At 67.1% G+C, this 56,269-nt stretch carries 55 protein-coding genes (1 of these 55 running past the window's edge); 26 read left to right on the top strand and 29 right to left on the bottom strand.

Going from position 1 to position 56,269, the window contains the following annotated elements:
* The 5 genes from AC6I21_RS12850 to AC6I21_RS12870 form a co-directional block, all read right to left on the bottom strand.
* Positions 1–89, bottom strand: the 5' portion of a protein-coding gene (locus tag AC6I21_RS12850) for a hypothetical protein (protein ID WP_138175967.1). Its footprint begins 232 nt before the window's first position; only the first 89 of its 321 coding nucleotides appear in the window; the start codon lies at positions 87–89; the stop codon falls past the left edge of the window.
* A gap of 4 nt (positions 90–93) precedes the next feature.
* Positions 94–753 (bottom strand): cysteine hydrolase family protein, encoded by a 660-nt coding sequence (locus tag AC6I21_RS12855; RefSeq protein WP_138175965.1) that lies wholly within the window; start codon positions 751–753, stop codon positions 94–96.
* 33 nt (positions 754–786) lie between these two features.
* Positions 787–1,038 (bottom strand): DUF4235 domain-containing protein, encoded by a 252-nt coding sequence (locus AC6I21_RS12860; RefSeq protein ID WP_054821171.1) that lies wholly within the window; start codon positions 1,036–1,038, stop codon positions 787–789.
* A 129-nt stretch (positions 1,039–1,167) separates the two neighbouring features.
* On the bottom strand, positions 1,168–1,461 hold the full coding sequence (locus AC6I21_RS12865) for a metallothionein (RefSeq protein WP_497763426.1): 294 nt from the start codon (positions 1,459–1,461) through the stop codon (positions 1,168–1,170).
* A 59-nt stretch (positions 1,462–1,520) separates the two neighbouring features.
* Positions 1,521–4,022 carry an ATP-dependent DNA ligase gene (locus AC6I21_RS12870; protein ID WP_497762546.1) on the bottom strand — a complete coding sequence of 834 codons (2,502 nt, stop codon included), beginning with the start codon at positions 4,020–4,022 and terminating at the stop codon, positions 1,521–1,523.
* A 253-nt stretch (positions 4,023–4,275) separates the two neighbouring features.
* On the opposite strand from AC6I21_RS12870, the gene ku reads away from it, so the two are divergent.
* Positions 4,276–5,421, top strand: coding sequence for a non-homologous end joining protein Ku (gene ku, locus AC6I21_RS12875; protein WP_497762547.1), 1,146 nt, complete (start codon positions 4,276–4,278; stop codon positions 5,419–5,421).
* Positions 5,422–5,455: 34 nt separating this feature from the next.
* Here ku and AC6I21_RS12880 read toward each other — a convergent pair whose 3' ends face one another.
* Both AC6I21_RS12880 and AC6I21_RS12885 read right to left on the bottom strand, forming a co-directional pair.
* A complete protein-coding gene (locus tag AC6I21_RS12880) occupies positions 5,456–6,625 on the bottom strand; it encodes an alcohol dehydrogenase catalytic domain-containing protein (RefSeq protein ID WP_497762548.1) in 1,170 nt (389 codons plus the stop codon).
* A gap of 69 nt (positions 6,626–6,694) precedes the next feature.
* The gene (locus AC6I21_RS12885) at positions 6,695–6,910 is read right to left on the bottom strand and encodes a hypothetical protein (protein ID WP_138175957.1); all 216 of its coding nucleotides are present in this window, start codon (positions 6,908–6,910) and stop codon (positions 6,695–6,697) included.
* Positions 6,911–7,244: 334 nt separating this feature from the next.
* Here AC6I21_RS12885 and AC6I21_RS12890 point away from each other — a divergent pair, with 334 nt between their 5' ends.
* The 5 genes from AC6I21_RS12890 to AC6I21_RS12910 all read left to right on the top strand — a co-directional run bounded on the left by AC6I21_RS12890 (position 7,245) and on the right by AC6I21_RS12910 (position 12,428).
* Positions 7,245–7,673: a CBS domain-containing protein gene (locus AC6I21_RS12890; RefSeq protein WP_054821703.1), complete on the top strand. Its 429-nt coding sequence runs from the start codon at positions 7,245–7,247 to the stop codon at positions 7,671–7,673.
* A 122-nt stretch (positions 7,674–7,795) separates the two neighbouring features.
* Positions 7,796–8,959, top strand: coding sequence for a hypothetical protein (locus AC6I21_RS12895; RefSeq protein ID WP_497762549.1), 1,164 nt, complete (start codon positions 7,796–7,798; stop codon positions 8,957–8,959).
* Positions 8,960–9,142: 183 nt separating this feature from the next.
* On the top strand, positions 9,143–10,609 hold the full coding sequence (locus tag AC6I21_RS12900; protein WP_138175953.1) for an extracellular solute-binding protein: 1,467 nt from the start codon (positions 9,143–9,145) through the stop codon (positions 10,607–10,609).
* Positions 10,610–10,618: 9 nt separating this feature from the next.
* The gene (locus AC6I21_RS12905) at positions 10,619–11,542 is read left to right on the top strand and encodes a carbohydrate ABC transporter permease (RefSeq protein ID WP_138175951.1); all 924 of its coding nucleotides are present in this window, start codon (positions 10,619–10,621) and stop codon (positions 11,540–11,542) included.
* A complete protein-coding gene (locus AC6I21_RS12910) occupies positions 11,535–12,428 on the top strand; it encodes a carbohydrate ABC transporter permease (protein WP_343833666.1) in 894 nt (297 codons plus the stop codon). Before AC6I21_RS12905 ends, AC6I21_RS12910 begins: the two co-directional genes overlap by 8 nt.
* Positions 12,429–12,528: 100 nt before the next feature.
* Here the strand turns inward: AC6I21_RS12910 and AC6I21_RS12915 are convergent, their stop codons facing one another.
* From AC6I21_RS12915 to AC6I21_RS12925, 3 genes are read right to left on the bottom strand one after another with little or no spacing between them, the layout of a single operon-like run.
* Complete coding sequence (locus tag AC6I21_RS12915; RefSeq protein ID WP_138175949.1) at positions 12,529–12,786, bottom strand: hypothetical protein; 258 nt, start codon at positions 12,784–12,786, stop codon at positions 12,529–12,531.
* Positions 12,787–12,832: 46 nt separating this feature from the next.
* A complete protein-coding gene (locus tag AC6I21_RS12920) occupies positions 12,833–13,021 on the bottom strand; it encodes a hypothetical protein (RefSeq protein ID WP_138175947.1) in 189 nt (62 codons plus the stop codon).
* Positions 13,022–13,049: 28 nt separating this feature from the next.
* The gene (locus AC6I21_RS12925) at positions 13,050–13,319 is read right to left on the bottom strand and encodes a DUF7218 family protein (RefSeq protein ID WP_054821349.1); all 270 of its coding nucleotides are present in this window, start codon (positions 13,317–13,319) and stop codon (positions 13,050–13,052) included.
* A 649-nt stretch (positions 13,320–13,968) separates the two neighbouring features.
* Between AC6I21_RS12925 and AC6I21_RS12930 the strand changes: the two genes are divergently transcribed.
* Complete coding sequence (locus AC6I21_RS12930; protein WP_391495604.1) at positions 13,969–14,874, top strand: SDR family oxidoreductase; 906 nt, start codon at positions 13,969–13,971, stop codon at positions 14,872–14,874.
* Between the two features lie 208 nt (positions 14,875–15,082).
* Here the strand turns inward: AC6I21_RS12930 and AC6I21_RS12935 are convergent, their stop codons facing one another.
* Positions 15,083–17,215: a catalase gene (locus AC6I21_RS12935; protein WP_497762550.1), complete on the bottom strand. Its 2,133-nt coding sequence runs from the start codon at positions 17,213–17,215 to the stop codon at positions 15,083–15,085.
* A gap of 380 nt (positions 17,216–17,595) precedes the next feature.
* Here AC6I21_RS12935 and AC6I21_RS12940 point away from each other — a divergent pair, with 380 nt between their 5' ends.
* From AC6I21_RS12940 to AC6I21_RS12950, 3 genes are all read left to right on the top strand, one after another.
* Positions 17,596–18,672 (top strand): carboxylate-amine ligase, encoded by a 1,077-nt coding sequence (locus AC6I21_RS12940; protein ID WP_497762551.1) that lies wholly within the window; start codon positions 17,596–17,598, stop codon positions 18,670–18,672.
* A gap of 2 nt (positions 18,673–18,674) precedes the next feature.
* Entirely contained in the window at positions 18,675–19,172 is a 498-nt protein-coding gene (locus AC6I21_RS12945) for a hypothetical protein (RefSeq protein ID WP_421014511.1), read from the top strand.
* Between the two features lie 68 nt (positions 19,173–19,240).
* A complete protein-coding gene (locus AC6I21_RS12950; protein ID WP_497762552.1) occupies positions 19,241–20,185 on the top strand; it encodes an endonuclease/exonuclease/phosphatase family protein in 945 nt (314 codons plus the stop codon).
* 33 nt (positions 20,186–20,218) lie between these two features.
* Here AC6I21_RS12950 and AC6I21_RS12955 read toward each other — a convergent pair whose 3' ends face one another.
* Together AC6I21_RS12955 and AC6I21_RS12960 are read right to left on the bottom strand one after the other, a co-directional pair.
* The gene (locus AC6I21_RS12955) at positions 20,219–20,887 is read right to left on the bottom strand and encodes an alpha-ketoglutarate-dependent dioxygenase AlkB family protein (RefSeq protein ID WP_421015574.1); all 669 of its coding nucleotides are present in this window, start codon (positions 20,885–20,887) and stop codon (positions 20,219–20,221) included.
* A 71-nt stretch (positions 20,888–20,958) separates the two neighbouring features.
* The gene (locus AC6I21_RS12960) at positions 20,959–23,784 is read right to left on the bottom strand and encodes a hypothetical protein (RefSeq protein WP_497762553.1); all 2,826 of its coding nucleotides are present in this window, start codon (positions 23,782–23,784) and stop codon (positions 20,959–20,961) included.
* A 213-nt stretch (positions 23,785–23,997) separates the two neighbouring features.
* On the opposite strand from AC6I21_RS12960, the gene AC6I21_RS12965 reads away from it, so the two are divergent.
* The 6 genes from AC6I21_RS12965 (at position 23,998) to AC6I21_RS12990 (ending at position 30,814) form a co-directional block, all read left to right on the top strand.
* Positions 23,998–24,909, top strand: a complete 912-nt coding sequence (locus tag AC6I21_RS12965) for a carbohydrate kinase family protein (protein WP_497762554.1) — start codon at positions 23,998–24,000, stop codon at positions 24,907–24,909.
* Positions 24,910–24,969: 60 nt separating this feature from the next.
* Positions 24,970–25,755 (top strand): IclR family transcriptional regulator, encoded by a 786-nt coding sequence (locus AC6I21_RS12970; protein WP_497762555.1) that lies wholly within the window; start codon positions 24,970–24,972, stop codon positions 25,753–25,755.
* A 102-nt stretch (positions 25,756–25,857) separates the two neighbouring features.
* Positions 25,858–27,531 carry a urocanate hydratase gene (gene hutU, locus AC6I21_RS12975; protein ID WP_497762556.1) on the top strand — a complete coding sequence of 558 codons (1,674 nt, stop codon included), beginning with the start codon at positions 25,858–25,860 and terminating at the stop codon, positions 27,529–27,531.
* A gap of 175 nt (positions 27,532–27,706) precedes the next feature.
* Positions 27,707–28,723 (top strand): acyl-CoA dehydrogenase family protein, encoded by a 1,017-nt coding sequence (locus AC6I21_RS12980; protein ID WP_497762557.1) that lies wholly within the window; start codon positions 27,707–27,709, stop codon positions 28,721–28,723.
* Positions 28,717–30,090, top strand: coding sequence for a PIG-L family deacetylase (locus AC6I21_RS12985; RefSeq protein ID WP_497762558.1), 1,374 nt, complete (start codon positions 28,717–28,719; stop codon positions 30,088–30,090). Before AC6I21_RS12980 ends, AC6I21_RS12985 begins: the two co-directional genes overlap by 7 nt.
* Positions 30,083–30,814, top strand: coding sequence for a glycosyltransferase family 2 protein (locus AC6I21_RS12990; RefSeq protein WP_497762559.1), 732 nt, complete (start codon positions 30,083–30,085; stop codon positions 30,812–30,814). The genes AC6I21_RS12985 and AC6I21_RS12990 overlap by 8 nt, the downstream gene beginning before the upstream one ends.
* Before the next feature lie 118 nt (positions 30,815–30,932).
* Here the strand turns inward: AC6I21_RS12990 and AC6I21_RS12995 are convergent, their stop codons facing one another.
* The gene (locus AC6I21_RS12995; protein WP_138175923.1) at positions 30,933–31,445 is read right to left on the bottom strand and encodes a Dps family protein; all 513 of its coding nucleotides are present in this window, start codon (positions 31,443–31,445) and stop codon (positions 30,933–30,935) included.
* Positions 31,446–31,822: 377 nt separating this feature from the next.
* Between AC6I21_RS12995 and AC6I21_RS13000 the strand changes: the two genes are divergently transcribed.
* The 5 genes from AC6I21_RS13000 to AC6I21_RS13020 all read left to right on the top strand — a co-directional run bounded on the left by AC6I21_RS13000 (position 31,823) and on the right by AC6I21_RS13020 (position 34,918).
* Positions 31,823–32,011: a hypothetical protein gene (locus AC6I21_RS13000; RefSeq protein ID WP_054821403.1), complete on the top strand. Its 189-nt coding sequence runs from the start codon at positions 31,823–31,825 to the stop codon at positions 32,009–32,011.
* An 88-nt stretch (positions 32,012–32,099) separates the two neighbouring features.
* Positions 32,100–32,273: a hypothetical protein gene (locus AC6I21_RS13005; RefSeq protein WP_171021182.1), complete on the top strand. Its 174-nt coding sequence runs from the start codon at positions 32,100–32,102 to the stop codon at positions 32,271–32,273.
* A 259-nt stretch (positions 32,274–32,532) separates the two neighbouring features.
* Positions 32,533–33,156, top strand: a complete 624-nt coding sequence (locus AC6I21_RS13010) for a DUF3060 domain-containing protein (protein ID WP_138926753.1) — start codon at positions 32,533–32,535, stop codon at positions 33,154–33,156.
* 63 nt (positions 33,157–33,219) lie between these two features.
* Complete coding sequence (locus tag AC6I21_RS13015; protein ID WP_138175917.1) at positions 33,220–33,951, top strand: response regulator transcription factor; 732 nt, start codon at positions 33,220–33,222, stop codon at positions 33,949–33,951.
* Positions 33,944–34,918: a sensor histidine kinase gene (locus tag AC6I21_RS13020; protein ID WP_138926754.1), complete on the top strand. Its 975-nt coding sequence runs from the start codon at positions 33,944–33,946 to the stop codon at positions 34,916–34,918. Before AC6I21_RS13015 ends, AC6I21_RS13020 begins: the two co-directional genes overlap by 8 nt.
* Here AC6I21_RS13020 and AC6I21_RS13025 read toward each other — a convergent pair.
* The 3 genes from AC6I21_RS13025 to AC6I21_RS13035 all read right to left on the bottom strand — a co-directional run bounded on the left by AC6I21_RS13025 (position 34,915) and on the right by AC6I21_RS13035 (position 39,684).
* On the bottom strand, positions 34,915–35,973 hold the full coding sequence (locus tag AC6I21_RS13025) for a S66 family peptidase (RefSeq protein WP_497762560.1): 1,059 nt from the start codon (positions 35,971–35,973) through the stop codon (positions 34,915–34,917). The genes AC6I21_RS13020 and AC6I21_RS13025 overlap by 4 nt on opposite strands.
* A gap of 72 nt (positions 35,974–36,045) precedes the next feature.
* Positions 36,046–38,763, bottom strand: a complete 2,718-nt coding sequence (locus AC6I21_RS13030; RefSeq protein WP_497762561.1) for an aminotransferase class I/II-fold pyridoxal phosphate-dependent enzyme — start codon at positions 38,761–38,763, stop codon at positions 36,046–36,048.
* 381 nt (positions 38,764–39,144) lie between these two features.
* Positions 39,145–39,684, bottom strand: a complete 540-nt coding sequence (locus AC6I21_RS13035) for a hypothetical protein (protein ID WP_138926757.1) — start codon at positions 39,682–39,684, stop codon at positions 39,145–39,147.
* 309 nt (positions 39,685–39,993) lie between these two features.
* Between AC6I21_RS13035 and hutH the strand changes: the two genes are divergently transcribed.
* Together hutH and panD are read left to right on the top strand one after the other, a co-directional pair.
* Positions 39,994–41,523 carry a histidine ammonia-lyase gene (gene hutH, locus AC6I21_RS13040; protein ID WP_425545645.1) on the top strand — a complete coding sequence of 510 codons (1,530 nt, stop codon included), beginning with the start codon at positions 39,994–39,996 and terminating at the stop codon, positions 41,521–41,523.
* Positions 41,524–41,627: 104 nt separating this feature from the next.
* Entirely contained in the window at positions 41,628–42,050 is a 423-nt protein-coding gene (gene panD / locus AC6I21_RS13045) for an aspartate 1-decarboxylase (protein ID WP_497762562.1), read from the top strand.
* Positions 42,051–42,059: 9 nt separating this feature from the next.
* Here the strand turns inward: panD and uvrA are convergent, their stop codons facing one another.
* Positions 42,060–44,579 (bottom strand): excinuclease ABC subunit UvrA, encoded by a 2,520-nt coding sequence (gene uvrA, locus AC6I21_RS13050; protein WP_497763427.1) that lies wholly within the window; start codon positions 44,577–44,579, stop codon positions 42,060–42,062.
* A 224-nt stretch (positions 44,580–44,803) separates the two neighbouring features.
* On the opposite strand from uvrA, the gene AC6I21_RS13055 reads away from it, so the two are divergent.
* On the top strand, positions 44,804–45,292 hold the full coding sequence (locus AC6I21_RS13055) for a DUF6328 family protein (protein WP_246049574.1): 489 nt from the start codon (positions 44,804–44,806) through the stop codon (positions 45,290–45,292).
* Here the strand turns inward: AC6I21_RS13055 and AC6I21_RS13060 are convergent.
* Positions 45,289–46,095: an oxygenase MpaB family protein gene (locus AC6I21_RS13060; RefSeq protein WP_497762563.1), complete on the bottom strand. Its 807-nt coding sequence runs from the start codon at positions 46,093–46,095 to the stop codon at positions 45,289–45,291. The genes AC6I21_RS13055 and AC6I21_RS13060 overlap by 4 nt on opposite strands.
* Positions 46,096–46,207: 112 nt before the next feature.
* On the opposite strand from AC6I21_RS13060, the gene AC6I21_RS13065 reads away from it, so the two are divergent.
* On the top strand, positions 46,208–46,882 hold the full coding sequence (locus tag AC6I21_RS13065) for a metal-dependent transcriptional regulator (RefSeq protein ID WP_138175901.1): 675 nt from the start codon (positions 46,208–46,210) through the stop codon (positions 46,880–46,882).
* Here the strand turns inward: AC6I21_RS13065 and AC6I21_RS13070 are convergent.
* The 9 genes from AC6I21_RS13070 to AC6I21_RS13110 form a co-directional block, all read right to left on the bottom strand.
* Positions 46,879–47,754 (bottom strand): metal ABC transporter permease, encoded by an 876-nt coding sequence (locus AC6I21_RS13070; RefSeq protein ID WP_346921271.1) that lies wholly within the window; start codon positions 47,752–47,754, stop codon positions 46,879–46,881. The two genes, AC6I21_RS13065 and AC6I21_RS13070, sit on opposite strands and share 4 nt — an antisense overlap.
* Positions 47,751–48,488 (bottom strand): metal ABC transporter ATP-binding protein, encoded by a 738-nt coding sequence (locus AC6I21_RS13075; RefSeq protein ID WP_138175897.1) that lies wholly within the window; start codon positions 48,486–48,488, stop codon positions 47,751–47,753. Before AC6I21_RS13075 ends, AC6I21_RS13070 begins: the two co-directional genes overlap by 4 nt.
* On the bottom strand, positions 48,485–49,444 hold the full coding sequence (locus tag AC6I21_RS13080) for a metal ABC transporter substrate-binding protein (protein WP_497762564.1): 960 nt from the start codon (positions 49,442–49,444) through the stop codon (positions 48,485–48,487). The genes AC6I21_RS13075 and AC6I21_RS13080 overlap by 4 nt, the downstream gene beginning before the upstream one ends.
* 168 nt (positions 49,445–49,612) lie before the next feature.
* Positions 49,613–49,963 carry a cupin domain-containing protein gene (locus AC6I21_RS13085; protein ID WP_497762565.1) on the bottom strand — a complete coding sequence of 117 codons (351 nt, stop codon included), beginning with the start codon at positions 49,961–49,963 and terminating at the stop codon, positions 49,613–49,615.
* A gap of 102 nt (positions 49,964–50,065) precedes the next feature.
* Positions 50,066–50,716: an aminoacyl-tRNA hydrolase gene (locus tag AC6I21_RS13090; protein WP_497762566.1), complete on the bottom strand. Its 651-nt coding sequence runs from the start codon at positions 50,714–50,716 to the stop codon at positions 50,066–50,068.
* A gap of 76 nt (positions 50,717–50,792) precedes the next feature.
* Positions 50,793–51,143 (bottom strand): cupin domain-containing protein, encoded by a 351-nt coding sequence (locus AC6I21_RS13095; RefSeq protein WP_138926764.1) that lies wholly within the window; start codon positions 51,141–51,143, stop codon positions 50,793–50,795.
* Positions 51,144–51,243: 100 nt separating this feature from the next.
* On the bottom strand, positions 51,244–53,835 hold the full coding sequence (locus AC6I21_RS13100) for an SH3 domain-containing protein (protein WP_497762567.1): 2,592 nt from the start codon (positions 53,833–53,835) through the stop codon (positions 51,244–51,246).
* Positions 53,836–54,084: 249 nt separating this feature from the next.
* The gene (locus AC6I21_RS13105) at positions 54,085–54,291 is read right to left on the bottom strand and encodes a hypothetical protein (RefSeq protein ID WP_497762568.1); all 207 of its coding nucleotides are present in this window, start codon (positions 54,289–54,291) and stop codon (positions 54,085–54,087) included.
* Positions 54,292–54,708 carry a flavin reductase family protein gene (locus AC6I21_RS13110; RefSeq protein ID WP_497762569.1) on the bottom strand — a complete coding sequence of 139 codons (417 nt, stop codon included), beginning with the start codon at positions 54,706–54,708 and terminating at the stop codon, positions 54,292–54,294.
* A gap of 82 nt (positions 54,709–54,790) precedes the next feature.
* Here AC6I21_RS13110 and AC6I21_RS13115 point away from each other — a divergent pair, with 82 nt between their 5' ends.
* Positions 54,791–55,369, top strand: a complete 579-nt coding sequence (locus AC6I21_RS13115) for a sugar O-acetyltransferase (RefSeq protein WP_497762570.1) — start codon at positions 54,791–54,793, stop codon at positions 55,367–55,369.
* Between the two features lie 7 nt (positions 55,370–55,376).
* On the opposite strand, the gene AC6I21_RS13120 is transcribed toward AC6I21_RS13115, so the two are convergent.
* The gene (locus AC6I21_RS13120; protein ID WP_396277297.1) at positions 55,377–56,225 is read right to left on the bottom strand and encodes a hypothetical protein; all 849 of its coding nucleotides are present in this window, start codon (positions 56,223–56,225) and stop codon (positions 55,377–55,379) included.
* Positions 56,226–56,269 lie beyond the last annotated feature (44 nt).

Genomic DNA, 56,269 nt, shown 5'->3' on the forward strand with positions numbered 1-56,269 from the left:
CTGACCGGCTGGCTGTCGCGTCCGTCGATCGGCTCGTCGATGTCCTCGTCGCGGCGCACGTCGTCAAATTCGGAGTTGTTCAGGGTCATGTCCTCAGTCCTTTCGTTCGCGCCCGGTGTTCGTGGGTGCATTCTCCAACGGGTTGGGGTCGGTCGATTCGTTGTGGTGGGAGTGCGAGACCTGGAGCAGGCGCACAATGGAGGAGGTTTCGGCCAGGCGCTGGCGGTGCTGCTCGCGCAGCAGCTTCAGGGTGACATCCTCAAAATCCGGGTCCTCGGAGGCCACCGCGTCGGTGGCCACGACCACGGCCAGGTTCGCGGCGAACGCGTCCGAGGCGGTGGCCGCCACGCAGGTGTGCGAGGACACCCCGGCCATGATCAGCGAGGTGACCCGGTGCTGCAGCAGCTGGGTGAGCAGTTCGGTGTTCCAAAAGACGCTGTCGCGCCGCTTGATGATGCTGATGGCCCCGTCCAGGTCCAGTTCACTCAGGTTCTCGGCCTGCTCGGTGCCCTCGAACAGGTAGCCCTGTTCGTCCTCCAGCATCTTCAGGGTCCAGGTGGAGCCGTCTCGCTTGTGCACGGTGCGGGCGTTGATCACCGGTACCCCGGCCTCGCGGGCGGCGGCGATCAGGCGGTTGCAGTTGGCCACCACCTGATCGCGCTTGGCGGCCAGCTCCTCGGTCTCAAAGAACGCGTTCTGCAGGTCGATGAGCAGCAAGGCCGGATGCCGGAAGTCCCCACTGAGCTGTGTCATGCTGTCTCCTGTTGGCCCTGGCCCGCGGGCTGGCTAGCCGACCTTGGCTTCCAGCTGGCCGGTCCAGCGCTTGGTGATGGCCTGGATGACCGCGGCGCTCGCCCCGGAAATCGCGGCGAAGACCAGCAGCTTGGGCACGGTGGCCTGCTGCTGTTCCTTTGGGTTGGCCGGGCTCGGCGGCTCTTCGCCGGTGCCCTTGCGCCAGACGGCGCTGATGAGCTTGGTGCCGACCAGTCCGGCCAGCATCGACACTCCCAGACTCAGCAGACGGATCAGGATTTTCATTTCTATCCCCTTACTTCCCGCCGGTGGCGGGCTGTTGCTGATGGTTGGTGAATTGGAAATTGGTGGTTGCGGATAGTGGCTGGGTGCGAAGAAGCCCTCGGTGCTTCGGCCAGCCGCCGTGCTTCGCGATTACTGCGTGGGCACCTGCGACGATTCGCTTCCCTCGGCGCAGTGGGAGCAGCAGAACGCTCCGCCCTCCTTGCGCACCGGGTGGCCGAGAATGGCACACTGACAGTGCGCGCAGCGCGGGGCCATCATGTGGATCGCGCATTCAAAACTGTCAAAGTGCCGGGTCATCTCGTCGCGGGTGATACTGAACATGTCCTGGGCCGTGTTTCCGCAATTGGCACAAGTTTGCATGGTCCTTCTCCTTTCCGTGATCGAGTCCGGTTCGTTTCGCACCGGTTGCCACCACCCTGTCATCTGGCCGGGCTCAGTCCCAAGGACGTCCAGCAAGATCCCAGCCAGCGATAAGTGGGCGGTTATTCGCGGCGGACCTGCTCCGGGTCCTTGTCCGGGCGCCAGCCGCGCCACACCGGATGGCGCAGGCGCCCGTCCCGGGTGGTCTCGCTGTATTGCACCTCGCCGACCAGCTTCGGGCTGACCCAGTGGGCGTCGCGCTGATCGGCGGCCGGCACGTCCTTGGCCGGCGGGGTCTTGCGGGTGAGCTTCTGAAGCCGGGCGCGGATCTGGGTCAGCTGTTCCTCGCGGAACCCGGTGCCCACCCGCCCGGCGTAGTGCAAGGTGCCCTGCTGGTCGGGGATGGCCAGCAGCAGGGAGCCAAAGCTGGAGCTGCGCGCCCCCTGGCCCTGCCGCCAGCCGATCACCACCACCTCCTGGTGGGCCTGGTGCTTGATCTTGATCCATTCGCGGCTGCGCCGGCCCGGTTCATAGCTGCTGTCGCATTCCTTGGCGACGATGCCTTCCAGCCCCAGCTCTTCGCTGGTGGCCACCGCGTCCGGCGCCGCCCCATGATGGGCCGGTGGAATGTGGATGAAACGGCCTTCGCGCACCGCCTGCTGCAGCCGTTCGCGGCGCACCTGGTAGATCTCATCGGTCAGGTCCTGCATCGCTCCACCCTCACCGGGCAACGCCAACGCGTCAAAGAGCATCAGGTGCACATCCGGTTTCCCGGCACCGGAGCGGGCCTTGGCGGTGGACCGCGAGGACTTGGCGGTGCTGGACAGCCGCTGCTGCAGCAACCCGAAGTCGGGGCGCCCCGTGGAATCCAACGCCACGATTTCCCCGTCCAGGATGCTGCCCTGCGGGGCCAGCCCGGTGATTTCAGCCAGTTCGGGGAACAGCTCGGTCAGGTCCTTGCCGTTGCGGCTGGTGATGCTCAGCTTTCCCCCGGTGGTGCCCACCAGGGCGCGGTAGCCGTCCCATTTCATTTCAAAGGACCAGCATTCCTCCGGGTCGATGTCCCCCAGACTTCCGGCGGTGGCCAGCATCGGACGCAGTTCGCGCAGCTGCGCGGGCCTCGGCCCGTTGCCGTTAGATTTGCGGGTGGCCCGGGCCTTGGTGGGGGAAGCCGGTGCGCCTGGTTCCTCGCTCGGTTCCGGTTCGGACCGCTCGTGTTCGGAGGGCTGGTCCTTGGTCAGCTGCAGCAGCCAGTTGCGCTCCCCACCCATGTTCTTCGCGTGGATGAGCACGAAGCGGCGCGGTACGCCCTCCAGCCCGCCGTCGGGGCGTCCCTCCAGCACGGCGATGACCTTCTTGTCGTCCTCCCACTCCTCGATCCGGCAGGTGCCGGTGTCCCAGATTTCCACGGTGCCCGCCCCGTACTCCCCCTTGGGGATGCTGCCGTGGAAGCTGGCGTATTCCAGCGGGTGGTCTTCGGTCATGACGGCCAGCCGGTGCACGCCCTGGCGCAGCGGCGGTCCCTTGGGCACCGCCCAGGACACCAGCACCCCGTCGTGCTCCAGCCGGAAATCCCAATGCAGGCGGCGGGCCTGGTGTTTCTGGATGACGAACGTGGCCTGCTGCCCGACCGTGCGCAGCGTGGTCTTGGTGCGTGGTTCGGGCACCGGCTCCGGGGTCTTGGCCGCATCGCGCATGGAGCGGTAGGTGGCCAGCCGATCCGTGCTGGCCGTATCGGCCAGCGGGGTGAGCGGATCGTTGCCCTCCTCCAGGCGCTGCAGCACCTCCGGGTACTCCAGGTGGCGCAGATCCGGATCCTCCAGTTCCTCCCAGTGCCGGGGAACGGCCACGGTCGGGTGGGCGCGTCCGCGCAGGGAATACGGGCAGATGGTGGTCTTGGCCGCGTTGTTCTGGCTCCAGTCCACAAGCACCTTCCCCTCACGCAGCGAGCGCTTCATGTTCGAGACCACCAGCTCCGGCTGGTCCTGCTCCAGGGAACGGGCCATTTCACGGGCGACCGCGGAGATCTGCTCGGAAGTATGGGTGCCATCCAGCGGCGCATACAGGTGGATGCCCTTGGACCCGCTGGTCACCGGCAGCGCCTGCATGCCCATCCCCTCCAGGATTTCACGGCACCATTTGGCCACCTGAACGCATTCGGCCAGTCCGGCCCCGGGCCCGGGATCCAAGTCCAGCACCATGCGGTCCGGGTTCTGCGGGTTCAGGGTGGGATCAAAGCGCCACTGCGGGACATGGATTTCCAGGGCGGCCACCTGCCCGAGCCAGGCCAGGACCGCCGGTTCGTTGACCAGCGGGTAGGTGTTCACGTGATCCGAATGCTGGATCTTCCCGGTGGGAATCCAGCTGGGGGCGGAGTCCTCCAGGTCCTTGCGGAAGAACGGCTGCAGCGGCTTGTCCTCCGTACCGACCCCTTCGACCCAGCGTTTGCGGGTGGCCGGGCGCCAGGCCGCGTAGCTGATCAGGGTGGGCGCCACCCGGGCGTAGTAGTCGATCACCTCACCCTTGGTGGTCCCGGTCTGCGGATACAGCACCTTGTCCAGGTTGCTGACCCGCAGGGTGTGTCCGTCAATGCTCACGCTTTGTTCGCCGCCCCGCCGAGCCATGCGTCCCTCCCCTATCTGCCGCACGCTTCCCACGTGCCGGCTACTGCCATCGTGCGTTGGCCCGGCTCCTTGCTCAAGGCCCGTGCCGCTGTTTCCCACTGTGCCCTGCCGGGTGACGGTGCCCAACCGCTCATGGCAAGCTTTGCGGTTGTCCGCCCCGCCGGCGGACAGCGGGGCCGGGTGATGGCGGAAGAACCATGAAGTTTGCTGCGCCCCCTAGTCAGCGCCACTGCCTTCCTGCTTGACTGTGCCTATGCGTGCTATCTGGACAGGTTCTATTGCGTTCGGGCTGGTCAACGTGCCGGTCAAGGCCTACGGTGCGGCCAGCGACCACGACATTGACCTGCATCAGGTTCACGACAAGGACGGCGGCCGGATCCGCTACGAGCGGCGCTGTGAGGTGTGCGGGAAGAAGATCACCTATCAGCACATCGACAAGGCCTACGACACCGGTGAGCAGACCGTGGTGCTCACCGACGAGGAAATGGATGCGCTGCCCTCGGAGAAGAGCCGCGAAATCGATGTGGTGCAGTTCGTTCCGGCAGAGCAGATCGACCCGCTGACCCTGGAGCGCAGTTACTACCTGGAACCGGATTCCAAGTCCCCCAAGGCCTACGCGCTGCTGCGCCGCACGTTGGAGCAGACCGAGCTGATGGCGGTGGTGAAGTTCGCGTTGCGCCAGAAGACCCGGCTGGGCGTCCTGCGGGTGCGTGACGATGTCATGGTGCTGCAGTCCATGATGTGGGGCGATGAATTGCGGGAAGCCGATTTCCCTGCCGCCCATGGTGCGGCGAAGATTTCCCCGCAGGAGCTGAAGATGTCGGCGGCGTTGGTGGAGCAGTTCACCGGGGATTTCGATTCGAGCCAGTTCGAGGACGACTACCAGAACGAGCTGCGCACCCTCATTGACGAAAAACTGAAGCAGGGGGACGCGCTGGACACCGACGCCACGTTCGGTGAGGCCCCGGCCGAGACCGAATCCTCCGGGGAGGTCATTGACCTGATGGAGGCGCTGAAGCGCAGCATCGATTCCAAACGCGGCGGCAAGGCCAAGGCGGCCACCCGCTCGAAGCCGGCCAAGGACGCCGAGGCCGAGGATGAGGACGCTGATTCGGGGTCCGGCGGCAAGAAGACGGCGGCCAAGAAGGAAGCAGCCACCAAGGGCACCAAGAAATCCACGGCCACGAAGACAGCGGCCAAGAACTCCTCGGACGAGAAGACCAGCACCACAAAAACCACCGCGAAGAAAACTGCGCAGAAGAAGACGGAGACCAAAAAGTCGGCAGAGAAGAAGCCGGCCGCTAAAAAGACGGCGGCCAGGAAACCGGCGGCCAAGAAGGGCACCACCTCCAGCGCGAAGAAGTCCACAGAGACCAAACGGCCCCGGAAGAGCGCTTGAGCACTCTTCCGGGACCGTTCGGCCTGGTGGTTCCCTAGGGCGTTAGCACCACCTTGATGCAGCCGTCCTTCTTCTGGAAGGTCTCATAGAGCTCCGGCCCGCGGGAGAGCGGGGCGGTGTGGGTGACCAGGTCGTCCAGGCCCAGCGGGTCAGCTGAATCCTCGGTCAGCGGCAACAGGTCATCGATCCAGCGCCGCACATTGCACTGGCCCTGCTTCACGGTGATCTGCTTGTCGAACATCTCCAGCAGCGGCATCGGTGTCACGGCCCCACCGTAGACTCCACTGAGCGAAATCGTTCCGCCGCGGCGCACCGAGGACACCGCCGAATGCAGCACCGCGGTGCGGTCCACCGCCGCATGCTTCATCGCCAGTTCCGCCACCGGGCCCGGCAGCAGGCCGGTCGCCTGCTGCGCCACCCAGGCCGCCGGTGAACCGTGCGCCTCCATGCCCACCGCGTCAATGACCGAATCCGGTCCGCGACCGGTCATTTCCGCCAGTTCCTTGGCGCTGGAGGACTTGAAGTTCAGGGTTTCCACCCCATGGCGGGCGGCCATGTCGCGGCGTTCGGCCACCGGGTCCACCCCGATGACCCGGTAGCCCAGGTGGGTGGCGATGCGGGAGGCCAGCTGCCCGACCGGCCCCAGCCCGAAGACCGCCACGCTCCCGCCGTCGGGCACCTGCGCGTACTGCACGGCCTGCCAGGCGGTGGGCAGGATGTCCGAGAGGAACAGGTAGCGGTGGTCGGGCAGCTCGTTGCCCACCACGATCGGGCCGTAGTCGGCGTGCGGCACCCGCAGCAGTTCGGCCTGCCCGCCGGGCACCTGCCCGTACATCTTCGAATACCCGAACAGCGCTGCCCCCTTGCCCTGGTCCTTGACCTGGGTGGTTTCGCACTGGGACTGCAGCCCATGCTCGCACATCCAGCAGTGGCCGCAGGCGATGTTGAAGGGGATCACTACCCGGTCCCCGACCTTGAGGTTGTGCACCTCGCTGCCCACCTCAACGACCACGCCCATGGGTTCGTGGCCGATGATGTCCCCCTCCTGCATGAACGGGCCGAGCAGTTCGTACAGGTGCAGATCCGAACCGCAGATCGCGGTGGAGGTGATCCGCACGATCGCGTCAGTGGGCTGCTGCAGCTGCGGGTCGGGAACCTGGGTGTACTCGATCTTGCGCTTGCCTTGCCATGTCAGTGCCTTCATGCCTGCCTTTCGGTTGGGATGGGCTGGTGCCGGGGGTGCGCCGGACGGTGGCTGCCGCCGGCGGTGGTCCTAGCGCTCGTCGTCGTACTGGTCGCCCTCGGAGGGATCCAGGTCCGGGTCGATGCCCACGGTGGGGTCGTCCTCTTCCCCGGGCTCTGGACGGTCATCCACATCCGGGTTCCCCTCGGAAACCGGCCAGGCCTTCTCCACCAGGTTCTGGTCCGGGTCCTTGATCTTGTCGATGGTTTCCTTCATCGCGTCCTTGGCCTTGTCGATGAAACCCATGTGGTGTTCCGCCTTTCCTCGATTCGGGAACGTGGGGTGCCAGCGGCCGCGCACGCAACAGCTGACCCCCTACCAAGTACCACGCACGGTGGCGCGGGAACACGCTTAATCGGTTTCTTACAGGATGCCCGGCCCCCAGCTTGGCCCGCCGGCGGTAACGGCATAAAGGTTGCTGGCAATCATTGCCGCTGCGCCCGGGCAACGGCGACGCTGGGGGTGTGCCTGGATGCCGCCGCAGCGGATTTTGCTTCAGTGCATCGGCAGCGGCGGCGGGCATCGACAACTCAGGGAGCCGACCGGCTTCCGTTCCCCTGAAAAGGAAGGAAGTAGGACCATGGCAACAGTGACCGCACGAGAACTCATGACCTCTCCGGCCGAGTGCGTCAACGAGCAGGATTCCATCCAGGTCGCCGCGCAGCGCATGCGGCAGCTGGATGTGGGCATGCTGCCGATCTGCGGCAGCGATGAGCGGCTGGCCGGAACCATCACCGACCGCGACATCGTCATCAACTGTGTGGCCGACGGGGTGGAGACCTCGCGGGTGAAGGTCGCCGACTACGCCCAGGGCAAGCCGGTGACCATCGGCGCGGACGACTCCGTGGAGGAGGCCATCAAGACCATGCAGCAGCACCAGGTGCGCCGCCTGCCGGTCATCGACGGGCACAAGCTGGTGGGCATGCTCGCCCAGGCCGACGTGGCCCGCTACTACGACGAGGAGCGCACCGGTGACATGGTCTCCGGTGTTTCCCAACCGCAGGACTAGGAGACACACAGCCGCTTGACCCATACTGAACAACTACGAGGCACTGTGGTGGCCCGGCCCCTGGCCGGCCACCACAGTGCCATATCCAGCACCGCCGGATGGCGCCTTGAAAAGTGGGGCGCATGAGCACCGGCGGGATCGACAGGCAGGAACAGATGGCCGCAGAGGACAAGTCCGAGGGCGATGCGAGCCCGCAGCGGGAACCGGACTACACGGTGGGGCTGCTTGCCGATCCCGGAATCGCCCAGACACTGGCCGGCCGGGTCCTGCAGCCGGTGCGCCACACGCTGAACACCCGCGATGAGGGCGGCAAGCTGTGGGAGATCGACAGCGACCGGCAGTCGCTGCCGGTCTCGGCCGCCGGCCGGGTGATGATCAACGACCACGCCGAATCGCTGGGCAAGCGCCTGGGCTGGGACTACGTGGTCTACCTGACCGACATCCCGCAGTACGTCGAGGGCCGGCCGGTGCGCATGATCGTCAGCAGCGCCCACCGGGTGGCGACCATCGTGGTGCCGATGATGGGCCTGGCCCGCCGCCGCACCCTGATCGACTGGGTCCTGCGGGCCATCAAGGAACTGCACGAGGACAACGAGACCCCCGAGCCCTCGGTGAAGATGCCCGACCGGCTGCTGTCAATGACCGGCAGCGTGGTGCACGAGCAGGAGCCGGAGGACCGCTTCTCCACGGTGGAGGGGCTCTCGGGCCGGCTGCTGCTGGTGTTCGGGATGGTGCGCAGCAACCGTCCCTGGCGGCTGGTGCCGCGGCTGTCCTCCGCCATGGCCGGTGCCGCCGCCACCGGCGCGTTCGGCGTGTTCTACACCAGCATCTGGCAGATGGCCGACTACCTCTCCGCCGCCCGGCTGACCCTGATCACGCTGACCTCGCTGGCGGTGCTGACCACCTGGCTGATCATGCACAACCGCCTGTGGGAGTCCCCGCGCGGGGTGCGCAGGCGCGAACGCTGGGTGCTGTACAACGTGGCCACGCTGGTCACCGTGGGGCTGGCGGCCGCCGCCATGTACCTGGTGCTCTACGGAGTGCTGCTGCTCGGTGCGCTGGCCGTCATTGACATTGAATTCCTCTCCGAACAGCTGGGCCATGAGGCGAGCCTCGACGAATACCTGAACCTGGCGTGGCTGGCCGCATCCCTGGGCACCATGGGCGGGGCCATCGGCTCGAGCTTCGATGATGAGCAGGCGGTGCGCCAGGCGACGTTCAGCCACCGCGAGTACGAGCGGCGCAACCTGCAGCTGGAGGAAGAGGACGAAGAGTCCGGCGAATAGCCGCGCTCCGCGCGCCGCTCGCCAGGAAACGGGCATTAAACCTGAGTACTTGCTGTTAAAAATCGTGTGACATGGCTTACTCTGGGCACCGCTTCTATCGTGAGACCACGTTCAGCTCCCGCGCCGGGATCTGCCGGCGCGGTCGCTGAGCACCGGTTACTTCACGCGCACCTGGGAGTCACGATGTCACGCTCTTCTTCCCCGTCCCCGGCGTCCGGTCTTCGCCCGCCGGCGCACCCGGCCGTCCGCACCCTGGCCCTGGCGTGTGTCGCGGCCATCGCCGTGACAGGCTGCGCCCGGGGCAGCACCAATGACAAGAACAACGATCCGGGCATCGAGTTCTCCTCCGACGCCGAGCTTCAGGGCAAGCTGGATGTGATGGGCTTCAACCGGGACGCCGACGAGGTGGCCAGCACCCGCACCGACCTGGCCGAGGAGGCCATCAAGCCGGCCACGCTCAGCGCCCCGGCCGGGGAACTGGACACCCAGCAGCTGCTGTCGGCCATTGCCGCCGGCAAGGCCCCGGATTTGATCTACATCAACCGGGACGAGTTGGGTTCGATGGCCGCCCGCAAGGCGGTCATGCCGCTGGACACCTGCATTGAGGGTGAGGGCATCAACACCGATGACTTCCGCGAGTCGGCCCTGGCCCAGGTCACCTTCGACGGGAACGTCTACGGGGTGCCGGAGTTCAACCAGGTGCAGATCATCATGGCCAACGCCGAAATGCTGAACTCCGCCGGGCTGTCCGTGCAGGACATCGACGGGTCCAACCCGCAGCTGATCACCGATGCCGCCGAGAAAATGATGCAGCACAAGAACGGCAAGCTCTCGGCCATCGGCTACGACCCGAAGCTTCCAGAATTCCTTCCACTGTGGGCCATGGGCGAGGGTGCCGCCCTGGTGTCCGAGGACGGGCGGACCGCGCTGCTGAACGACCCGAAGGTGGTCAGCGCCCTGGAGTTCGGCATCGACCTCTACGAAAAGCAGGACGGTTTTGGCACCGTCAAGTCGCTGCGTGACTCCGCCGACTTCTTCGGCAAGGGCAACCAGTTCGCCACCAACGCCCTGGGCGCGATGCCCATGGAGCAGTGGTACGTCAATATCCTCAACGACGTTTCCCCTGATACCCCGATGGCGTTCACCACGATGAAGACCTCCGCCGGTGAGCCGATGAGCTTTGGCACCGGCTCGGCCTGGGCGATCCCCAGCGGGGGCGACAACCCGCAGGCCGCCTGCCGCTTTTTGAAGACCATGACCACCACCGACACCTGGCTGGCGGCGGCCAAGGCCCGCTCGGATGACCGGGTGAAGGACCAGAAGCCGTTCACGGGCCTGTTCACCGCGAACCGGACGGCGGATGAGCAGATCAAGGAGCAGTACGTGGACACCAACGACTACCTGGCCTCCCCGTGGGCCGAGGCCGTGGAGGCGTCCTACGAAGCGAACAACCACTCCTTCGCCATCCCGGCCCTGCCGGCCGACGCACAGTTCAAGCAGGCGTGGCTGGATGCGGTGAACCGGGTGCTCAGCGGCAACGCGTCGGTCACCGATTCGCTGGAAACCGCGCAGGATGAGGCCCAGCGGGCCCTGGACCAGGCGTGGAGTGAGTGGGAGGCCAATTCCCAGGCCAGCAGCTCGGAACAGTAGGGCTGCCCCATGGCAACCGCAACCACCCGGCGGGCCCGGCGGCGGCGCACCACGCTGACCGCGCTGGTGTTCATCAGCCCATGGATCCTGGGGTTTTTGATCTTCACCGCCTGGCCGATCATCTACACCGCCTACCTGTCCCTGACCGACTATGACGTGCTGACCGACCCGTCGTTTGTGGGGATGGACAACTACCGGGAGCTCTTCGAGGACCCCAAGGTGCTGCTCTCGCTGCGCAACACCATGTACTTCACGCTGCTCTCGGTGCCGCTGCACATTGGGGTGGCCCTGGCGTTGGCGCTGTTGCTGCAGCAGGTGATCCGGGGCCGCGGCTTCTTCCGCACCGTGTTCTACCTGCCGAATATGACCCCGCCGGTGGCGGTGGGCGTGCTGTTGCTGTTGCTGTTCAACGGGCACACCGGAGCGGTCAACGTCCTGCTGGAGGCCGTGGGAATCCCCGGCCCGCAGTGGACCACCGATGGACGCTGGGTGGTCCCGGGCCTGGTGCTGATGAGCCTGTGGACGCTGGGCGGATCGGTGGTGATCCTGCTGGCATCGCTGAACCAGGTGCCGCAGGACCTGTACGACGCGGCCAAGCTGGACGGGGCCGGGGCCTGGCGGCGGCTGACCCGCATCACCCTGCCGATGATTTCCGGAACCCTGTTTTTCCTGGTCATCGTCAACACGATTGCGGGGCTGCAGACCTTTACCGAGGCCTATACCGCATACTTCGGGGCGGGCAACCAGACCTACAGCAATGACGCGGCCCTGTTCTACGTCATCTACCTGTTCCGCCAGGCCTTCGAATACCTGCACATGGGTTACGCTTCGGCGCTGGCCTGGGTGCTGTTCCTGGTGATCATGGTGATTTCGATGATCCAGTACTTCGCCGGACGGAAACTGGTCTACTACGAAGGAGAAGACGGTGGCTAGCATCCGCAGCACCAGCAGCATCGCCGGCCCCCCGCGCGAGGTGGCCGGGCAGCGCACGGCCCTACGCAAGGTGCGCAAGCTGTTGTCCTGGGTGGTCCTGCTGATCGCCACGGGCCTGTTCATCTACCCGTTGATCTGGCTGCTTTCGGCCTCCTTCAAACCGCAGTCAGAGGTCTTCGACAACCGGTTGATCCCCGCGACCCCAACACTGCAGAACTACCTGGACATTTGGCAGTCGGCGCCGATGGCCCTGTGGATGGGCAACACGATCCTGGTGACCGTGCTGGCGTCTCTGGCCGTAACGTTCAGCAGTTCCCTGGTGGCCTGGGGGTTCGCGTACTACCGCTTCCCCGGCCGGGACGCGCTGTTCTTCCTGATTCTGGCCACCATGATGCTGCCCGGGGTGGTCACCCTGATTCCCACGTACCTGATCTGGGATGCCCTGGGTCAGGTGGGGACGTTGACGCCGCTGTGGGCGCAGAACCTGTTCGGTTCGGCGTTCTACATTTTCCTGATCCGGCAGTTCTTCCTGGGCCTGCCCCGGCAGGTCTTCGAGGCGGCCCGCGTGGACGGGGCCAGCGACTGGCGGCTGTACTGGAACTTCGCCTTGCCGCTGTGCAAGCCGGCGATCGTGGTGACCTTGGTCTTTGAGACGCAGGCGGCCTGGACGGACCTGATGCGGCCGCTGATCTACCTGCGCGATGAAACCACGTTCACGATCCCCCGCGGGCTGAAGGCCCTGGTGGATCAGTTTGGTTTTGCGGGCAACTGGCATTGGGAGCTGATCGTCACCGCCAGCGTCATTGCCACCATTCCCATGATCATCGTCTTCTTCATCGCCCAGCGCCACATCCTGGAGGGCGCGGCACCCGCCGGTCCCCGATAGCGGGCGGACCACAGACCAGGGGCTGCAGTTCCCTTGAACGGGATCTGCAGCCCCTGGCTGGTTTCTTCACGGTCCGGTGTGGTTCACCGGGCGTGTGCGGCTACTTGCCGTCGACGCTGGTGCCGCCGCGCGGGTGGTCCAATGCGTGACGCCCGCGGATCGCCCGGAACGCGCCGTAGATGAACATCAGCGCACCCCAGATCACGGCGATCCACAGCGGGCTGGGGTTGGTGGTGCCGGCTCCTGGTGCGAAGATCAGGAACGCGGCGAAGGCCACCGCGATGATGGCACCGGAGATCATGAGCCCCACGCCGGGGCGTTTCTTCTGCGGACGAGATACTCCACGGCTGTCTGACATTGGTTCTCCCTTGTGCAAAGTTGTGTGTAGCGGGGCCGTTGCCGGCCTATCCCGCGTCGAAGCGCTGTTCGTCTTCGTCGGCTCCCTTGCCGGCCGGCCCGGTCTGCTCATCGCCGCGCTTGCCGCGCTCGGTGCTGGCCTGCTGGTCGGTGGTTTCCTGATCGACCGGTTCGGCCAGGCGTGCCTCCTGCTCGTCGGTCTGTGGGTAGTCGTCGGAAGATTTGCGATCACTCATTGGTCCAGTCCTTTCCTTGGATGCAGCCCTACGAATTGCGCAGGGCCTCGACCAGTTCGTCCTTCTTCATCTTGGAGCGGCCATCGATGCCGATTTCGGCCGCCCGATCCCGCAGCTGCTGAACGGTCCAGTCCTCGTAGCTGCCGGACTCCCCGCCACGTTCACCCACCTTCGAGCGCCCGTCGCGGGCGGCCGCGTTGGCGATGCGGGCGGACTTCTGCTTGGAGTTGCCCTCCTTGCGAAGCTCCTCGTAGAGCTCCTCGTCCTTGATGCGGCTGTTGCCCTTGTTCTCTGGCATGGATCCTCCCCTACTCGGTTCACTCCTGCGCCGTTGACCCTGGTTCACCGTCCCGGACGTTCGGCCGTGCCCGGTGCAGGCCCCTTATTCGCATCACGCTAGACCACCTCACAGGCTGGTAACAGGGCGTGTGTGCGGCTTTGCGGGAAATCCCAGCTAACACCGAGAAGGCCACCGTCGCCGGTCATATTATCCCGCGGTGAGAACAAAAACGGGCACGCCTTAATCGAATCCGAGTATCGTCTGAGCTTTCTCCGTGAAAACCCTGCCCTGCCTGTCGACGCCGGGCAAGCCTGTAAGACTGTGGATTGAAGCAGGGGCTACGTCGCCCGAGGCGGCGCGGTCTCCTACCGTCGAATGTCGAAAGCAGGAGGAAACAATCATGTCCCATGATCAGTCCCAGAACCCTGGACATCCACAGAAGCACACCGAACCGGTGGGCACTCCCAACGACACCAGCAGCAAGGACACCACGTCCAGCGCCGAACACAACGAGCCGGTAGGCACCGCCCACACCGACCGCGACGACGACGAGGAATCGACCTCCGGCGTGCCACAGCACAACGAACCGGTCGGCACCGGGGACGGTCACAGCGGCCGCAAGCAGGCGGGGCCCGGCGCCCCGCACGAGCCGGTGGGCACCGGTGGCGTGGAAACCTCCTCCGGCGGCGGGGACGGGGACCGCGCCCAGCGCGCCGGCAAGGAGAAGATCTCCCCACCCGAACAGCGTCAGCCCGAACCGGGCCTGGACAGCGAGATGATCCCGCTGGCCGATCACGGCGAGCGCACCTACCAGGGCCGGGATCGGCTCACCGGCAAGCGCGCGCTGATCACCGGCGGTGATTCGGGCATCGGCGCGGCCGTGGCCATCGCGTTTGCCCGCGAGGGCGCCGACGTGGCGCTGGCCTACCTGCCGCAGGAGGAAAGCGACGCGCTGAGCATCGCGCAGGTGCTGGAGGAGGCCGGTGTGGAGGTGCACCACCTGCCCGGTGACCTGCGGGACCGCAGCTACCGTGATTCGCTGGTGGACGAGGCGGTCAAGGCCCTGGGCGGGCTGGACATCCTGGTGAACAACGCCGGCAAGCAGATCAGCATCGAGTCCATCGACCAGCTGAGCGATGAGCAGGTGGAGGCGACCTTTGACGTGAACATCCTGACGATGTTCACCCTCAGCCGGGCCGCCCTGAAGCACCTGGGCGAGGGTGGGTCAATCATCAACACCACCTCCATCCAGGCGTTCGAACCCTCCGCGCACCTGCTGGACTATGCGGCCACCAAGGGCGCGATCTCGAACTTCACCAAGGGCCTGGCGCAGCAGGCCGCCGAACGCGGCGTGCGTGTGAACGCGGTGGCTCCCGGACCGATCTGGACGCCGCTGCAGCCCTCCGATGGCCAGCCCATCGAGAAGCTGCCGAAGTTCGGTCACAATACCTGGCTCGGCCGTGCCGGTCAGCCAGTGGAGGTGGCTCCGGCCTACGTGTTCCTGGCCTCCGACGACGCCTCCTACGTGGTCGGGTCCACGATCCACGTCAACGGCGGACAGAACCAGCCGTAGCCGGCAGCTGGCCGCAACGGCCTGACGGCGGCACAGCCCGCCAATAATAGAGGCACCAACGCCACGGCGTTGGTGCCTCTTTTTATTTGACTCACACCCCGTTTGGCGGCGCTCGCTGCCCACGCGGGGCCGGTACGGCAAATGAACCTGGGGCCGTGGACCCCCACACGGATCCACGGCCCCAGGTCGTCTTGCGTTGTTTGGCGAACTAACCGCCGAAGCGCTGCCACACCCGATGCAGGGCCATCTGCCCGGCCAGCCAGGTCACGGCCTGCCCGGCATCTTGGTGTTCGAACCCGGGCGTGCCCGCCGGGATGGCCAGCTTCTCCAGGTCCTGCTCCAGCTCCGGGCTGGTGTAGGCCACGGCCTTGGACTGGCGGAAGGTTTCCTGTAGCAGCAGGCCCACCCGCGGGTCCAGCATCTCGGGTCCGGCGTGGTCCCCGGCCGCCCCGGCCTTGGTGTCCAGCGGAACCTTGGCGGTGGGCGCGGCACGGTGCCGGCCGACCACCAGGATGCTGTCGAACTCCACCGAGCGGGCGGTGAGGTAGCTGCGGTCCACCGGCAGGTCCTCGGCCAGCTTGCCGCCGTCGGCGGCCACCAGCAGCACCCGCAGGTTCAGGCCCATCGCCTCGTCCTTGAGCCGGCGCACCAACTCCAGGTCGGTTTCCGGGCTGACAACCAGTCCCAGCACGCGGCCATCGACCGGCCACTGCTGGCCGACCTGGGACAGCGCGGGACTCGGTGCCATGTCCTTGACCTCCTCATCCGGTTGCGGGGCCGGCAGACCCAGGGCGAGGGCGACCGAGGCGCACAGCTCCTCATCGATGTTGGCCAGGCACTGCAGCTGGCGCTTGCGCACTTCCTCGCTGCTGCACTTGCCCAGTTCGAAGGAGTACCCCTGCTGCACGTGCAGCTGTTCGGGGGTGGTGAGGCTGCGGTAGAACAGGCGGGCCTGGCTGAAGTGATCGCTGAAGCCCACCGGCTCGGCGCGTTCCTTCACCGCCTCGGTGACCGCCTCGGGGAAGTCCACCATCCGCGCCTGGGCTTCGCTGCCCGGCTCGGCCATGAACGGGCACCCGCCGTCCAGCGAGTTCGGCTTGTAGGGCGCGACCCCCTCGTGGATGTACTGCTGGTGCATCCCGTCGCGGAACGTGTCATTGATCGGCGCGTGCGGACGGTTGATCGGCAGCTGGGAGAAGTTCGGTCCGCCCAGCCGGCTGAGCTGGGTGTCAATGTAGGAAAACAGGCGCACCTGCAGCAGCGGGTCGTTGGTGACATCGATGCCGGGCACCAGGTGTCCGGGGTGGAAGGCCACCTGCTCGGTTTCGGCGAAGTAGTTCGACGGGTTCTCGTTCAGTTCCAGCAGCCCCAGCGGCTGGACGGGGGCCAGTTCCTCGGGCACGATCTTCGTCGGGTCCAGCAGGTCGATGCCCTCAAAGCTTTCCGAACCGTCATCGGGGAACACCTGGACCCCCAGCTCCCACTGCGGGTAGTGCCCGGAGCTGATCGCATCAGCCAGGTCCCGGCGATGGAAGTCCGGATCCGCCCCGGAGGTCAGCTGGGCTTCCTCCCAGGTCAACGAGTGCACCCCGAGCTTGGGCTTCCAGTGGAACTTGGCCAGGCAGCTGTTGCCTTCGGCATTGATCAGCCGGAAGGTGTGGATGCCAAAGCCCTCCATCATCCGGAAGGACCGCGGGATGCCGCGGTCACTCATCTGCCAGATGGCGTGCGCCTGGGCGGGGGTGTGCAGGGAGACGAAATCCCAGAACGTGTCGTGCGCCGACTGGGCCTGCGGGATCTCAAGGTCCGGGTGCGGTTTGGCGGCGTGCACGATGTCCGGGAACTTGATGCCGTCCTGGATGAAGAACACCGGGATGTTGTTCCCCACCAGGTCAAAGACGCCCTCCTCGGTGTAGAACTTCGTGGCGAAGCCGCGGGTGTCGCGCACGGTGTCCGAGGAGCCGCGCGAACCGACCACGGTGGAGAAGCGGGAGAACACCCGGGTGACGCGTCCGGGTTCCAGGAACCCGGCGGCGCAGATCGATTCGGCGGTGCCGTAGCTGGTGAACTGCCCGAAGGCCCCGGCGCCGCGGGCGTGGACCACGCGCTCGGGAATGCGTTCGTGGTCAAAGTGGGTGATCTTCTCGCGCAGGTGGTGATCCTGCAGCAGCACCGGGCCGCGCGGACCGGCCTTCAGCGAATGGTCGGTATCGCGAACCGGGGCGCCCTGGCTGGTGGTCATGTGCTCGGAACGCTGGCCGAAACCGGTTCCGGCATCCTCCGGCGGACCGGTGTGCTTCGCGTTGGCGGATTGATTGGGTTGATTGGCTGGCTTGTTCATGCGTGCGCTCCTACGTGAGTTGTTCGAGGCAGATGAAGGCGGTGTTCGGCGACGAACCCCCACAGCGGCCAGCGGGTGCCCGGTCAGCACCGGTCGGCGCCGGCACGGGGATTCGTGCCTGATTCCTGCCCCTCACGCTACGAGCCGCAGGCAGGGCATAAAACAAATGTCAACGGATTCATCGGAACGGTTCAGCAAATTTCCTGCCGTTTACCATCAGGCTCCGCTATGGCTTCTTGAACGCAGCATGTGAATTCACCCGGTCCCCTTTCAGCGGCGGCCTCACTGGCCTAGTGTCGCACCAGGATTACCGACAGGCACTGGCCCCCACCCGCCGTCGACGCAAGTGGCGTGCGTGGGAGAAAGGAAGGAAGGACACGTTGAACACCTTTGGTGTGGAGGAGGAGTTCTTCCTGCTCGATGGGGAAACCGGTCTGCCCGCCGTTCCGCGCGGCGAACTGCTCGGACTGGGAACGCATCGGCTTGAAGGGGAGATCCAGAAGGAATGGCTGGCTTGCCAGATCGAGTTCGCCACCGGGGTCTGCCAGAGCCCCCAGGACGGGCTGGATCAGCTGCGCACCTTTCGGCGCAAGCTGGCTTCCGCGGCGCAGGCCGAGGGGCTGATGGCGGTGGGGCTGGGCGCGGTTCCCGCGATCAGCACCGAAACCGCGACTGTCACCGACACCGATCGCTACCAGCGCATTGCCCAGCACATGCCCGGCATCGCCGCGGAGCACTACCTCAGCGGTCAGCACATCCACGTGGGCATCGAGAACCGTGAGGACGGGATCGTGGCCATGAACGCGCTGCGCCCCTGGCTTCCGCTGCTGCTGGCGATCAGCGCGAACTCCCCGTACTGGCGCGCCGCGGACACCGGTTTCGCCTCCTGGCGCACCATCCAGTACCGCCGGTGGTCGGTGCAGGGCATTCCGCCGGCCTTCAAGGACAGCCGGGACTACGACCGGCGCCTGGGCCGGGTGCTGGCCAGTGACGTGGTCCTGGACAGTGGACACGTGGGCTGGGCGATGCGCCTGTCGGAAAACCAGCCGACCGTGGAGATCCGGGTGGCCGACTCCCAGATGCGGGCCGCCGATTCGGTGCTGCTGGCGCTGCTGGTGCGCGGGCTGGTGGACCAGGCGGTGAAATATCCAAGCCGCAACCGGGAATTTGACCCGGAGTTCTTGGACATCGCGTTCTGGCAGGCGGCCAAGCACGGGTTGGACGGCCCGCTGCTGAACCCCTGGACCTCCAGCACCACCAGCACCGAGGCTTTCCTGCAGACCCTGCTCACCCACATCGAGCCGGCCCTGCGGGACAGCGGGGACTATGAGTACGTCCGTCAAGAATTGGAAGAAACAGTACGTCGCGGCAATGGGGCACGCCGCCAGCGCCAGGCCTTCGCGCAGGGTTCGCTTAGTGAACTGCTGCAGTTGGCCCGGCACGAGTTGGAGTTGTAATCATGGGGGATCCTTTTCATACCGGTGGCCTGCTCAATGGCTGTGCCGTCCTGCGCTGGATGGAGGGCGAGTCGACGGGGGCATCACGCGGACGCTTGCCCGCCGCCGAGGACCCGGCGCAGATCCAGCATCACGAGGCCGACCAATGCCCGTATCTGGAGGTGCAGCTGGACGGGTCGCTGATCCATGCCCAGGAAATCGCCAGTTATGGGCCGCGGGTCATGGTCCGCTACCCGGCGCAGGTCCTTGACGCCAATCACTTCTCCCACCTGAAGGTGGCGTGGGTGGACAGGGAGAAGACCCGGCGCATCCGCCGCGAGAACGCGTGCTGGAACAACCCGGTGGACAGCATTGACTGGCATGAGCTGGAAGATGAGTCTCTGCAGGATGAGGTGCCCGGGTATCGCTCCGCAAAACAGCAGAATCCGGAACGCCGGGTCTTGGATCACCAGCCGCCCACGGCAGATCGCCTCTCCGGCGGCCCCCTGGAAGGGGCCTGAACCGTCCACAGCATTTCGCAGGGCAAATCGATTGTTTTTGCAGGTTTCTGTGGCACTGTTGAAGTCCAATGTCCCACGTTGCATCACGCCGCCTGTCGGCATCCAGAATATTTGCGCGCCTGCTGATCATTGCCGGCTGCCTTGCCTTGACCGTGCTGCTGGTTTTCCACCAACAGGTTCCCGACGTGGCCGGGCTCGGCCTGGTCATCGACAACCTGGCCCCCTGGCTGGGGCTGGGGGTACCGGTGCTGCTGCTCCTTGCCCTGGCCGCGCGCGGGCGCGGCACTTTCCTGATGCTGCTGGTTCCGGCGGTGGCCTGGGCGCTGATCTTCGGCCCGATGGTGGTGCCGGCTCCCGCCCGCGAACCGGTGCAGGGGCTGAAGGTGGCGACCCAGAACGTGCATGAACGGCAGGTGGATTCGGCGGCCCGTTCCCTGGCGCAGGCCGGGGCGGAGGTCATCGCCCTGCAGGAGCTGGGTGCCGGGCAGGACGCCGAGGTGAGCCGCACCCTGGCCTCCAGCCACCCGTACCATTTCTCGGTCAGCACCGTGGGGGTCTGGTCCAAGTACCCGATCAGCCGGGCCGAGCCCCTGGATTTGGGCCTGGACTGGGATCGGGCGCTGCGCCTGGATGTGGAAACCGCGGCCGGGCCGGTGCGCCTGTACACGGTGCATGCCGCCTCCGCCCGGCCCACCGGGCACGGTGACCGGGACATGATGCTGGGCAACCTGGCCGGGTATGTGCAGCAGGATCCCTCCCCGCGCATTGTGGCCGCCGGGGACTTCAACGCGACCAGCACCGACCGGCACTTCGCGCCGGTCAGCGGGCAGCTGGAGCTGGTGCGCTACAGCCGCTGGGGGCTGGCGCTGACCTGGCCGCGCCAGCCGTTCCCGGTGCTGGGCATCGACCACGTGCTGGTGCGCGGGGTGGAGCCGGCCGGCCTGGAACGCGTGGAGGCCGGGGATTCTGACCACCTGGGGCTGGTTTCCACCCTGGATGTGTCCGCCCCCTAGCGCCCGGGTCCGTTGGCGGCGCGGCGGGCGCGCCTAGCGCAGCCCGGTTTGGCGCAGCGTGATGTTGATCCGTCCGCTGCTGATCCCGCACCCGGCCGGGGCGGTGTTCGGGTGGATCTTGGTCACCGCGTGGTAGGCGAAGCGGGCCGGGCCCTGGAAGACGAACAGGTCCCCGGAGGCCAGGCGCAGATCCTGGTACGGCTGGTTGCGGTGCTCGTTGTTGCCCAGCCGGAAGGTGGCGCTGTCCCCGATGGACAGGGACACCACCGGCGCGTTGACCGCTTCCTCCCGGTCCTGGTGCATGCCCATGGTCGCGTTCACGTCGTAGTAGTTCACGATGGCCGCATCCGGGTGGTAGTCCCGTGCCTGCCGCGGATCCCCGGTGGCCGCCTGCACCGCGCTGCGGCCCAGATCCACCAGCCACTGCGGCATCGGTGCCACCGGTGCCCCGTTGACGTCGTCGGCGGTGCGCGAATAGCGGTTCGGGCTCCAGTGCCAGCCCAGGCAGACGGTCTGCACGCTCATCGGGTGCCCGGCAACCACCGTTGAGTGCGGCGGCACCGGGCCCTGGCCCCATTCGAAGAAGCGCTGGGTGATCCACTGCTGCGCGGCCGGCCTTAGCCACCCGGGCAGGTGGTGTGCCCCGGGCCGGGGACTGTGCGGGTGCCGCGGCAGGGCACTGTCGTCAAAGAGCGCGTCCATGCCTCCACCCTGCCCGCTGCCACCCCGCCCGGGCAAGCCGCGGCCCCGGGCCGGCGGCCTGCTGCCCGGGGCTACTGCCCCAGCTGTTCGGCCAGGCGCCGTTCGGTGGCGGCCCGCGCGTTTTGGCCCAGCGCGTCCAGCGAATCGGCCAGCCGGTGACGCAGGGTCTGCTCGGCACCGGGTTCACCGATCTCGCGTTCCAGGCTTTGTTCGAAGAGCATCACCGCCTCCTGGTGGCGCTCATCCAGGGCCAGGTAGCTGGCTGCGGCCCCGATCGCCTGGGCGGCCGAGGATTCCTGCCCCAGGTCCTCGAAGTGGTTGGCGGCCTGCAGCATCAGGCTCACCGCCTGGGCGAAGTCCTGCTCCCCGCCGGCGTACTGCGCGTGGCGCACCAGGATCTGGGCGAGCAGCGCCTCCTGCCGGTGTTCGGTGGCCAGCTCGGCGGCCTGGCGGTAGCTTTGCTCGGCGGCGCCGGTGCCGGCGGCCTCCTGCACCGCGGCCTGCAGCATCAGCACGTTCAGCAGCACGGCGATCCCGTGTTCCTCGCTCAGCGACTGGGCCAGGGCGACCAGCCGGGTGCTCAGCTGCTCGGCCTGCTCGTGCTCCCCGAACATCAGGTGCGCGTTGGCCAGCTGCTCCCCGGCCTGCAGTTCGCGCAGCCCCTCACCGGTGGCGGCGAAGATCGCCAGCGCCTGCCGCCAGTGCCCGGCCGCCTCCGGCAGCTGCTCGCTCATCGCGTAGCCCTGGGCCAGCAGGTCGTGCACCTCCCCCAGTTCCCGCTCGCCGAGCACCTGGTGCCCGTTTTCCAGGGCCTGCTGCAGGTAGTCGATCGCCTCATAGGGTTCCTCGGCCTGCACGTGCAGCTGGGCCAGGCGGAAGAGGAACGCGAAGCGCTGCGGGTCCTCGGCCCGGGTGGCCTGCCCCAGCCCCAGGCGCAACCGCTCCCGGGCGGCCTCCGGCTCCCCCAGCTCCAGCAGCAGTTCGGCGCTGAAGTCCGCGGCGCTGATCGCCCGCTGCCGATCCGTGTAGCCCAGGAAGACCTCCAGGGCGGCGTCGGTGTACTCCAGCGCCAGTTGGGCCTGGCCGTCACCGGAGGCCAGCTGCCCCATGAAGTTGCGCACCTGGGCCAGCGAGTTCGCGGTGGGGTTGTATTTGCGCCAGGCGCGGATCAGCGGCTCCAGTTCCTGCGGTTCGGCCTCCGCCGAGGCCAGGATGATGCGGATGGAGTACAGGTTGTGCAGCAGCGCGTCGCGCACGTCATCGGCCGGCATCCGCGCGATCAGCTCCAGCGCCGCCCGGTGCGTGGTCCCGGCCAGGGTGGCGGCCTGCTCGAAATCGTCGTGGCGCATCAGCGCGTGGGCCAGCCAGGTGCCGGTGTACACCCTGACCAGCCGGTCCGGGCTGCCGGCGGCGTGCAGCCGGGCCAGGGCGCGCAGCTGTTCGGTGGACCCGTCCACATGCAGTTCCAGTCCCTCGCCCTCCAGCAGCTGGGCCAGGGCCCGGTGCCCGGCCGCGCCCAGGGCCCGGCAGTAGGCGCCCAGGTGTTCGCGGGCGCTGACCTCGTTGCCCGAACCCAGTTTCAGGACCATCAGCAGCTGGTGCAGCCCGGCGGCCACATCGGCCGGCGGGTGCTGCCCCAGGCCCTGCTGCGCGTCGGCCGCGGCCCGCACGGTGTCCCCGGCGGCCGTGTATTCCCGGGCCCGGCCCAGCCATCCGGCGGCGTTGGATGGGGCGGGCACCGGGGTGGGGGACAGCGAGCTGTCCGACTCCCAGTCCAGGTCCCAGCCGGCGGCTGCCAGCGCGGTGATCTTATCCACCTGTTCGCTCATCACGGTGTTGGCGTTGCGTTCATCGAAGCGTCCGGCCAGTTCGCGGGCCGCCGCCCAGGCCAGCGGGGCCAGCACGTCGGCCGGCAGCACGGTGGCGTGCCGGCCCAGGAATTCGTCCAGCTCCGCAAGGTTGCTGCCGCTGATCGGCAGCCCGCCCAGCTGCTGCTCCCCCAGTTTCTGGCAGGTCAGCCCGAGCGCGCACAGGAAGAGCAGGTGTTCACGCTGGGCCATCGGATCCCGGGCCAGCAGCGGCAGGTGGCGTTCGACCAGCTGCACCGCCCGGGTGAGGTTGCCGGTGGCGGCCAGGTAGATGATGTGGCTGGCGGCCAGGCCCAGGTTTTGCGGTTCGCGCCGCGCGGCCTGGTAGCTGCGGATGTGCAGGGCCTTGGTCTGCGCCCCGCGCCCGGCCCGCAGCAGCGCCAGCAGGCAGGCGCCGATCGCGTGCTCCGGTTCCTGCCCGCAGCTCTCTCCCCCGGCCAGCAGCTCGTCCAGCTCGGCCAGGGCCAGCACCTGGGATCCGGTGGCCAGGTGGTAGCTGATGATGCTGGAGCGCAGGCAGGCCTCGCAGTGCGAGTACGCGTCCGGGGTGGTTTCCTCCAGTGCGGCCAGTTCCCCGGCGGCCTGCTCCAGCCAGCCGTTGGCCAGCGCCATCTCAAATCCGGCGGTGTGCACCGCGCTCAGCCCGGCCCCGGCCTGGCGGTAGTGCCCGGCCATTTCCACCAGCAGCTGGCGCAGTTCGGCGGCCGGGATCTGCGGGTCGGAGCTGAGCAGCGCCGGCATCCACTTGTACTGCCACAACAGGTCCGCCCCGTCCCCGGGATCGGCCGGGAAGCGCTGCGGGCTGGACGCGAAGCGGTCCAGGCACCAGCGGAAGTTGCCCAGCAGCCCGGTGCTGTCCCCGGCCATGGCGCACGCGTCGGCCAGCAGCAGCCGCACCCGGTATTCCAGGTCCTCCTGCCCGCTCTGCTCGGCCATGGCCAGCGCCTCCTCGAGCAGTTCGCTGCGCTGCTCACCGTAGTGCAGGGATACGCACAGCGTGAGCAGTTCCTCGATCCGTTCCTCGGACATCTTCCCGCTCCCTTCGGTGCCCTCATCGGCCGGTGGACCGGCCCTCAGCATGGTTGTGCCGCCCGTGTTGCGCTCGTGACCCTCCCTTGGCCCGTGGTGGCGCCGCAGGGTCTGCACTGCCCGCGGGCCTCGAGCGCCACGGTACCACTGTGTGATGCCGGGCACTACAGCGCCCGGGTATCGCGGACATAGATTGCAACATAGGATCGAGGCATGGCGCGTATTTCTGTGATTGGCGAATCCTTGGTCGACGTGGTGGGACGCAGGGCCTACCCGGGCGGCTCCCCGCTGAACGTGGCCGTGGGCCTGGCCCGGCTGGGCCACCAGGTCAGCTTCCACACCGAGTTCGGGCTCGATGAGCACGGGGCCCTGATCGCCGGGCACCTGCGCGCGGCCGGGGTCACGCTGGCCGACGGCACCCAGCGCCTGGTCGCCACGAACCAGGCCCAGGTCAAGCTCGACGCCCAGGGCCGGGCCAGCTACCGCTTCAACATCAACTGGAACCTGCCCGATGACGTCGTGCCCCCGCGCACCGACCTGCTGCACGCCGGGTCGATCGCCGCCTGGCTGGAGCCCGGGGCCAGCAAGGTGCGCGAGGCGTTCGCCCAGTCCCCGGCGCACCAGCTGCGCAGCTACGACCCGAACATCCGCCCGGAGCTGGCGCACGACGCCGCGGCCGTGCGCGAGGCGGTCGGGTTCATGATGGGCCGCAGCCACGTGGTCAAGCTCAGCGAATCCGATGCCTCCTGGCTCTACCCGCAGCTGGGGCCGGCCGCCGTGCTGGAGCGGGTGCTGGAGCTGGGTCCGCGCCTGGTGGTGCTCACCCGCGGGGCCCTGGGCTGCCAGGCCCGCACCGCCACCGACAGCTTCGCCCTGCCGGCCCCGGTCACCGAGGTGGTGGACACGGTGGGCGCCGGGGCGGCGTTCATGTCCGGGCTGCTCGATGCGATCCTCACCTCGGACCTGCCCGCCTCCCTGACCGGTGGGCCCGCGGGTCCCGCGGCCCCGCCGGTGCGCGCCGCGCTGCAGGCCGGGCTGGCCAGTGCCGCGCTGACCGTCGCCCGCTCCGGGGCGAATCCGCCCACCGGTGAGCAGCTGCACCGCGCGCTGCAGCGGGGAAACTAGCGGTGCGCGCACCGGCTGCCCCGGCCCGCCGGGCCAGGGGCACGATGCCCGGAGGTGGGCGTGGCCAGTAAGGTTCCGGCGGCGGATAATACGCTGCGGGTGCTCAAGCTGCTGGCCAGCCGCAAGTCCCCCACCCCGGCCGCGATGATCTGCACGCTGCTGCAGCTGCCGCGCTCCACGGTCTACCAGCTGCTGGGGGTGCTGATCGAGCAGGGGTTCGCCACCCACTACCCGGAGGAACAGGCCTATGGCCTGGGCCTGTCCGCCTTTGAGCTCTCCAGCGCCTACACCCGCCAGGAGCCGCTGGCGCGCCTGGGCGCCCCGCTGGTGGCGCAGCTGGTGGACAAGGTGGGCCAAAGCGCGCACCTGGCGGTGCTGCACGGGGCCGATGTGCTGTACATCGTGGAGGAACGCGCCAAGGGCCGGCCCTCGCTGGTCACCGATGTGGGGGTGCGCCTGCCCTCGCACCTGACCGCCTCGGGCCGGGCGATCCTGGCCCAGCTGCCCAAATCCCAGGTGCGCGCGCTCTACCCGCGCCCGGCCAGCTTCATCAGCCGCAGCCCCAACAGCACCACCATCACTGACTACGCCTCGCTGCGCCGTGAACTGCAGTTCACGGCGCAGCGAGGGTACGCGGTGGAGCAGGGGGACGTGACCGAGGAGTTCCACTCCCTGGCGGTGGCGATCCTGGACAGCACCGGCTGGCCGGCCGCCGCCCTGGCGGTCACGTTCCTGGGCGCGCGGGTGGACCAGGCCCAGCGCGCCGGGATCCTGGAGGACCTGAAGCACACGGCGGACCAGTTCACCGCCCGGCTGCACGGGCGGCGGGCCACCACCCGGCGCTAGAGTCCGGGATCCCGGACAACAGCGGCCGGTGAGCGGTGTCACTGCCGGCGCGGATGGCCAATGATGGAGGCAACAGCACATCCGCCGCGCAAAGGAGCCTAGATGTCCACCACGTCCCACTCACCGCACACCATCCGCGCCCCGCGCGGCACCACCCTAAGCGCCAAGTCCTGGGCCACCGAGGCGCCGCTGCGCATGCTGATGAACAACCTGGACCCGGAGGTCGCCGAACGCCCCGAGGACCTGGTGGTCTACGGCGGCACCGGCAAGGCCGCACGCAACTGGGCCGCCTACGAGGCGATCATCCAAACCCTCAAGGACCTGGAGGAGGATGAGACGCTGCTGGTGCAGTCCGGCAAGCCGGTGGGCGTGCTGCGCACCAACCGGTGGGCGCCGCGGGTGCTGATCGCCAACTCCAACCTCGTCGGGGACTGGGCGAACTGGGAGCACTTCCGCAAGCTGGAGGCCGAGGGGCTGATGATGTACGGCCAGATGACCGCCGGGTCCTGGATCTACATCGGCACCCAGGGCATCCTGCAGGGCACCTTTGAAACCTTCGCCGCCATCGGACGCAAGCGCTTTGACGGCACCCTGGCCGGCACGCTGACCCTGACCGCAGGGTGCGGCGGGATGGGTGGGGCCCAGCCGCTGGCGGTGACCCTGAACGGCGGGGCGGTGCTGATCGTGGACGTGGACGAAGCCCGGCTGCGCCGCCGCGCCGCCAAGCGCTACCTCGATGAGGTGGAACTGGACCTGGACACCGCGGTGGACAAGGTGATGGCCGCCAAACACGAACGCCGGGCGCTGTCGGTGGGTTATGTGGGCAACGCCGCCGAGGTGTTCGGGCAGCTGCTCGAACGCCAGCAGCGTGGTGAGCTGCAGGTGGACATCGTCACCGACCAGACCAGCGCGCACGACCCGCTCAGCTACCTGCCGGTGGAGCACACCCTGGAGGCCTGGCACGCCGAGGCGCAGGCCGACCCGGTCGGGTTCACCAAGAAGGCCCAGGCCTCCATGGCCCGCCACGTCGCGGCGATGGTCGGCTTCCAGGACGCCGGGGCCGAGGTGTTCGACTACGGCAACTGCATCCGCGACGAGGCCCGCAAGGGCGGCTATGAGCGGGCCTTCGCGTTCCCCGGCTTCGTGCCGGCCTACATCCGCCCGCTGTTCTGCGAGGGGCTGGGCCCGTTCCGCTGGGTGGCGCTGTCCGGGGACCCGAAGGACATCGAGGTCACCGACCGGGCGCTGAAGGAGCTGTTCCCCGAGAACGGGCACCTGCACCGCTGGCTGGACGCGGCCGCCGAGCACGTTGAATTCGAGGGCCTGCCGGCGCGCATCTGCTGGCTGGGCTACGGCGAGCGCCACCGGGCGGGGCTGCTGTTCAACCAGCTGGTGGCCGAGGGCAAGGTCTCCGCGCCGATCGTGATCGGGCGCGACCACCTGGACTCGGGTTCGGTGGCCTCCCCCTACCGGGAGACCGAGGCGATGGCCGACGGTTCGGACGCGGTCGCGGACTGGCCGCTGCTGAACGCGCTGAGCGCCGCCAGTTCCGGGGCCACCTGGGTTTCGATCCACCACGGCGGCGGGGTGGGGATGGGCCGCTCGATCCACGCCGGGCAGGTTTCGGTGGCCGATGGCACCGAGCTGGCCGCCGCGAAGCTGACGGCGCTGCTGACCAACGACCCGGCCATGGGCGTGATCCGCCACGTGGATGCCGGGTACGACCGGGCCCGGCAGGTCGCCGCCGAACGCGGGGTGCGCATCCCCATGGCCTAACCGCCCAGCCCAGCAAATCCCCGGTCCACCGGCCCGCCAGCGGCCGGTTGACTCGGGGGTTTGCTGAATCCTCCATGGGAGCGCTGGAGTGCCGGGCACCTGATGTTGCACACTGGTGCCACGTTGCAGGACGCGAACATGAGGTGATCAGGTGCTCCCAGAGGGCGTGCAGACCGTGGTTTTGAACCCCGCCGCACCGGCGGATCCGTTGGACTGGGAGCCGGCCGGGCAACTGCTCACCGCGGCCGAACACTGCCAGGGCCACCCCGAACCGCTGCTGCGGGTGCTCAGTGCGCACCCCGGCATCCCGCCGGTGCCCGGCACCGGAAACACGGCCGGGCTGTGGCAATGGCTGGCCACCATCGCCGCCATTGACCTGGCCGCCGCCCGCACCATCGAACCCCACCTGGACGCGGCCGCCATCCTGCGCCAGGCCGGGCACGAGTGGGCTGCGGGCAGCACCTGGGGCGTCTACGCGGCCGAGGCACCCCACCAGCTGCTCACCGCCGAACAGGACGGCGAGGGCACCTGGCAACTGAACGGCACCAAGCCCTGGTGCTCCCTGGCCGGGAACCTGAGCCGGGCCATCGTCAGCGCCCACACCGCGCAGGGCCGGCGGATCTTTGCCGTGCAGCTAAGCGATGCGGGCGTCGAGGTGCAGCAGGGCACCTGGCACAGCCGCGGGCTGGCCCACATCCCCAGCGGCAGCGTGCACTTCACCGCCGTACCGGCCCAGCCCATCGGCGCCGCCGGGTGGTACCTGGACCGTCCGGGCTTCGCCGTCGGCGCGGTCGGGGTGGCCGCCTGCTGGTTTGGCGGGGCGGTGGGCCTGTACCGGACGCTGTTCGCCTCCGCCCAGCGCCGCGAACCGGACCAGCTGGCCCTGTCCTGGCTCGGCGAGGGGCACCGGCTGCTGCACGGTGCCGGGCTGGCGCTCGCCAACGCGGCCGGGCGCGCCGATGCCCAACGGCTGGACTGGGCGGACGCCCTGACCGTGCGCGGCCACGTCGCCGCCGTCTGCCAGCGGCTGCTGGCCATGGTCCCCGAGGCCACCGGCCCCGGCCCCCTGGTCGGGGATGACGCGCACGCCCGCCGGGTCGCGGACCTGGGCATCTACCTGCGCCAGCACCATGGGGCCCGGGATGACGCGGCCCTGGGCGGCAAAGTGCTGCAGGCCGGTGGGCCATGGTGAGCTTCGACCACCGGGATGCCGGAACCCCCGCCAGCTCCTGGCGGGCGGCCGGCCGGCAGCGGCTGGGGGAACTGGAAGAGCAGGCCCTGCCCGGCGCCGGCGGCACCCTGGTGGTGCTGGCCGCTCACCCGGATGATGAGACCCTGGGCGCCGGCGGGTTGATCCAGCAGTGCCTGGCCCGCGGCGCCGCGGTGCACGTGCTGGTGTGCAGCGCCGGAGAAGCCTCCCACCCTGGCTCCCCCACCCACCGCCCCGAACAGCTGGCCGCCATCCGCCGCCGGGAAATCGCCGACGCCCTGCGCCAGCTGGACGCCACGGCCACCGCGCACGGCACCCTGACCTGGGACGTGTTGGGGCTGCCCGATGGCCAGCTGGCCGGGCACATCAAGGCCATCACCGACGCCCTGGGGCTGGCGCTGGCCGGCCCCGCCACGGTGCTGGCCTCCACCTACCGCGGCGACGGGCACATCGACCATGAGACCCTGGGCCGCCTGGCCGCCGAGACCGCCAGCCGCCACGGGCTGGCGCTGCTGGAGTTCCCGCTCTGGTACTGGCACTGGGCCGAACCCGACCAGGACTCCCGGTGGCGCCACTGGCGCCGCCTACAGCTGAGCGAAGCGCAGCAGCAGGCCAAGGCCGCGGCCATGGCCGCCCACCGCTCCCAGGTGGCCCCGCTGTCCGACCAGCCCGGGGACGAGGTGCTGCTCAGCGCCGCGTTCAGCGCCCACTTCGGCAACGGGACCGAGGTCCTGCGCTACACCCCCGCCAACACGCACTCGGGCAGCGACGCCCCACAGGTCTTCGAACAGCTCTACCAGCAGCGCGAAGACCCATGGGACTACCGCACCAGCGGCTATGAACGGCGCAAGCGCCAGGTGCTGCTGGCCAGCCTGACCCGGGACAGCTACCGCCAGGCCCTGGAAATCGGGTGCTCCATCGGGGAGCTGTCCGCCGCGCTCGCCGAACGCAGTCAACGGTTCCTGGGCCTGGATGCCAGCGCCACCGCGGTCACCACGGCCCGGGGCCGGCTGGCCCACCTGCCCCACGCCCAGGTGCGTGAGGCGACCGTGCCGCAGCAGTGGCCGACGGAGCAGGACGGCTGGGACCTGGTGGTCATCAGCGAAACCGGCTACTTCCTGGCCGCCGATGAACTGGCCGAACTGCTCACCCGCTGTGACCGGCAGATGGCGCCCGACGGGGAACTGGTGCTCTGCCACTGGCTGCACCCGATCCAGGGCTGGACGCTGGACGGGGAAACGGTGCACGCCATGGCCCGGGAACTGCAAGGCTGGCATCCGGTGGTCGAACACCGCGAACTGGACTTCCTGCTGGAGATCTACCGGCGGAAGGGTGGAGCCGATGAATGAGCCGCTGCGGGCACTGGCCATCGTGATCCCGGTGCACAACGAAGAAGAACACCTACCCGCCTGCCTGGCCCACCTGGCGGCCGCCATGGACCGCTTCACCCGGTGCGCGCCGCAGGTGGAACTGCATGCGGTGCTCGTGCTGGACCGCTGCACCGACCTCTCCGGTCAGCTGGTGCGGGACCGGGCGCGCGCCGATGCCCGCTTCCATGCGCTGCCCGGGAACTTTGGCAGCGTCGGGGCCAGCCGCGCGGCCGGGGTCCAACGGGCCCTGGAACTTAGCGGCGCCTCCCCGGCGGCTACCTGGGTGGCGTGCAGCGACGCCGACAGCCGGGTGCCGGTCAATTGGCTGACGGTGCTGCTGCTGGCCGCGGCCCGGGGCGCGGACGTGGTGCTGGGCACCGTGCAGCCCGATGAGAAGGAATTGGAACCCCACCGGTACCGGCAGTGGCGGCAGCACTACCGGCCCGAACCCGGTCACGGGCATGTGCACGGGGCAAACCTGGCGTTCAACGCCGCCCACTACCTGCGCGCCGGCGGGTTTGAACCGGTCACGGCGCATGAGGATGTGGGCCTGGTGCGCCGGCTGCGGGCGGGCGGTGCCCGGCTGCAGGCCACTGCCCAGATCCCGGTGGTCACCTCCGGCCGGCTGACCGGTCGCCTGCAGGGCGGGTTCGCGGACTATCTGGCGGGCCTGGAATCACGCGCGCTGCTGCTGGGGCGCTAAGGCCCCGCGGCCGGCCCTGGTGCGGGTGACAACTTGCGCACACGGCAAGCGGCACGCCCCACAAGGGGACGTGCCGCGAAAAACTGGCCGCCGGCCAGAACCGGAAAACCGGTCCGGGTTATGGCTTGCGGTTTTCGGCGCTGATGAACCAGGCCTGCTGTTCCAGCTGCGCAATGTAGTCATGCAGGATGTCAGCCGAGGTTGGGTCGGCCTCATCAACTGCGTCATGCACCCGGCGCATGACACCCACCGTGGTCTGCACGGCGTCGACCATCAGGTCCACGGCCTTGGTGGTCAGGATCTCGCCGTTCGTGGGCTGCTCCAGCTCGGTGTACTTCGACACGGTGCCCACCAGCCCATCCGGGGTGGCGTGCATGGCGCGCATGCGCTCGGCGATTTCATCCGAACCCTTGCGGGCGATGTCCACGACCTCGTCCAGGTTCAGGTGCAGGTCGCGGAAGTTCGGGCCCACAATGTTCCAGTGCGCCTGCTTGCCCACAAGCTGCAAGTCGATCAGGTTCACCAGGACCGACTGCAGGGCATCACGCAGCTCCTCGGTGGCGACGAAACCGTTCTCGGCGTTTTCCCGCTTGGTCTTCCCTGCTGGTGTCTTCTTTACGGAATCAGACAAGGTTTGCTCCCCCTTCAGGTGGTCACTTCAACTTGCTTTCCAACAACCCTTGGCGGTTACGGCCAAGGGCCCTAATTTGAACTCTAGCCCTCCGCGCCCAGGATGTGTACCTCGGCCCCGTTCTTTCACCTGCTTCCAAGGTTTTACCCGGTTGTTCACCTCCTCCACCACTTCGCAAGCCGCGCGTTCCTGCGGAAGCAGGCCGGGAAGGGCCTGCTGGGAACGCCTTTGGTCAATACTGGCAATCCCCATGGAATGCGCTTTTGGGTGCGGGTTGGCCCCGGGGCGGGCAGTATCGTGGCTAGTCCAATCGATTCCGGCACCAGGGGTCGGCAGCCCGCCGCCGCTGGATCGCCGCAGAACGAAGGAGGGACACAATGTTCGGACACCGACATCCCACCGAGCCACCGGTCACCCCGCATGACCCGACCGGGCCAATGGAACCGCCCAGCGACCCCACGGCCCCACCGGAACCGCACACCGACCCGACCGGGCCGACCCAGCCGCCGCTGGATCCCACTGCCCCGCCACCGCCGCCGGAACCGGAAACCCAGCCGGAACGCTAGAATCAGGCCAACGCCGGATCTGCCCGCCGGGCGCACACCAGCCCGGCGCGGACGCTGAATCAACCACACGGAATCAGGAGGACGGCTCATGCAGAACACCTCGAACAACCAGGACAAGACCAACGAGCAGGACGCCAAGCTGAAGGACCACGTCTCGGACCCCAAGCTCTCCGATGACACCGGTCACGATTGGACCGATGAGGGCGGCGCCACCCACCAGGGCGCGGCGACCGCAACCCCGGCGCACGACGACGAATCGTAGGCCCCGAAAAACCCACGACTACCGCCTCCACCCGCCCACGGGTGTGACCGGCAGATGGTCGGCGCGGCTGGCACCAGGACACTGGTGCCAGCCGCTTTTTCGTCTGCGGCCCGCTACCTGCGTGAAGATCGCCTGTCGCAAAACTGCGACAACCCTGAAACAGCGGTGCGACCTGCCCAGGACCGAAACCCCATAGGCTCAAGGGTAGAAAGATTGATTTTGGCGGGATCCCCGCCTTGACGATAAGGAGTCGTTCACCGTGGAAAAGAAGACAATGCATAGCGCGGGACTCTCGCTGGCGGTCCTCCTGCTCGCCTCCGCCGGGTTGAGCGGTTGTGTGAGCGTACAACCGGAAAACGGCACCGAAACCTCCAGCGGACCGATCACCAGCCCCTCGGCCCCGGAGCAGGACACCCAGTCCCCCACCGCGCAGCCGAGCCCCAGCTCCTCCGCCCCGGCGGCCACCTCTTCCAGCCCCGCCGCGAAGGGCGCCCAGGAGGCGAGCTTCTCGGAAATCTTCAAGAGCATCAATTCCAACGCCGCCAAGAAGCTGGAGTGCCTGGATGAGGACCATGGCCGGAACGACGCCGATGACCTGTACATCAAGGACAAGAACACGGTCATCAGCATCACCGGCGACTGTGACGACGTGGTGATCAGCGGGCACAACCTGGTGATTGCCGCCACCGAGATTGATGACCTGATCGTGCGCGGGAACAACAACGTCATCGCCGTGCAGGACCTGGACAACGTGGAGGTCAGCGGTTCGGGCAACCACGTGGGCTGGGATCCGGCCTATGAGGATGACCCGGATGTGGAGAACCACGGGTCCAAGAACGTGCTGCGCCACGACGCGGTGGGCAGCGCCGAACTGGATCTCTAGGCCGCAAGCTCAATAGGCTGGGATCCTGTCCACCACCCGCCCACCGGTAAGGAAACTTCGCCCATGACCGCTAGCGACGGCGCCTCGGTCCTGCTCGTCGATGACGAGCAGGACATTTTGGCTACCCTGGGCGGCTACCTGCGCCGCAGCGGACTGGAGGTGCACACCGCCGGCAACGGCGCCGAGGCACTGCAGCTGCTGGAGAGCCAACCGGTGTCGGTCATCGTCTCGGATGTGATGATGCCCTACCTGGATGGCAGGGCGCTGCTGCGCACCCTGCGTGAACGCGAGGACTGGACCCCGGTGATCCTCTTGACCGTGGTCGGGGAGGCCGACGAACGTTCGGCGGCGCTGGACGAGGGAGCCGATGACTACCTGAACAAGCCCTTCGCCCCGCAGGAGCTGCTCTCCAGGATCCGGGCGGTGCTGCGCCGCCTGCAGTCCGCCACCCAGTCGCTGGGCAACGCCCAGGTGCTGGTGGCCGAACACGCCGGGGGCACCCTGAAATTGGACCGATCCGCCCGCCGGGTATGGAATTCTGGCTCCGAGGTCACTTTGACCCCCAAGGCGCTGACGCTGCTGGAATACCTGATGAGCCGGCCCGACGAGGTACACAGCCGTGAACGGCTGCTCGAAACCCTGTGGGGCTTTGAATTCGCGGTCTCCACCCGTGCGGTGGACCACCGGATCGCCGAAATCCGCCGCTCCTTTGGTGATGACGCCGCGGCCCCCACCCTGATTGAAACGGTGCCCGGCCACGGGTACCGCCTGGCCGCGCAGGTGCGCCGTGGCTAGGGTACGGACCACCACCGACACCGGCCGCCGTGCCGCCGACGGGGCCCAGCGCGCATTGTTGTTCGCGTTGTTCAGCATCCCGGTGCTCGCCCTGGCGGCCGCGATCCTGCTGTTCTTCTTGGCCGGCGGATTGGACCTGTCCATCCTCATGCCGCTGTGGCTGGTGCCGTTGGTCCTTGGGGTCGCGGCCTTCACCGGCTGCGCCCTGGTGCTGCGCCAGCGCCGCAGCACCGAACGGCAAATCCAGGACCTGCGGGCCAAGATCACCTCCGAGGGCGACCAGGCCCGGCGGCGGCTGCTGCGGCGGCTGGATCACGAGCTGAAAAATCCGCTGACCGTGTTGCAGGCGGTGATCAGCGGCAGTGAGGACCAGCTGCCCGATGCGGCCAGTTGGGGCAGCGTTGCCACCCAAACCCGGCGGCTTTCCCGGCTGGTTGGGGACCTGCGCGGGCTGGCCGAGCTGGAGGTCGCCCAGCTTGAACGCGTTCAGGTGGACGTGGAACAGCTGCTGCGTGACGTGCTGGATGACACGGCCGAAGGACCCCAGGGCCGGGACGCCGAACAACGCCGGATCTCCCTGCACCTGCCCAAGGCTCCATGGCCGCTGCCGGCAATTCAGGGCGACCCGGACCTGCTGCGCCTGAGCCTGCACAACCTGTTGAGCAACGCCATCAAGTACTCATCGGCCGGGGACAGCATCGAGATCACCGCCCAGGAACTGGATGGCTCGCTCATCATTGACATTGCCGACACCGGTCGCGGGATCCCGGAGGAGGAACAGGACCTGGTGCTGGAGGAGCTGGCCCGCGCCTCCAACGCCCGGGACATGCCCGGCTCCGGGATCGGTCTGGCGCTGGTGCGGGTCATCGTGGCCCGCCACGGCGGCACCCTGATCCTGCGTTCGCGTGACGGGCACGGCACATCGGTCTCCATGCGCCTGCCGCTGCACCCGCCGGCCGCGGCCTAGCAGTTCTCGGCGCTCCCGCCTGCCTGGTCCAGCTGCTCGCGGCGGTGCGCGAACCGCAGCTGCACCCTGTCCGGCTGCCCCTGGGCCGGTGTTGCCGCGAGCCGGGCCTGCCCGCCGATGGGCAGGGTGAACATGGGACTGGTGTGCCCGAAGTCCAGGTTCGCGACCACCGGCACCGAGTCAAGCAGCGGATGCTTGTCCACCGCTTGTTGGAGCATTGAGCGGGTGACGCCCGAATCCTGCTGGAAGCGGCCGATTCCAAGACCGGTGATGCCGGCGGCGTCGGGGCGCTGCAGCAGCGCGGCGAGGTTGCGGGCGAATTCATGGATGTCCCCGGCCGCGTCGTCCTCCAGGAACAGCATGGCGCCCTCCAGCCGGGGCATCAACCCGGTGCCCTGCAGCAGGTTGAGCGTGCACAGATTCCCGCCGATGACCCGTCCGGTGCCCGCTCCCTCGCGCAAGACCCACGGTCCGTCGGTGGGCAGCGTCTGCCGCCCATCCTGGTTCATGAACCACAAGTCATCGGTGTAGGCCGTGGCCGGCTCAATGCTCCATGCCTGGCCGGAGGTGGCGGCGGTGAACCACTGGCCAGTGGGTTCAAAATGGTCGCGCATGCCAAACATGGACCAGTGCGGGCCAACATAGGTGATCATCCCGGTGCGTGCATGGATCGCGTTGGCCAGCACGGTGAAGTCCGAGTAGCCGCAAAACACCTTCGGGTTGGCGGCAATCAGGTCCCAATCCAGGTACGGCAGCAGCTCGTTGGCGTTAAACCCGCCGATCACGCTCATGATCCCGTCCACCGCCGGATCAGCGAACGCCGCGTGCAGGTCCTCCAGGCGCGAGGTGATCGACGAGCTGTCGAAGTCGTCGCGCTCATCCACATGCCGTCCGAAGGAAAGCTTGATCCCCAGGGCCGCGAAACGCTCGTTGATCCAGCGCGTGTTGTCATGTTCCATGACATAGCTGCGCGAGCAGGAGGGGGCAACCACCCGCACCTGAGCGCCGGGGCGCAGCCGGGCGGGAACGGTGACGTGCTTATCAGTCCAAGTCATCGTCCCAGCCTACCGGCCGCACGGCCGCGGCGTGAGCTGGGTCTCAGGGGCGCCGGGCCGCGGTATTGTCCGTTAGCCGCGTTTGTCCTGCTCCACCAGGGCCAGGGCCTCGGGGGTGAACACCTGGTACCCGTATTGGCGGTGGTAGCCGTGGATTTCCCTGGTGTCCAACGCGTCCATGTAGTCCAGGATGGGCAGGCTGATCACCTGGCCGGGCACCAGCACCGGGAAGCCCGGCGGGTAGGGGGTGACGAACGCGGCCGACACCACCTCCTGGCCCGCCGCGATGCGCTCGCGGATGGCCGGGGAATGGTGGAACGTCGTGGCCGGGTCGTCGTAGGTCAGGTAGTAGGCCCGGCGCATGTCCCCGCTCTGCGCTCCCCCGTCAAAGGCCGGGGCGAAGTGGCTGAAGTCCGGCAGCGGCACCTGCGGCTGGGCGGTGGGCTGGGCCGGGTAGGCGTCCCGCCCGTCCAGCCGGCGCTGGCGTTCCAGTTCGTTGGCGATCTTGATCAGCACCTCGATCAGGTAGGCGACGGCGCTGCGGTTGGTGCCGATGTTGGTCATCAGCAGCACGCTGGTGCGGCTGGTCTTGTTCACCTGGATGGCGTGCCCGTCCATCAGGTAGCTGTGCTTGAACGTGTCCCCGTCCACCCCGGTGCGGCTGATGTCCAGGGTCAGCCGGCTGGGGTCAACCACGAACTCGTCGGTGTCCCAGGCCTGGTCCCAGGCCGCCAGCCCGTCGCGCACCGGGTTGGTATTGCGCGAGGTGCGGAACTGCTCGGGAATCAGATCGCTGCTGTCCAGCACCCGGAAGTACTTGCGCAGCAGGTCGTGGCGGGCAATGGCCTTGGAGATGGACAGGGCCAGGTCGACCTGCCGCTGCACCAGCGCATAGCCTTCCAGCTCCACCTGGCGGCGGCCAATGTCCAGGGAGGCCAGGATCTGGTAGTTCGGCGAGGTGGAGGTGTGCGTCATGTACGCCTCGCGGAAGGAGTTGGCGTTGCGGCTGGCGAAGTCCTGGTCATGCACGTGGATCATCGAGCCCTGGCGCAGCGAGGTCAGGGTCTTGTGGGTGGACTGGGTGGCGTAGATCCGCAGCCGGGTGGCCTGCGGGTCCGGGATGAGCCGGGCGTTCAACCAGGCCTCGTCATTGGCCGGGTCCTCATGCGTGCCCGGTTCGGGCAGCTGCCCAACCTGTTCTTCGTACCGGCGGCGGTGCTGCGCGGTGGACAGGTCCGCCTCCAGGCCGCGGGCCGCGGCCATGGCGGTGCGTTTGCGGTAGATCGGGTGGAATCCGGCAAACGCGTACCAGGCCTCATCCCAAAGGAAGACCAGGTCGGGTTTGATGGCCAGGCATTCCTCCATGACCCGGCGCGGGTCGTAGATGATCCCGTCAAAGGTGCAGTTGGTCAGGGTGATCATCTTGACCTTGTGCAGCTTCCCGGCCCGCCGCAGTTCCAGCAGCGCCTTCTTGATCTCCCGCAGCGGCACCGCCCCGTAGATCGCGTGCTCCTGCAGCGGGTAGGCCTCCAGGTACTTCACGTGCGCGCCGGCCAACACCAGGGAGTAGTGGTGGGATTTGTGGCAGTTGCGGTCCACCAGCACGATGTCCCCGGGAGCCAGAATCGATTGGTGGACGATCTTGTTGGCCGTTGAGGTGCCATTGGTGACGAAGTAGGTGCGGTGCGAACCAAACGCCCGGGCCGCCAGTTCGTGGGCATCCCGGATCGAACCGTGCGGGTCCAGCAGCGAATCCAGACCACCGGAGGTGGCCGAGGTTTCGGCCAGCAGCAGGTTGATCCCGTAGAAGTCGACCTGGTCCCGGGCCCAGGGGGAGTTTTGCACGGATCCGGCACGGGAGATGGGCATGGCGTGGAAAACGCCTCCCGGGCGGCGGGCGTGGCGCTGCAGCGCGTTGAAGAACGGGGTCTCGTAGCGGGAGAGGATTTCGCCAATGATCGACAGGTGCAGGTCCATCCCGTCGTTGCGGGAGAAGATGCGGCGGAACCTGCCGGTCAGTTCCCGGGCCAGGGATTCCAGGGCCACCCCGGCCACCAGGTAGACCGCCACTTCCGGGCGCAGCCGCTCCACCAGGCGTTCCAGGTCCAGCAGCAGGTCAACCTGCTTGCCGCTGGAGAACATCCCGTCCATCTGCGCGCTGATGTAGCCGTGCAGGGCGGTGCTCAGCTTCTGCCGGGTGTGCAGCTCAAAGCGCGGGGTGAGCACGCAGGTTTGAATGGTCGGATTGATCATGAGTGCCACCAGCGCATCCTCCACGCTGGGCACCACCACCAGGTTGTAGGTGAACTCGTCGCTGCTGCGCCGCTGGTCAAGCATTTCCTGCTTGAAGCCCTCGATTTCCTCGACCCGCCCGTTGTCGACCATCAGCACCTCGACCACCGGGGTGAAGCGTGCGGTCGGTTCGTTTTCCTCATCCTCGGCGTGCAGGGTGTCCGGCTCAATGTACTGGGTTTGGGAGCGGAAAGTCTGGTTGACCAGGTATACCTTCTCCATGGCCCGGTCGTAGTCGTCGGCTTCCAGCGCCGCGACCATCTCATTGAAGTAGCTGATGCCCGGGGTCGCCCAATACGGTTCAATGGCAGCGATCAGCCCGATCAGCTTGCCCGCCTCCTGCACCAGCGTTTCGGGTTCCCCCGAGCCGTTGCCCACGACCCGCACCAGCTCGCTGAGAATGTAGCCCAGATGCTCCCAGGCGTCCTTGCGCCGGCGCCAGGCGCTTTCAGGGGTTCCCGTTGCGTTGACGGCTGGCTTGGCTAACCCGGTATCCACGGTGCTGGTCTTTCTCTCGTCCTAGTGCTGCACGAACCCTTGTGCCGGGAAGCCTAGCGGTCTTTGGTGACTGCCGTGTTTCACAGTTTTAACGGTCCGTTAAGGACGGCGCATGACATCGGTGCCTTCGGCATGATCCTCATTGACCGTCCGGTGTAGGCAGACTATGCCAAGTTTGCTTTTGTTGCCCCGTTGAGGCGCAAAGTTACCAGCGAACGCGTCGCCAGGGGTTGCAGCGCCCGTAACACGAAGGATCCGCGCCCAACCGCGCTAAAGGGCGCAGGCGGGGAACCGCGTCCAAGCGCGGTTCCCCCGCCCACATGGTGCCCGGCGGGTTCTGCCCGGCTTCGGGGGTGCCGGACAGGACCCGTTGCTGGTTTCCTAGCGTTTCAGCAGCCCCAGCTTCACATTCTTGGGCCGCTGCATCTCCCCGTGCTGGGCGCCGAGCACAATCACGGTGGCCGCGAAACCGGGGATCAGCCACTGCAGCTGGCGCAGCTGCTTTTGGGCCTTGGCCAGTTCATCGGAGCTTCCGGCGCGGGGTTCGGTGGCGCCCTTCGCCCCCTCTTCGGCCAGCTGATCCACCTTCTTGCCCAGTACCGCGGCATAGAACGTCACCGCGGCTCCGGCCAGGGTCACTCCGGTCTTGATCCACGTCCAGGCCATCACCCCGTCCTGGGTGGCATACCGGCCCTTGTTTTCCCACAGGATCGGGCCCAGGGAGGCCAGGTGGGCGGCAAACGCACCGGTCTGCACCGGCGCCCATTTCTTCCATCCCAGGCTTGAGAGCCGGGTTCGTTCGGTTGCGTCCTTGGCTTCGGACGTCGCTCCGTTCAGGCCCACGGCACCCATCAGCGAACCGCCGAACCAGGCGGCGGCCGTCAGGTCATGGACCGAGCGCGCAAAGAGATTTCCGGACATGAGTACATACCTTTCCTGAAAGTTGTCTCCCGGCCAGTTTCCCCAGCAGCCCGGGGTGGTGTTCATCGGCCGCGGTTGAACATCTCCACGGTGCCGGGGGCGCCGCCGAGAGGTAAAGACCAACCCGGAAACTGCCAGCTAAGCCAAGGAAGACACCGAAGATCCCCCGGCGCGAAAGTCCGGGATCCCGGACAACGACTTCGAGGGCGCCAGCCATTGCCCCGACCGGTGGCCAATGATGGAAGGTAAGTCCCATTGGCTCTCGTCCCGCGGAAGTGAAGTATGGAAGCAAATCTCAAAAACAGTGCAGTGACCCTGAACCTCGGCGGGACCACCGCCGAGGACGTGATCGCCGTGGCACGGCAGCAGGCCCCGGTGATGATCGCCGATGCGGTGCTCGCCGAGTTGGGGCGGGTACGCACCCACATCGAGCAGATGGCCGCCAGCGACACCCCGGTCTACGGCGTCTCCACCGGCTTCGGTGCCCTGGCCACCCGCCACATCCCCCAGGCCGACCGGGCCAAGCTGCAGCGCTCGCTGATCCGTTCGCACGCCGCCGGCATGGGTGAGCCGGTGGAACGCGAAGTGGTGCGGGCCCTGATGTTCCTGCGCGCCAAGACCCTGGCCACCGGCCGCACCGGCGTGCGCCCGGTGGTGCTGCAGACCATGGTGGAGGTGCTCAACGCCGGGATCACCCCGGTGGTGCGCGAATTCGGTTCGCTGGGCTGCTCCGGTGACCTGGCGCCGCTGGCGCACTGCGCCCTGGTGCTCATGGGTGAGGGTGAGGCGGTGGACCGCGAGGGCGTGCTGCGCCCGGTGCCGCAGCTACTGGCCGAGGCCGGCATTGAACCGCTGGTGCTGGAGGAAAAGGAGGGCCTGGCCCTGATCAACGGCACCGACGGGATGCTGGGGATGCTGCTTTTGGCGCTGGCGGACCTGGGCGAGCTGGTGGACATCGCGGATTTGAGCGCGGCCATGAGCGTGGAGGCCCAGCTGGGCACCGACCAGGTGTTCCGGGCCGATCTGCACGAGCCGCTGCGCCCGCATCCCGGGCAGGCGACCAGCGCCGCGAACATGTTCGACGCCCTGGCCGGCTCCCCGATCGTGGCCTCCCACCGCGAAGGGGACGGGCGGGTGCAGGACGCCTATTCGCTGCGCTGCTCCCCGCAGGTCACCGGCGCCACCCGGGACACCATGGACCACGCCGCCACCGTCGCCCGGCGCGAATTGGCCGCGGCCATCGACAACCCGGTGGTGCTGCCCGACGGCCGGATCAGCTCCAACGGCAACTTCCATGGTGCACCGGTCGCCTACGTGCTGGACTTCCTGGCCATCGCCGTCGCCGATTTGGGGTCCATCGCCGAACGGCGCACCGACCGGATGCTGGACCCGGCCCGTTCCCGGGATCTTCCCGCGTTCCTGGCCGATGATCCGGGAGTGGATTCGGGGATGATGATCGCCCAGTACACCCAGGCCGGTTTGGTGGCCGAAAACAAGCGCCTGGCGGTGCCAGCCAGCGCGGACTCGATTCCCAGCTCGGCGATGCAGGAGGATCACGTATCCCTGGGGTGGCATGCCGCCCGCAAGCTGCGCAAATCCGTGGAGAACCTACGCCGCATCCTGTCGATCGAGCTGGTGGTGGCCGGGCGCGCCCTGGACCTGCGCCGGCCGTTGCAGCCCTCCCCGGTGACCGGCGCGGTGCTGGGGCTGCTGCGCAGCAAGGTGCAGGGCCCGGGTCCGGACCGGTTCCTCTCCGCCGATTTGGAGGCCGCCTACCAGCTGCTGGCCGACGGGCAGGTGCACGGCGTGCTGCGCGAGGCGCTGGCCGGGGGCCGTTAACCCCCGCCACGGGCAGGGTGAGCAGTACCGCAGCCTGCCCGGGGCGGAAAGGGCGTAAACTTGGTGAGCAAGAATTCGCTCTGCCTGCAGGAAAGAACCAGCTGATGCAACGCACCATGTTCAAATCCAAGATCCACCGCGCCACCGTGACCCAGGCGGATCTGCACTACGTCGGGTCGGTCACCATTGACCAGGACCTGCTGGACGCCTCCGACATCCTGCCCGGGGAGCTGGTGAGCATCGTGGATGTGACCAACGGGGCCCGCCTGGAGACCTACACGATCGCCGGCGAGCGCGGCAGCGGCGTGGTGGGCATCAACGGGGCCGCGGCCCACCTGGTGCACCCCGGTGACCTGGTCATCATCATCAGCTACGCGCAGATGGAAGATGCCCAGGCCCGCGCCTACACCCCGGCGGTGGTGCACGTGGATGAGCACAACCAGATGATCCACTTGGGTGATGACCCGGCGGTGGCGGTCGCCGACGGTGTGCAGACTCCCCCGTTCGCGCAGGTCACCGGCAACTAGTCGAGCCTGCTAGCCGGCGTCCGGCTGCGGCTTCGTCCCGGGCCGGTCCTGGTCGGGGAACCGGGCGGCCAGATACGTTCCGGTGCGGCTGGCCGGGTTGGCCGCCACCTGTTGCGGGGTCCCCGCTGCGATGATCCGTCCCCCGGCGTCCCCGCCGGCAGGGCCCAGGTCGATTACCCAGTCCGCGGCCGCGACCACGTCCAGGTGGTGTTCGACCACCACCACGGTGTTGCCCTGCTCCACCAGCCGGTGCAGCTGCGCCACCAGCAGCTGCACGTCGGCCGGGTGCAGACCCGTGGTCGGCTCATCAAGCAGATACAGGGTGTGCCCGCGCCGGGCGCGTTGCAGCTCGGTGGCCAGTTTGATGCGCTGGGCTTCCCCGCCGGAGAGTTCGGTGGCCGGCTGCCCCAGGCTGAGGTACCCCAGCCCCACTTCCTGCAGGGTTGCCAGCGCCCGGGCGGCGGCCGGGATTGGGTGCAGGAATTCGGCGGCCTCGTCCACGCTCATCGCCAGCACTTCGGCAATGTTCTTCGGCTGCGCGCCGTCCGTCGGCTGGTAGGTCACCTCCAGGGTCTGCGGGTTGTACCGGGCCCCGTGGCAGGTGGGGCACGGTCCGTAGGTGCCGGGCAGGAAGAGCAGCTCAATTTCCAGGTAGCCCTCCCCCTGGCAGGTTTCGCAGCGCCCGCCGGCCACGTTGAAGGAGAACCGGCCGGCTCCGTAGCCGCGTTCCCGCGCCAGCTGGGTGTCGGCGAACGTCTTGCGCACCGCATCGAACAGGCCGGTGTAGGTGGCCAGGTTGGAGCGCGGGGTGCGCCCAATAGGTTTTTGATCCATGACCACGCAGCGGTTCAGGGCCTCGGCGCCCAGCACCCGACCGACCTGTGCGGTGGCTTCCTCGGAAGGCTCGGCGTTCGTTGGGCTGGCGGGGGCGGTGCGCAGCTGGCCCTGCACGGACTGGGCCAGGGCGTGGGAGACCAGGGAGGACTTGCCCGAACCGGACACCCCGGTCACCGCGGTGAAGACCCCCAACGGGAAATGGGCCTGCAGATCCACCAGGTTGTGCAGGTTCACCCCCTGCAGTTCCAGCCAGCCGCTGGCCTGCCGTATCTGGTGGTCGGGGGCCGGGGGCGGGGTCAGGAAGCGGCGGGTCACCGAGGACTGAACTTCCTGCAGCCCGGGCACCGGGCCACTGTAGAGGACTTGTCCCCCGTTGCGTCCGGCCCGCGGGCCGACATCCACGATCCAGTCGGCGGCGGCGACCACATCCATGTTGTGCTCCACCACGAACACCGAGTTTCCGGCCTCCTTCAGCGAACCGAGCACCTGGATCAGCGGTTGCGCGTCGGCCGGGTGCAGTCCCGCGGAGGGTTCATCCAGCACGTAGATCACTCCGAACAGGCCCGAGCGCAACTGGGTGGCGATGCGCAGGCGCTGCATCTCCCCCGGGGAAAGGGTGGGGGTGGCCCGGTTCAGGCTCAGGTAGCCCAGCCCCAGGTCCAGCAGCACCTGGATGCGGGCGCGCAGGTCCGTGCCGATGGTCTGGGCGACCTGCTGCTCGGCGGCGGTGGCCTGCTGCTGGGGTTGATAGGTATCAAGCAGTTCGGCCAGCTCGGTGAGCGAGGCCGCGTTGAACTCGGCAATGGTGCGCTCTGCGAAGCGCACCGCGAGGGACTCCTGGCGGAATCCGGTGCCCCCGCACAGCGGGCAGGGCCCGGTCTTCAGGAAGCGCAGGGCCTTGGCCCGCATGGTTTCACTCTTGGACTCGGCCACCGTGTGCAGCACATAGCGTTTGGCGCTCCAGAACCGGCCCTTGTACGGCTTTTCGATGCGGTCCCGTTCCGGGGTCACCTCCACCACCGGCTGCTCGTCCGTGAACAGCAGCCAGTCCCGGTCCTTGCGGGCCAGCTGCCCGAAGGGCTTGTCCACGTCATAACCCAGGTGGCTGGCCACGTCGCGCAGGTTCTTGCCCTGCCAGGCCCCGGGCCAGGCGGCGATCGCGCCCTGCCGGATGCTCAGGGACGGGTCGGGCACCAGCAGCTCCTCGCTGACAGTGTGGGCCTGGCCCAGCCCGTGGCATTGCGGGCAGGCACCGACCGCGGTGTTCGGGGAGAACGCGTCCGAATCCAGGCGCGCCGCACCCGGCGGGTAGCTGCCGGCCCGGGAGAAGAGCATGCGCACCGAATTGGACAGGGTGGTCAGGGTGCCCACGCTGGAGCGGGAGCTGGAACCGGCGCGACGCTGCTGCAGCGCCACCGCCGGGGGCAGACCTGAAATGTACTCGACCTTCGGGGTGTGGCCCTGGGAAATCAGCCGGCGCGCGTAGGGGGCCACGGATTCCAGGAAGCGGCGCTGGGCCTCGGCGAAGATGGTGCCAAACGCGAGCGAGGACTTGCCCGAACCGGAGACCCCGGTGAACGCCACGATCGCATCCCGCGGGATGCGCACCTCCACGTTCTGCAGGTTGTTCTCACTCGCCCCGCGCACGTGCACGAACCCGTCCTGCCCGGCCGTGGCGCCGGGCGCCGGCAGTCCGGGAGCGGGGTCGGTGCCCGGGGTGGGGTGAATGCTGTCGTGCTGCTGGTCCAAGGTCTTCACCTTCCCCACCCTAGGCGCAAGCGCCCGGGCCGCTCAATGAACTGGCTTACCCTTGTCCGTTGGCAGGAAACACGCTGGACGCCGCTCCGCCGGGCGGCGCGCTTGCGGTAGGCTTTCGACACTTGCACGCTGTGTTGTTGTCACGAGGAGTCCGGAATATGGGGAAACGGCGAAGCATGCCCGATGACAGTCCCGAGGCGCCGCACCGCCAGTGGAATGAGCTGTTGCAGGAGATGCGCGTCATGCAGACGGGCATCCAGATCCTGGCGGCGTTCCTGGTGGTGCTGCCCTTCCAGTCGCGGTTCGAGATCGTTGAGCCGCGCGAACAGGTGATCTATGCGGTGCTGCTGCTGGTCTCGGTGCTGCTGATACTGCTGATGATCTTCCCGGTGGCGGTCCACCGCTACCTGTTCGGGCAGCGGGTGAAGGCCACCACCGTGCACCTGGGGCATATCGTGGTCAAGGTCGTCGGGATCGGGGTGGGTCTGCTGATCTGCGGTTGTGTCTGGTTCGTGGTGCAGGTGCTGTTCGGCTGGCAGATCGGCTCGCTGGTCGGCGGTTCACTGATGCTGGTGACCATCTTCCTGCTGGTGATCCTGCCGCGGTTGGTCACCCCGCTGGACACCCTGCCGCAGCAGGACCGCTAGCCCAGCCGTCCCTTGTCAATGCGGCGCAGGCTGTAGCGCATCGGGGCGTGGCGCACCGCCCGGGGCAGTACCCGGTTCGCGGTACGCAGCACCCGAACCACCGCGCCGTAGCGCCGACGCACCGTGGGGGTGAGCCGGTACCCGTAGAGTTCGCGCACCCGCGGCGGCAGCTGGGCAATGGTCACATCCCGCACCAGCGGCAGCACCGCCCGAATCCACCAGGGGGCGTGGCGCCCGGTGAACAGCTCATCTGCTGCCTGGCGCACCTCCTCGGTGACCTGCAGCTGCTCCAGCATCTGCTGGAAGTAGCGTTCAAATTCCGCGCGGTCCGCCGGCCAGAAACCGTCGGGCATCTGCAGCGCGCTTCCCAGCACCGCGTACTCGCGGTACAACGCCTCCTCATCGTTCGCTTCCAGGGCCGGCAGCGTCAGCCGGGCGGCGAGGGTCGCCGAATCGTAGAGGGTTGCCGCCACCCACACCTGTAGCCGGGGGTCACGGGCGGAGTAGGCCGGGGTCCCGTGCCGCGGATCGCGCGGAGCGTGCACCGGCCGGTGGGCGGCGTCCACGAAGTTCACCACGCGCTCGCGCTGCCGTTCGTTGCCGGCACCCAGTGCGTAGACGTAGGCAAGGGTGTTGTGCAGCCGGGAGAGCGGGTCGGCGACAAAGTTCGAGTGGCGCACCACTGCGGTGCCGATGCGCGGTTCGGCCAGCTGCAGCAAGATGGCCCTCCCCGCCCCCAACAGCAGGCTCGCCTCCGGGGCGATGCGACGCAGAAGGCCTTCTTGGGGCTGGCATGGATCCATGGTGTCCAGAATAGGTCAGCGCCCTGCATGCCCAATGGGAAGGCGTCGGTGCGGCCACGCCTAGGCCTGTCCACCAAGCTGGCACCAATCAGCATTGACTATGATGTAAGACGTGTCAGTCACCCAGCTTTCGGATAGCGCGCAGAACTACCTGAAGATCATTTTCAGTCTCAAGGAGTGGTCTGATGAGCCGGTCACGCCCACGGTGATTGCCGAACGGGCCGGAGTGAAGCTGTCCACTGTCTCCGGGGCTTTGGGCAAGCTGCGTCAGCAGGACCTGCTGGATCACGCCCCCTACGGAGAAGTCAGTCTCACCGAGACCGGGCGCGCCTACGCGGTGGCCATGGTCCGCCGCCACCGGCTGATTGAGACGTTCCTGGTGCAAATGCTCGGGTACCGCTGGGACCAGGTCCATGCGGAGGCCGAACACCTGGAGCACGCGGTCTCGGATTTCATGATCAGCCGGATCGACGAGCTGTTGGGCCACCCGACCCGGGACCCGCACGGGGACCCGATTCCCAGCGCCGACGGACTAATCGACATGCCCAACGCCCACCCCTTGGGGGAAACCGCCCCGGGCAGCGACGTGGTGGTTGAACGGATCTCGGATGCGGATTCGCAGCTGCTGCAGTACTTCTCCGACCACGGCATTGTGGTTGGCGCCCGGCTGCATGTCACCGGCGGGGATCCGTTCTCGGACACCATCGAGGTCAGCGCCGGGCCCGAGGCCAAGACCGTGGTCCTGGGCAGCCGGGCCTCCGGCGCCGTGTGGGTCTCCGCGGCTTAGGCGCGGGCCGTCAGTGCCTTGCGTCGCCGGGCCGCGCGCACGGATTTGGCGACCATCCCCTGCCTCGGGCTGAAGAGGTAGACCCCCAGGAAGATCAGGCCCTGGGCCAGTACCACCATGCCGCCGGTCGAGGCGTCCAGGTAGTAGCTGGCGTACACGCCCACCACCCCGGCTGAGGCGGCCAGCACCGGTGCGATCACCAGCATTCGTCCAAAGCGGTCGGTCAGCAGGTACGCGGTGGCACCGGGAATGATCAGCATGGCCACCACCAGGATCACCCCCACCGCCTGCAGCGCGACCACCGAGGTCATGGCCAGCAGGCCAAGCAGAACCGCTCCCAGGATCCTGGGGTTCATGCCCAGCGCATGGGCGTGGATGGGGTCAAAGGCATAGAGCGTGAAGTCTTTGCGCTTGGTGATCAGCACCGCGAAGGTGACCGTCCCCAGGGCCAGCACCTGCCACAGGTCTGCCCGGGATACACCCAGCAGGTTGCCGAACAGGATGTGGTTCAAATCCAGGTGGCTGGGAGTCACGGAGATCAGCACCAGCCCGAACGCAAACAGGGTGGTGAACACGATCCCGATTGCCGCGTCCTCCTTCACCCGGCTGGTGTCGCGCAGTCCCCCGATCAGCGCCACCGCCAGCAGCCCGAACACCACCGCCCCTAGCGCGAACGGCGCCCCAAGGATGTAGGCGATCACCACCCCGGGCAGCACCGCATGGGAGACCGCATCCCCCATCAGTGACCAGCCGATCAGCACCAGCCAGCAGGAGAGCACCGCACACAGCACCGCGGCGATCACGGTCACGGCCAGGGCGCGCAGCATGAAGGTGTAGCCCAGCGGCTCGGAGAGCAGTTCGATCAGATTCATTTTCCGCCTCGGTTCATCGGGTCCAGGCCAAAGGCCAGCGCCAGGTTCTCGGGTTGCAGCACGCTCTGCGGGCTGCCGTGCATCAAAACCCGGGTCATCAGCAACACGGCTTCATCGGCCAGGTTCGGCAGGGCATGCAGGTCATGGGTGGAGATCAGCACACTGCCGCCCTCCGCGGCGATCTCACGCAGCAGTTCGGTGATGGTCCCCTCACTGCGCTTGTCCACCCCGGCGAACGGCTCGTCCAGCAGCATGATGGTCGCCTCCTGGGCGATGCAGCGGGCCACGAAGGTGCGTTTCTTTTGACCCCCGGAGAGCTGGCCGATTTGCCGGTCCGCGTGCTTGGCCAGGCCCACGCGTTCCAGGGCAGTGTCAACGGCCCGGTGATCGGCCTTGCTGGGTCGGCGCAGGAAACCCATCCGCCCGTAGCGTCCGGTCATCACCACTTCACGCACGGAGATTGGAAAGTCCCAGTCCACCGCCTCGTTCTGCGGCACGTAACCGATGGCGGCCCGCTTGCGCGCCAATTGCGGATCCATTCCGTTGATCCGCACTGTGCCGGTGTCTGGGCGAATCAGGCCCATGATCGTCTTGAACAAGGTGGACTTGCCCGAGCCGTTCATGCCGATCAGCGCACACACGCTGCCGGGGTGAACCTGCAGGCTGGCCGAGTCCAGGGCCAGCACCGGCCCGTAGTGCACGGTGGCGTCACGCACGTCGATTGCTGGTGTCATTTTCCGTTTCCATTCAGGGCCCGGGCGATCGCCCGGGTGTCGTGGGTGATCAGATCCAGGTAAGTGGGTACCGGACCGTCGGGTTCGGAGAGCGAATCCACATAGAGCGCTCCCCCGTAGACGGCGTCGGTGGACTCAACGACCCGCTGCATCGCGGCATCGGAGACCGTGGATTCGCAAAAGACCGCAGGCACCTGGTGCTCACGCACATAGTCGATGGTGGAGGCCACCTTGCGGGGGGTGGCCTGGGATTCGGAGTTCACCGCCCACAGGTACTGTTCATGCAGCCCGGCATCGCGGGCCAGGTAGGAGAACGCGCCTTCGCAGCTGACCAGCGCCCGCTTGGTCTTGGGCAGGTGGGCCACGTCGGCCAGCAGTTGATCGTGCACCTGCTGCAGTTCCCGCTGGTAGTCGGCCGCGTTCTGCCGGTAGTCGGCGGCGTGCGGCGGATCCAATGCCGCAAACGCCTCTGCCATGTTCTGCACATAGGTTTGCACGTTGACCGGGCTCATCCAGGCATGGGGATTGGGTAGGCCGCTGGCATCCCCGTGCGCGATGGCAATCGGTTCGATGCCCTGGCTGACGTTCACGTGCGGCGCATCGACGTCCGCAACGAACTGCTCAAACCAGGCTTCGAGCCCCAGCCCGTTGTCCAGGATCAGATCCGCCCCGGCTGCGCGGCGCAGGTCATCGGGGGTAGGCTCATAGCCGTGGATCTCCGCCCCGAACTTGGTGATCGATTCGACGCGCAGATGCTCACCGGCAACGTTGTGTGCGATATCGGCCAGCACGGTAAACGTCGTGAGCACGGTGGGGCGTGAATCGGCGGCGGGTTCGGCGCTGGGATCCGTGCTGGCTGGCGCCGCGCAGCCTGCCAGCAGCAAGGCCAGGACCAGTGCGAGCGCTGCTGGGCGGGTCACGGCGTGCCGCCGTTTCCAGTTTTCGGGTAGGTGCATCAGCGGACCCTGACTCCATTCTCAGTGTGCAGAATGCGGCACCTCTGCGTGCCACACCCCCAGAGTAATGTTTGAGGGGTCAAACATTCAAATTTGATACACCTGACCTTGGGTTCGTGACAATGGATTCCCCACGGCGAACCGTGAAGGTTCCGGTGTGCCCCGCAGCTAGTGGTACAGGAAGATCAACAACAGCCGCGCCTGCTCCAGGGCGGTGACCGAATGCTCCAGGGACGCCTCCAAATGCATCATCGCCCCGGCGGCCAACCGATGCACCGTTCCACCGATCTCCAGCTCAACGCTTCCGGAGACCACCTGGATGATCACCGGGTGCGGCGAGGAATGCTCACTGAGGACCACCTGGTCGTCAAAGGCCAGCTCGGTCACCCGGAAGTTATCGGCCTTGTAATGGGTGTGCGGGGAAATTCTTCCCGGCTTAAAAGGATTGGTCTCGGCCAGCTGATCGACCCCGGTCGTAATTACGCCCCGAGGCAAGTCGCCGTTGACTGGGTGCTCCATCTGCTGCGTCCCTTCGCTCGCTGCCGCTTAGTGCAACCTTGGCACAACTGACGGCAAGGAACCAGAGCCAACGTTGCCCCGTGGGGCGCTACCGCCCCAACGCTATCCGGCCAGCAGCACGTAGGCCGTGGCCGAGCCCGGTTCGATTTCGGTGCGTCCGGCGTCATGAATCACCGGGCCGTGGACAAGCTCCATGCTGGCGGTGAAGTCATCACGGCTCAGCTGCCGCACCCCCAGGGTGGCGCCGTCGGCGATCCATTGCTGCACGATGTCCTCGTCGGCTTCCAGCAGCCAGGCAAACAGGGCGTGGGCGGCCTGGGCGCTGGCCTTGCCGGTGGACATCTCCAGGGAGGCGTCCAGGACGATCACCACTTGCCCGCCCAGCACCCCGCCGGATTGCGGCAGCTGTGTGCCGGAGACCTGCAGCTTGGCCAGGATCTTGGGCATGTCATCGGCCGGAACCGGGGCAAGCCCGGCGGCCTGTGCACCGCCAATTTCAATGAGGGCGTGCTCGGGGAACTCCTGCCGCACCTTGGCGAACGCCTTGGGGTTCGCCCGTCGCACCGACTTGCCGAAAGCCCCATGCGCCCAGGGCTGCCAGGCTGGGTTCACCGGATCCTGCAGGAAAGCGGCGATCGAAGCCAGTGCGACGGCGGCAATGGCTTCGTCCTCGCCGGCCGGGTCTTCCTTGTCGACCAGCAGGATGATGGGTTGAATCAGCTCCGAGGCGACACGTTCGGTATATTCGCTCATTGCTTCATCTTCGCATTCCCGGGCGGATTACGGCACTCGTTGACTTCGGCGGCGTCCTTCGTCCGGGCGAGGACGTTTAGCGGTTGAGGAAGGTGACCGTGATGCGTGCCGGTTCGGGGGCGAAGACGGCGTGGGGAACCATCTCCTCCAGGTGGATCACGCCGCCGACCCCCAGGCGGTGGACTTCTCCACCCACTGTGAAGTCGACTTCCCCGTCAATGACCTGCACCAGGATTGGGGTCCGGGCCTTGTGATCGGGCAGCTCCACCCCGGCGTCGAATGCGATCTCGGTAATCTGCACCGTCTGACCGGCGAAGATCCTTTTTGCCGAATACTTGCCCGACTTAACAGGGTTGCGCTCGACATAGTCCTGCACGCTCTGTGCAATCAGCGTCGATTCCTGCGGCGTGCCGCTTTCCTTCGCCACTACGGTGTCCTCCTTGGATGCTGGACGTTGAACTGCCTTGCCACCATCATCTCCCCAAGGACACGGCCTTGTCTGCCGGGGCGACACGCACGGCAGCGGGTCAGCGCACCGCGCTGTCGTCCAGCTTGCCGCCGGTTGCGGCGTTGCCATAGGTTTCCACGTGCACGTGGTCATTGTGCAAGGTGGTGTCATTCCAATTGCCGGTGAACTGGGTCCCGTATTTTCCGGACTTGGAGTACTCGGTCCACCCGGTGGTCGGCAGCCAGATCTTGTCCCGCCAGATCAGGTATTCCACGCCCAGCTCCATGCGGTTGTCCAGCAAGAACTGCGCGATTCGGTTACCGGCGGCGATGGACTGCGGGTCCTTGTAGTTGCGGATCATGATGTCCACCGCGCGGCCACTGCTGTGCCCCACGGATCCGGAGCGCAGGGTTCCCATGGAGGTGTAGTAGCCAGCGAACCGCTGTTGGACGGCTTTCATGACGGCACGGGTGTCGGGCTGCACCGTCGCCGGGCCGGAGGTGCTCAGGTAGCGTTCACTGACCCAGCCGGTGCCCTTGGTGCTGGAGATGTAAGCCCACCCGGAGTCCGCCTTCAGGTAGGTGACCTTTTCGGCCTGGGGAACGACTGCCTTGCTCGGGTAGCTGGTTCCAGCCCCGGTGCGCAGGTTCAGGTTGGCGGTGGTCCATCGATACTGGATGGCTTCGGGGCGGGGTGCTTGCGGTTTGGGCGGGGCCGGCTGCTGCGTGGGCGCAGTGGCCGCCGGGGCCTTGGTGGAGAGATAGCTGCTGCTGACCCAGCCGATTCCCTTGCTGGTTTGGACCCGGCTCCACCCGGCGGAGGTCCCCTTGACCGTCAGGCGTTCCCCGGTTGGCAGCACACCGACCGACTTGTACATCGTGCCGGCCCCCGACCGCAGGTTCAGGTTCGTGGTGGTCCACCGGTATTGTCCACTGACCGGGGTGTAGGCGGTGGTGATGAGTGATGAGGTGGGCACCCAACCGGTTCCCTTTGAGGTTTTCACCTGGCTCCAGCTGCCCTTGCTCTGCAGCAGGTCCACCTTCTGGCCAGCAGGAACTGTTCCCAGCGAGCCGGCCGTCGTGGAAGCACTCTTGCGAACGGCGGTGGGGTCAACGAACCAGCGCTGTCCAATGACCTTGGGAGCCTGCGGAGTTGGCTTGGCAGGAGGCTTCGGAGCGCTGGCGGACAGCTGCTTCGAGGCAACCCACACGGGGCCCTTCGCCGTGGAAACCTGCGACCACGAACCCGAGGACCGCAACCACTCGACCTTCGTCCCGGCCGCCAAACTCACGACCTTACTCGACTTGGTACTGGCGCTCTTATACCCGGTCTGCTTCGAAGTCAGCCACCGGTACGAAGCCGCAGGAGCCTTCACCCCCAACTGATTCGAAGGCACGAAACCGGTCTTGCCAGAGACCTTGACCTTGCCCCACGAACCAGACGCACCCAGGTACTGGACCTTGGTCTTACGCGCGACCGCGCCCAGCGACTTCGACTTCGCCGACGCCGAAGCCCGCAACTCCTGATACGACTGCGCATACCGATACACCGCAGCCTTCGGAGCGCTGGTGGACAGCTGCTTCGAGGCAACCCACACGGGGCCCTTCGCCGTGGAAACCTGCGACCACGAACCCGAGGACCGCAACCACTCGACCTTCGTTCCGGCCGCCAAACTCACGACCTTACTCGACTTGGTACTGGCGCTCTTATACCCGGTCTGCTTCGAAGTCAGCCACCGGTACGAAGCCGCAGGAGCCTTCACCCCCAACTGATTCGAAGGCACGAAACCGGTCTTGCCAGAGACCTTGACCTTGCTCCACGAACCAGACGCACCCAGGTACTGGACCTTGGTCTTACGCGCGACCGCGCCCAGCGACTTCGACTTCGCCGACGCCGAAGCCCGCAACTCCTGATACGACTGCGCATACCGATACACCGCAGCCTTCGGAGCGCTGGTGGACAGCTGCTTCGAGGCAACCCACACGGGGCCCTTCGCCGTGGAAACCTGCGACCACGAACCCGAGGACCGCAACCACTCGACCTTCGTTCCGGCCGCCAAACTCACGACCTTACTCGACTTGGTACTGGCGCTCTTATACCCGGTCTGCTTCGAAGTCAGCCACCGGTACGAAGCCGCAGGAGCCGTCACCCCCAACTGATTCGAAGGCACGAAACCGGTCTTGCCAGAGACCTTGACCTTGCTCCACGAACCAGACGCACCCAGGTACTGGACCTTGGTCTTACGCGCGACCGCGCCCAGCGACTTCGACTTCGCCGACGCCGAAGCCCGCAACTCCTGATACGACTGCGCATACCGATACACCGCAGCCTTCGGAGCGCTGGTGGAAGTCAGGTACTTGCCGGAGACCCAACCCGTTTTTGACGCATATTTCACCTGCTCCCAGGTGCCGCTCTTCTTTAGGACGGTCAGCGTGACGCCTGTAGGAATCACCAGAAGCGACTTGGATGAGGCCGTTGGTTTTTGGCGCAGGTTGAGGTTGGTAGTGGTCTTCTTCTTGATCGTTGCCTTGGCTGTGGCAACGCTGGCAGATGCGACAGGAGAAGCCAGCGCTGCCGCTGCGACGGGACCTGCCGTAGCGGCGGGCAGGGCTCCACCGACGACAACGGACAGGGCAAGCAGCAGCGCTGTGCCGCGTAGTGTGCGAGCCATCTATTCAACTTTCACCCGGGGCTGCTCTGCGCCCCGGGTGCCTCAGTACAGCCGGTCGCCAGTCTTGCCTAGCATTCCAAAAGATTGCGCATGCCCTTCGAGCACGGCGCGGGGAAGGGCGACGAGCAGATTCGAAATGTCACGGCTGCTTAATTTTATGTCAGGTTCGTCATAAGAAAGTACACATTTTCTGTTTAGTGCAGCTCGCCCAGTAAGTCGCCAAGTGGCGCGGCAAGAATTGTCGCTTGCTTAGTCGGCGGCGGCTCGCTGTTCGTCCCATTTCTCCACCGGAATGCGGCGAATGCTCATGATGTCGCCGATGGAACACCACTGGGCGCCACCCAATCGCGCCACCGGATTCAGCAGCTGGGCATCCGGGCGCTGCTGGTCATTACAGACGTTGTCATCCACCGCAACATGCACGACCTCGCCGAGCACCAGGAAGGAATCGCCCACCTAAATGATTTGCTCCAGTTCGCACTCCAGTGCGGCAGGGGAACCAGCCACGCGTGGGGACTTCACACGAAAGCCAGGCTCGGATTCGAGAGCTATTTCCGCGAATTCACTGCGGCCGGGCTCGAACTCGGTGGCGCTGGCGTTGATTTCCTCGACATGGTGACGAGAGGCGAAGCAAATGGTGAATTGGCCTGTCTGTTCAATGTTCCGTAGCGTGTCTTTTCGCCCCACTGAGGTGAACTGAACAATGGGTGGATTCGCACTGGCAAGCGTGAAGAAGGAATGCGGCGCAAGATTCGGCGTCCCGCGCTGATCCACGGTTGACACCCAGGCAATCGGGCGGGGAATGATGAGATTCTTCAACAGGTGGTAGACATCCACAGCAGCAACTTGCTGCGGATCCGTTTCGATGCGCATGCCAACCAGCGCACCAGATTTCCCTGCGCATTTCCATCAGCGCCTTTGGCCTGGATGCGAAACCATTTTCTATGCTGGTGCCATGACTGAGCTTTTTGCCGATGACTCCCGCTCCAATCGGGAACGAATGCTTGCCGGTGACCCATACATCGCGGACGCCGAATTGGCGCAACTATCGCAGCAAGCGTTGTCCCGAACCCACGAATACGAGCGGGCCTACCTTGAGGATCCGGCGAGCGCCCGCCGCATCCTGGAAAACCTGATCGGCGAACTGGGAACCGGGGTCGATATTCGCCCACCCTTGCGAGTCGATTACGGAAGCAATATCAGCATCGGTGAAGGCACGTTCATCAACTTCAATTTCACGGCCCTTGACGTCGCACCCATCAAGATCGGCGCCGATTGCCAGATCGGCCCGAACGTCCAACTGCTCACCCCCACTCATCCACTGGATCCGGAAGAGCGTCGCAGCAAGATCGAGTCCGCGCAGCCCATCACACTCGGGGATAATGTGTGGCTCGGCGGGGGCGTCGTCATCGTCCCCGGAGTCAGCATCGGACACAACTCGGTCATCGGTGCCGGCGCGGTGGTTACCCGTGACATTCCCGCAGGGGTTGTGGCCGCAGGCAATCCTGCTCGGGTCATCAAACAGCTTGCATGAGCGGCAATCAGCGGTGTCGCGCCCGGCGCACGAAGAGGAGGATGACGCTAAGCAGCATGGCCGTGGCCAGCGTGCCCAACCCGAGATAGACGTGGTGAAGCTGGAGTAGCTGCTCGCGGCCGACGGCCCAAAGGTTGTTCGGGGACCGCAGGTCCTCGGCGGACGAGGAGAAGCTGGCAGCCACCGACAACACTGCGGGCATGATCCATTGCACCAGTAGCGCGGCGCACCACAGCAATAGGGCACTCCCCCGGGCAAATCCCAGGTAGCCCAAGGCGATGCCCAGCATTATGGGTCCGAGGAAGTCCAAGTGTGTTTGCACCGCGTCCACTGCCAGAACTTCGCCGAGCCAGTGCCCCGGCATCAGGCTCAACACCGCCAGGGCTATGGAGAACCCGCCCAAGGGCGCCAAGGACAGTCCGGCATGGAGGACTAATACGCCCACCACCATCGACAGTGTCAGTCCGAGATGCACGCTCAGCTGCTCCACGTCGAGCGCCGCGGTGCGAAGTACCGTCCAGGATTGGTAGATGGCCGCCGTCCATCCCGTCAGCAGTCCAAGGCCACAGAGTACCGCGCACCTTCCACGCCGGTTGGCAAGCAGCCGGGTGCCCAGGCCGGTCAGCAGCGCCGAGGCGCCGCCCATGAGGAAAAGAAGGTGGGGCTTCTTGCTCGCAAGGGGAAGCAGGCTCGTGGCCGCCTCTTGCCCCGCTGTGGCTTGGATTCCAGGTTCGGCCGTCAGCCAGGGAAGCAAGGCCAGCACAACGGCGGCTATTCCCAGCAACCACTGCACCCACCAAACGGTCAGGGCCGAGCGGACGGCGGAGACGAAACGTGAAGTAGTTCGAGGGCTCACACTGCAATTCTCCCAAAACCGGCCAGCGAATCGGTGAGTCCCGC

Source organism: Glutamicibacter sp. St.4D3 (assembly GCF_059728615.1).

Bases quoted from the DNA above. Each gene is read 5' to 3' on its own strand.
- AC6I21_RS12855 (WP_138175965.1), bottom strand. From the start codon at position 753: ATGACACAGCTCAGTGGGGACTTCCGGCATCCGGCCTTGCTGCTCATC.
- AC6I21_RS12860 (WP_054821171.1), bottom strand. From the start codon at position 1,038: ATGAAAATCCTGATCCGTCTGCTGAGTCTGGGAGTGTCGATGCTGGCC.
- AC6I21_RS12865 (WP_497763426.1), bottom strand. From the start codon at position 1,461: ATGACAGGGTGGTGGCAACCGGTGCGAAACGAACCGGACTCGATCACG.
- AC6I21_RS12870 (WP_497762546.1), bottom strand. From the start codon at position 4,022: ATGGCTCGGCGGGGCGGCGAACAAAGCGTGAGCATTGACGGACACACC.
- ku (WP_497762547.1), top strand. From the start codon at position 4,276: ATGCGTGCTATCTGGACAGGTTCTATTGCGTTCGGGCTGGTCAACGTG.
- AC6I21_RS12880 (WP_497762548.1), bottom strand. From the start codon at position 6,625: ATGAAGGCACTGACATGGCAAGGCAAGCGCAAGATCGAGTACACCCAG.
- AC6I21_RS12885 (WP_138175957.1), bottom strand. From the start codon at position 6,910: ATGGGTTTCATCGACAAGGCCAAGGACGCGATGAAGGAAACCATCGAC.
- AC6I21_RS12890 (WP_054821703.1), top strand. From the start codon at position 7,245: ATGGCAACAGTGACCGCACGAGAACTCATGACCTCTCCGGCCGAGTGC.
- AC6I21_RS12895 (WP_497762549.1), top strand. From the start codon at position 7,796: ATGAGCACCGGCGGGATCGACAGGCAGGAACAGATGGCCGCAGAGGAC.
- AC6I21_RS12900 (WP_138175953.1), top strand. From the start codon at position 9,143: ATGTCACGCTCTTCTTCCCCGTCCCCGGCGTCCGGTCTTCGCCCGCCG.
- AC6I21_RS12905 (WP_138175951.1), top strand. From the start codon at position 10,619: ATGGCAACCGCAACCACCCGGCGGGCCCGGCGGCGGCGCACCACGCTG.
- AC6I21_RS12915 (WP_138175949.1), bottom strand. From the start codon at position 12,786: ATGTCAGACAGCCGTGGAGTATCTCGTCCGCAGAAGAAACGCCCCGGC.
- AC6I21_RS12920 (WP_138175947.1), bottom strand. From the start codon at position 13,021: ATGAGTGATCGCAAATCTTCCGACGACTACCCACAGACCGACGAGCAG.
- AC6I21_RS12925 (WP_054821349.1), bottom strand. From the start codon at position 13,319: ATGCCAGAGAACAAGGGCAACAGCCGCATCAAGGACGAGGAGCTCTAC.
- AC6I21_RS12935 (WP_497762550.1), bottom strand. From the start codon at position 17,215: ATGAACAAGCCAGCCAATCAACCCAATCAATCCGCCAACGCGAAGCAC.
- AC6I21_RS12945 (WP_421014511.1), top strand. From the start codon at position 18,675: ATGGGGGATCCTTTTCATACCGGTGGCCTGCTCAATGGCTGTGCCGTC.
- AC6I21_RS12950 (WP_497762552.1), top strand. From the start codon at position 19,241: ATGTCCCACGTTGCATCACGCCGCCTGTCGGCATCCAGAATATTTGCG.
- AC6I21_RS12955 (WP_421015574.1), bottom strand. From the start codon at position 20,887: ATGGACGCGCTCTTTGACGACAGTGCCCTGCCGCGGCACCCGCACAGT.
- AC6I21_RS12960 (WP_497762553.1), bottom strand. From the start codon at position 23,784: ATGTCCGAGGAACGGATCGAGGAACTGCTCACGCTGTGCGTATCCCTG.
- AC6I21_RS12965 (WP_497762554.1), top strand. From the start codon at position 23,998: ATGGCGCGTATTTCTGTGATTGGCGAATCCTTGGTCGACGTGGTGGGA.
- hutU (WP_497762556.1), top strand. From the start codon at position 25,858: ATGTCCACCACGTCCCACTCACCGCACACCATCCGCGCCCCGCGCGGC.
- AC6I21_RS12985 (WP_497762558.1), top strand. From the start codon at position 28,717: ATGGTGAGCTTCGACCACCGGGATGCCGGAACCCCCGCCAGCTCCTGG.
- AC6I21_RS12990 (WP_497762559.1), top strand. From the start codon at position 30,083: ATGAATGAGCCGCTGCGGGCACTGGCCATCGTGATCCCGGTGCACAAC.
- AC6I21_RS13000 (WP_054821403.1), top strand. From the start codon at position 31,823: ATGTTCGGACACCGACATCCCACCGAGCCACCGGTCACCCCGCATGAC.
- AC6I21_RS13005 (WP_171021182.1), top strand. From the start codon at position 32,100: ATGCAGAACACCTCGAACAACCAGGACAAGACCAACGAGCAGGACGCC.
- AC6I21_RS13015 (WP_138175917.1), top strand. From the start codon at position 33,220: ATGACCGCTAGCGACGGCGCCTCGGTCCTGCTCGTCGATGACGAGCAG.
- AC6I21_RS13025 (WP_497762560.1), bottom strand. From the start codon at position 35,973: ATGACTTGGACTGATAAGCACGTCACCGTTCCCGCCCGGCTGCGCCCC.
- AC6I21_RS13035 (WP_138926757.1), bottom strand. From the start codon at position 39,684: ATGTCCGGAAATCTCTTTGCGCGCTCGGTCCATGACCTGACGGCCGCC.
- panD (WP_497762562.1), top strand. From the start codon at position 41,628: ATGCAACGCACCATGTTCAAATCCAAGATCCACCGCGCCACCGTGACC.
- AC6I21_RS13055 (WP_246049574.1), top strand. From the start codon at position 44,804: ATGGGGAAACGGCGAAGCATGCCCGATGACAGTCCCGAGGCGCCGCAC.
- AC6I21_RS13060 (WP_497762563.1), bottom strand. From the start codon at position 46,095: ATGGATCCATGCCAGCCCCAAGAAGGCCTTCTGCGTCGCATCGCCCCG.
- AC6I21_RS13070 (WP_346921271.1), bottom strand. From the start codon at position 47,754: ATGAATCTGATCGAACTGCTCTCCGAGCCGCTGGGCTACACCTTCATG.
- AC6I21_RS13075 (WP_138175897.1), bottom strand. From the start codon at position 48,488: ATGACACCAGCAATCGACGTGCGTGACGCCACCGTGCACTACGGGCCG.
- AC6I21_RS13080 (WP_497762564.1), bottom strand. From the start codon at position 49,444: ATGCACCTACCCGAAAACTGGAAACGGCGGCACGCCGTGACCCGCCCA.
- AC6I21_RS13085 (WP_497762565.1), bottom strand. From the start codon at position 49,963: ATGGAGCACCCAGTCAACGGCGACTTGCCTCGGGGCGTAATTACGACC.
- AC6I21_RS13090 (WP_497762566.1), bottom strand. From the start codon at position 50,716: ATGAGCGAATATACCGAACGTGTCGCCTCGGAGCTGATTCAACCCATC.
- AC6I21_RS13100 (WP_497762567.1), bottom strand. From the start codon at position 53,835: ATGGCTCGCACACTACGCGGCACAGCGCTGCTGCTTGCCCTGTCCGTT.
- AC6I21_RS13110 (WP_497762569.1), bottom strand. From the start codon at position 54,708: ATGCGCATCGAAACGGATCCGCAGCAAGTTGCTGCTGTGGATGTCTAC.
- AC6I21_RS13115 (WP_497762570.1), top strand. From the start codon at position 54,791: ATGACTGAGCTTTTTGCCGATGACTCCCGCTCCAATCGGGAACGAATG.